Raw genomic sequence first — 54,925 nt, forward strand, 5'->3', positions numbered from 1 at the left:
CTCGTCGTGCCGACCGACGTGGAGATCGTCGGCCAGGCCGGCTGACCCGTCCTCCCACGACCGCGGCACCCATGAGGTGCTCGACCGCCAGCTGGTCCAGGCGCACCTGGCCGCCGTGGCGGCGGCCCGACGCCTCGGCGTCGAAGTCCTCGAAGGCGCTCGTGTCGGCGACGAGGTCGGCGAGCGACTCGCCCTCGGCGAGCGTGGGCGTGGCGAGGTCGGTGACCTGGGCCTGCGCCAGCGCCTCCTGGACGCGCGGGTCGGCCCGGAAGGCGAGCGCCCGCTCCTTGAGCAGGAGGTAGGTGCTCATGTTCGCCTCGGCCGAGGTCCACACGCCGTCCTCGTTCTCGGTGCGCAGCGGCTTGTAGTCGAAATGCCGCGGGCCGTCGTAGGTGGGCCCGCCGCCGGGGAAGCCGTTCTCCAGCAGGTCGACCGTCGTGAAGGCGTTGATGAGGTCGCCGTGGCCGAAGATGAGGTCCTGGTCGAACTTGGGCCCGTGCTGGCCGTTGAGGTCGACGTGGAAGAGCTTGCCGGCCGACAGCGCCTGGGCGATGCCCTGCGTGAAGTTGAGGTTGGACATCTGCTCGTGGCCGACCTCGGGGTTCACCCCGACCAGGTGCGGGTGCTCGAGGGTGTGCGTGAAGGCGATGGCGTGCCCGACCGTCGGCAGCAGGATGTCGCCGCGGGGCTCGTTCGGCTTGGGCTCGATGGCGATCCGCACGTCCCAGCCCTGCTCGAGGATGTGCGTCGTCAGCAGGTCGACGGCCTCCTTGTAGCGGGACAGGGCGCCGTGGACGTCCTTGGCGACGTCCACCTCGCTGCCCTCGCGCCCGCCCCACATGACGAAGGTCCTGGCGCCCAGCTCGACGCCGAGCTCGATCTGGCGCAGCGCCTTGCGCAGCGCGAACCGCCGGACGCCGCGGTCGTTCGCGGTGAAGGCGCCCTCCTTGAACATCGGGTGGCTGAAGAGGTTGGTCGTCACCATCGGCACCTGCAGGCCGGTGTCGGACAGGGCCGTGCGCAGCCGGTCGAGGATCCGGGCCCGCTCGGCCTCGTCGCGGGTCGACTCGAAGGGGACGACGTCGTCGTCGTGGAACGTGATGCCGTAGGCGCCCATGTCGGACAGGCGGTGGACGGCGTCGACCGGGTCGAGCGGCGCGCGGGTCGGCGCGCCGAACGGGTCGTTCGCCGGCCAGCCGACGGTCCAGAGGCCGAAGGAGAACTTGTCGTCGCGGGTGGGCGTGGGGGCCATGGCGAGCTCCTCGTCGTCGAGCGCTGTCGGCCGGGCGGCGCGCCCGGCACTTCGTCCAGTCACTGAACATAATCGGCGGCGGCCGGTGCCGTCAACGGTCGTCGCCCCCTGGTGCTGTGGCACGGTGCGCGCGTGGACGTCACGCGCCAGGAGGACCTGCGGGCGCGCAACAGCGCCGCGCTCCTGGCGCGCGTGGCCGGGGCCGTCGACCCGCCCTCGCGGGCCGCGCTCGCCGTGGCCACGGGGCTGACGCGGACGACCGTGTCCGCGCTCGTGGACCAGATGGTCGCGGCCGGCCTGCTCGAGGAGGTCTCCCCGCCGGGGCCGACCCGCGGGCGGCCGGCGCAGCGGCTGCGGCTGTCGGGACGGCGCGTGGCCGGCCTGGGGGTCGAGGTCGGCGTCCGGCACCTCGCCGCGGGGGTCGCCGACCTGACCGGTGCGACCCGGGCGCTGCGGGTCGTCCCCGGCGACCAGCGGGGCCTGCCGCCCGACGTCGTCCTCGGCCGCGCCGCCGACCTCGCCGACGCGGTGGCGCGGGACGCGGCGGGGCAGGGGCTGGAGGTCGTCGGCGCGGCGTGGGGGCTGCCGGGGCTCGTGGACGCCGGTGCCGGCGTCGTCCGCCTCGCGCCGAACCTCGGCTGGCGCGACGTCCACGTCGCCGCCGACCTCGACCGCCGGGGCGGCCCCGCGTCCGCCGCGGGCCGACCCGTCCTGGAGAACGAGGCGGCGCTCGCCGCCGTGGCCGAGGCCTGGCGCCCCGGTCCGGCCGGGGCCGACGGCGCCGCGCCGCAGAGCTTCCTGCTCGTCTCCGGCGAGGTCGGCATCGGCGCCGGCGTGGTCGTCGGCGGGCGGCTGCTGCGGGGGGCGCACGGGTGGGGCGGTGAGCTCGGGCACGTCGGCGTCGACCCGTCCGGACCCGTGTGCGGGTGCGGCGCGACGGGCTGCCTCGAGGTCTACGCCGGGCAGGACGCCGTCCTGGCCGCGGCCGGGCTCGACCCGGACGTCAGCAGCGCCGCGGAGGGCGGGGGGGCGGGCGCCGCGCTCGCCGCGGCGGCCCGCTCCGGCGACGCCCGCGCGCTCGAGGCCCTCGCCGGCGCCGGGCGTGCGCTCGGCGTCGCCGCGTCCTCGGCCGTCAACGTCCTCGACGTCGACGCGGTCGTGCTCGGGGGCGTCTACGCGCCGCTGGTGCCGTGGCTCGGGCCGCCGCTCGCCGCCGGGCTCGTCCGGCGCGTGCTGCGCGCGCGCGTGCACCCCGTCGAGGTGCGCGCCGCCCGGCGCGGGACGGACGCCGTCGTCCTCGGCGGGGCGGCCCGGGTGCTGCAGGGGGCGCTCGAGCGTCCGGGCCACCTCCTCGCCGGTCCATGAGCGACCCGACCGGCGTCGGCGCGCCCGTCGGGGCCACCCCGTCCGCGGTGCCCGGGCCGGGGTGCCACCGTGTGCGCGTGCACGCCCCCGACCGGCCCCCCGCCACCAGCAGGTCCCGGTGAGCGGTCCCGCCGCGGCCCGCGCCCGGCGCCGCGCCGTGCGCCGGGGGACGGGCAACCCCGCGCTCGTCGTCGTCGCCGGCTTCACCGGGGCCGCCGCGGTCGGCACGGCGCTGCTCTCCCTGCCGGCGGCGACGGCCTCCGGGCAGCGCGCGCCGCTCGTCGACGCGCTGTTCACCGCCGTCTCGGCCGTGTGCGTCACGGGCCTCGTCACCGTGGACACCGGGACGTACTGGTCCGGCCCGGGGCAGGCCGTGATCCTGCTGCTCATCCAGGCGGGCGGCCTGGGGATCATGACGCTGGCCACGCTGCTCGCGCTCCTGCTGCGGCACCGGCTCGGGCTGCGGGCCCGCCTCGTCGCCCAGGCGGAGACCAAGACGCTGACCGGGGCGGACGTCCGCCGGGTCGTGCGCCGGGTCGTGCTCTTCAGCCTCGGCTGCGAGGCCGTCGTCGCGGTCGTCCTCACCGCCCGGTTCCTCACCACCTACGACGCCTCCCTCGGCGGCGGCCTGTACGAGGGCGTGTTCCACGCCGTCTCGGCGTTCAACAACGCCGGCTTCTCCACGCACGCCGACAGCCTCGTCGGCTACGCGGGCGACCCCGTCGTGCTGGGGACGCTCTGCGCCGCCGTCGTCGTCGGCGGGCTCGGCTTCCCGGTGGTCTTCGAGCTGGTGCGCTCCTGGCGCCGGCCGTCGACCTGGTCGGTGCTCACGCGCGTCACGGTGCTCGTGACGGCGGTCCTGCTCGTCGTCGGGACCGTCGGCGTCCTCGTCCCCGAGGCCGGGAACCCGGCGACCCTCGGCGGCCTCGACGTCGAGGACCGTCTCCTCGGCGCCGTCACCGCCTCCGTCATGGCGCGCACGGCGGGCTTCAACGCCGTCGACATCGGGGCCCTGCACCCCGAGACGCTCTTCCTGCACGACGTGCTGATGTTCATCGGCGGCGGCAGCGCCGGCACCGCCGGCGGCATCAAGGTGACGACCTTCGGCATCCTCGCCTTCGTCGTGTGGGCCGAGGTGCGGGGCGAGCCCGACGCCGTCGTCGGCCGTCGGCGGGTCCCCCGGGAGACGCAGCGGCAGGCGCTCACGGTGGCGCTGCTCGGGGTCGGGCTGTGCACGCTGGGCACGTCCCTGCTGCTCGACATGACGGCCGAGCCCCTGGACGCCGTCCTGTTCGAGGCGGTCTCCGCCTTTGGGACCGTGGGCCTGTCGACCGGCATCACCGCCGACCTGCCCACCGACGCCCGGCTCGTGCTCGTGGGCCTCATGCTCGCGGGCAGGGTGGGCCCCCTCACCGCCGCGACGGCGCTCGCCCTGCGCGAGCGCACCCGCCGCACCCAGCTCCCCGAGGAGAGGACCATCGTTGGCTGACCGCCTCCACCCCGTCGTCGTCATCGGCCTCGGCCGCTTCGGCACCGCCCTGGCGACGGGCCTGATCGAGCAGGGCGGCGAGGTCCTCGCCGTCGACTCCAGCCCCGCCGTCGTGCAGCGCCTGTCCGGCCAGCTCGGGCAGGTGGTCACCGCCGACGCCACCGACGTCGACGCCCTGCGCGAGCTCGGGGTGCAGGACTTCGACCGCGCCGTCGTCGCCATCGGGACGCACCAGCACGCGTCCATCCTCGTGACGTCGCTGCTCGACGAGCTCGGCGTCGAGAGCATCTGGGCCAAGGCGCTGGACCGCCAGCACGCCCGGATCCTGCGCCGCGTCGGCGCCCACCACGTCGTCCTGCCCGAGGAGGAGATGGGCTCGCGCGTCGCGCACCTCGTCTCCGGCGAGGTCAGCGACTACCTGCGCGTCAGCGACGACTGGGTCCTCGCGACCGCCCGCCCGCCGCAGGACCTCGTGGGCGTCCCGCTGGGCGAGTCCGGCCTGCGCCGCCGCCACCGCGTGACGGTCGTCTCCGTCAAGCCCGCGGGCTCGGCGGAGTTCACCTACACCGACGCGACGACGGTCCTCGGGTACGGCGACGAGATCCTGCTCGCCGGGCGCACCGCCGACGTCGACCGGTACGTGCGCTCGCTGTAGGCCGCGCGCCGGTCGACCCGTCGTCCTCCACGGGGACCCGGCCCGTGCCGCACCCGGCCCGTGCGGCGCCCCGTCCGACGCCGGCCGGGGCGGGTCAGCCGGCGTCCAGGGGGGACGGCAGCCGGCGGTCCGCCTGCACAGGGACGGGCGGCGCGTCGTGCCGACGGGGGGCGGGGCGGCTGCGGCCACGCGCGTCGAGCCAGGCCTCGAGCCGGTCGGCGGGCAGCGGGCGGCTGTGGTGGTAGCCCTGGGAGACGTCGCAGCCGTAGCCGCGCAGCAGGTCCAGGGTGGCGGCGTCCTCGACGCCCTCCGCGACCAGGCGGAGCCCGAGGCTGTGGGCGAGGTCGACGGTGGACCGGACGATCGCCGCGGACCGGGGGTCGGCGACGAGCCGGCCGACGAAGGCGCGGTCGAGCTTGAGCTCGTCGACGGGGAGGTCCTGCAGGTAGGACAACGAGGAGTACCCGGTGCCGTAGTCGTCGATCGACAGGCCCACGCCGAGGGAGCGCAGCGTGTCGACGACGGAGCCGGCGCGGCGGGAGTCGGCCATCAGGACGCTCTCGGTGATCTCCAGGACCAGCGCCGAGGGGGGCACGTCGTGGGCCTGCAGCAGCCGGGCGACGTCGTCGGGCAGGTCGGTGTCGAGCAGGTTCGTCACGGACAGGTTGACGGCCACCGACAGCGTCCTGCCCTGGTCGCGCCACGTCCGGAGCTGGCGCAGGCTCTGGTCGAGCACGGCGAGCGTGAGCGGACGCATCAGCCCGGTCTGCTCGGCGAGCGGGAGGAAGGTGTCCGGGGTGAGCAGGCCGCGATCGGGGTGCTGCCAGCGCACCAGCGCCTCGACGGAGCGGACCGCCCCGTCGGAGAGCGTGACCTTCGGCTGGTAGTGGCAGACGAGCTCGCCGCGGGTCAGCGCCGCGCGCAGCGCCTCGAGCGTCTGCAGCCGGTCGCGGCCGTGCGGGTCGTCCTCGACCCGGTAGCGGGCGACCCGGCCGCGGGTGCTCTTGGCGCGGTACATGGCGACGTCGGCCCGCTGCAGCAGCGCCCTCGGGTCCTGGCCGTGCTGCGGCCACAGGGCCACGCCGACGCTGGCCTCCACGTGCAGGGTGACGTCGTCGAGCGCGAAGGTCTCCGCCATGCCGCGGACCATGCCGGCGGCGACCTCGTCGGCACCCTCGGGCGTGGTCCCGGCGGCGAGCAGGACGGCGAACTCGTCACCCCCGAGGCGGGCGAGCAGGTCGCCCGGGCGGGTCCGTCCGGCCAGCCGGTCCGCGAGCTGACGGAGCAGCTCGTCGCCGACGTGGTGGCCGAGGGAGTCGTTGATCTCCTTGAAGCGGTCCAGGTCCAGCAGCAGCAGCCCGCCGGGAGCGGGTCCGGTGGTCTCCCGTGCCGCACGACGACCGGTCGCCGCCCCGTCGAGCGCCGCCAGCAGCGCGCGGCGGTTGGGCAGCCCGGTGAGGTCGTCGGTGAGCGCCTGCCGTCGGCTGTCCGCCAGCGCGGTGACCTCGCGGAAGGTCAGGGCGAGGCGGGCGGCGACGGCGGCCAGGGCCAGCGCGGCGAGGACCACCGCGGGCCGGGGCAGGGGCACGTCGTAGGCGGCGACCAGGACGCCGACCGCGGCGACCGTGCACACCAGGGGCGGGGCGAGGACGGCCCGGCTATCCGGTCGGCGGTCGCTGATCTGCCGGGTGGGCTGCCAGGCCGCCCGGGCGTAGAGGACCCCGGCGGCGATCCAGAGCGCGTCCAGGGGGGTGCCCTCGGCGTAGTTGCCCCGCGCCACCCGGACCAGGAGCAGGGTGTCGGCGACGGCGAACAGGGCGATGCCGCCGGCGAAGAGCAGCCACCGACGGTCGGCCCGCCGGCCCAGCACCACCACCGCCGCGGTGACCACCGCCAGCAGCAGCAGGTCCCCCAGGGGGTAGGCCAGGCCCACGGCGACGACCACGGCCGAGCCGCCCAGGGTCGTGCTGCTGAAGGTCTCGAAGGCCACGGCGCTGAAGAGGGCGGCCAGCGCGAGGCCTGCCGCGACGCCGTCCACCCACACCGCGGCGGGCAGCCCTCGCACCCGGGCCCTCAGCAGCAGGACCAGGGCGACGTACGCGCAGGGGAAGACCGCGAGGTACAGCGGGTCGGCGATGCTGGGGAAGGTCTCCGCCGGACCGGCGACGAGCGTGGAGTACACGACCTCGCCGGCGGCGTTGGCCCCGACCCCACCGGCCAGGGCCAGCCAGGCCCCGCGCTCGGCCCGTACCGCCCAGGCCCGGGCCACGACGAGGGCCGCGACCAGCAGCGCGCAGCCGCCGTAGAGCCACCCGTCGAAGAGCACCGACCACCCCGGCTCGGGGCGCAGCACGGTCGACGCGGTGAAGACCGCGAGGCCGACCAGCAGCACCCGCTGGGCCAGCACCACGGGCGCCGGGGTCCGCGCCGGCACCATCGCGTAGCGCCCACGACGGAGCGGGCCCGGGACCTCCACCCCGCCAGCATCGGCCGCGCCGGGGCACGTGCTGAGCGCTGTCACCCCCGCGCACGCCCCACCTCACGCCCGGGACGCCGACGGCCCCGCACCCTCGGGGGGTGCGGGGCCGTCGTGGCGCGGGCTCAGCCGGCCAGGCGGCGGCTGACCGTGATGGCGCGGGTGACCATGTGGTCGAGCGCGGTGGTGGTGACGTCCTCGACCGGGGCGTCGTTGTTCGCGCCCGTCACGTGGCCGACGCCGTAGGGGTTGCCGTCGACGAACTTGCTGCCGTCGGTGTAGCCGGGGCTCACGACGATGCCGCCGAAGTGGTGGATGGTCGTGTAGAGGCTGAGCAGCGTCGCCTCCTGGCCGCCGTGCAGGGTCTGCGAGGCGGTGAAGCCGGCGTAGACCTTGTCGGCCAGCAGCCCCTGGAACCACTGGGCGCCGAGGCTGTCGATGAAGACCTTGAGGCGGCCCGCGACGTTGCCGTAGCGGGTCGGGGTGCCGAACAGGACCACGTCGGCCCAGACGACGTCGTCCGCCGTGGGCTCCTGCGGCCGGTCGTCGGAGCCCGGCTGGCCCTCGGCGTCGCCGCGCCCGACGGCGCGCAGCCGCACCTCGGCGCCGGCGGCCTCGGCCGTCGCGGCGAGGCGGCGGGCCATCGTGTCGATGGTGCCGGTGACGGAGTAGTAGATGATCGCGACCTTGGTGTCGGCCATGGGTGCCTCCCGGTGCTGGTCGGCGCCGCGGGCGCCGAGATACGTGAACGCTGGACTACCTGGTCAGCGTAGACGAGCCCGTCGCCGCCCGCGCCGCCCCCGGGCCGTCGTCGCCGAGACGTCCTCCGGACGCGCGGCGGTCGGCTCCCCGCGGCGGCGGCTCAGGGCGACGCCGGCGCTGGCCGTGCTGACGAGCACGAGCGCCACGAGCTCCAGCGGCGAGAGCCCCTGGCCGAGCACGAGGAGCCCCGCCAGGGCCGCCGCGGCCGGCTGCAGGCTCATGAGGACGCCGAAGACGCGGGTGGGGAGCCGACGCAGGGCCGCCAGGTCGGCCCCGTAGGGCACGACCGAGGACAGCAGCGCGACGGCGAGCGCCGCGAGCAGCAGGCCCGGCCGGTCGAGGACGACGAGCGCCCCGCCGAGGCCGAGGGGTGCGACGAGGACGGCGCCGACGAGCAGGGACACGGCGAGCCCTCCCGTGCCGGGGACGAGCCGACCGACGCGGGCGCTGGCGAGGATGTAGCCGGCCCAGCACGCCCCGGCCGAGGCGGCGAGCACCAGCCCCAGCGGGTCGAGGCCGCCCTGCGCGCCGACGTCGGTCAGGGCCCGGGTGCCCAGCAGCACGACGCCGCCGAGCGCGAGCGCGGACCAGAGCAGGTCCTGCACCCGCCGCGCCTGGACGACCGAGAGCACGAGGGGGCCCAGCAGCTCCACCGAGACGGCCACGCCGAGGGGCAGGCGCTCGATGGAGAGGTAGAAGAGCCCGTTCATCCCCGCCATCGCGAGGCCGAGCAGCGCGCAGCCGCCGAGCGCCCCCCAGGACCAGCGGTGCACCCGCGGACGCAGGAGGGCGGCGAGGAGGGCGCCCGCCAGCAGCAGGCGCAGCAGCACGGTGCCCGGCGCGCCGAGCGCGGGGAACAGCGTGCTCGCGATCGCGCTGCCGAACTGGACGCTGCCGATGGAGACGGCCATGAGCAGCGGGGCCGGCACGCGGTCCACGGGGCCGAGGGACGTCGCGGAGGACGGCGTCGCGGCGGGGGATCGGCTCACGCGGGCTTCCTACCCCGCCGCGCCGTCGGCCGCGGCCGACGCCACATCGCGGTCAGCCGCGACCGCGCCGTCGACCGCCCGTGGTGCGGCCGACGCCCTCCGGTCAGCGGGTGGTACCCCCCGGACCGTCGCCGCCGTCGCCGCCGTCGTCGTCGCCCGGGGCCTCGCCGCCGGACGTGCCGTCCGCGCCGTCGGCGGGCGCCGCGGGGGAGCCGTCCTGCGTCCCGGCCGCGGTGCCGTCGACGACCTCGCCCGGCCACGGCCGGTCTCGCTCGTCGCCGGAGGCGTCGAGACCGCGCAGGTAGTTCTCGAGGTCGGCGGCGAGCTCCTCGCCGTCGGGCATCTCGTCGTCCGGCAGCGAGGGCGTGGAGAGGCCGGGACCCTCGAGGGCACGGCCGGCGAGGGCCGCGTCGTAGGCACGCTCCATCGCGGACACGGCCGTGCGCGTGTCCTCGTCGCCCGCGACCTGGCGGTCCACCTCGACGAGGACGGCGCTGCCGGCCTCGGCGAGGCGACCGCTGGGCAGGTCGAGCTCGGCCGTCTCCGCCAGCGCCTCGAGCAGGGCCGTGGCGGCCGGGGGGAAGTCGGCCTGGGAGAGGTAGTGCGGCACGTGCGCGGTGAACCCGACGGCCGGCACCCCCGCCTGGCCCAGGCGCTGCTCCAGCAGGGCGCCCACGTGGCCCGGGACCTCCACCTCGCCGATCCAGCGCGGGCGGCCCGCGATGAGGGACCGGTCGCTCGCGTGCGGCGTCAGCCCGACCGGACGCGTGTGCGGCGCGGCCCACGGCACGCCGTGCAGCCCGACGGCCATGCGGACGTCGAAGCGCTCGGCGAGCAGCCGGACGGCGGCGGCGAACCGCTCCCACTGCAGGTCGGGCTCGGGGCCCGACAGCACGAGGAAGGCGCGGCCGGCCTGGTCGCGGACCGCGTGCACGAGGATCTCCGGCATCGCGACGGCGTCGAAGCGGTCGGTGCGGAACGTCATCCTCGGGCGGCGGTCCCGGTAGTCGACGAGCTGGTCGGCGTCGAAGCGCGCGACGGGCTCGGACTCGAGCTCGGCGAGCAGGGTGCTGACGGCGAGGGAGCCGGCGGACCCGGCGTCGACGAAGCCCCGCAGCGCGTGCACGAGCACGGGCCGCTCGCCGGGGGTGAGGTCGGAGGTCTCGTAGACCTCCACGAGGTCCTGGGGATCGAGCATGTCCGGTGCAACGCCCCGCCCGCCCCCCTGCATCCCCGGTCGTCGCGGCCCGGGCCGCGCGGCTGCTGCTCCCGGGGCCCGCGGCGGAGCACACTGCGGCGCATGGGCACGAGCCGACGTCCCGACCCGCCGGGGGGCCCTCGTCCGGGGCCGCGGCCCGACGCCGTGGAGGCCGGCTCGCCGGACGCGGCGCAGCCCGCGGTCGGGCTGCGGCTCGAGGCCCGGCAGATCAGCCCGCCGCTGGCCCACCACGGCGAGGGGCCGGTGTGGGACACGGCCGCCGCGACGCTGCGCTGGGTCGACATGCTCCGCGGCGACCTCCTGTCCTGGGCGCCGCCGGACGGGTGGGACGGCGAGCCGGCCGACCCCGACGCCGTCCGTCGCGACCACCTCGGCGAGGTCCTCGCCGTCGTGCGCCCGCGCGCCGCCGGCGGCTACGTCATGGCGCTCGAGCGCTGCTTCGCCCTCCTGGAGGACGGGGAGCTGGGCGCCGCGCCCCCGCGCCGGCTGCCCGAGGTCTGGGACGACCCGGGGGTGCGCTTCAACGAGGGCGCCTGCGACCCGCGCGGCCGCTTCTACGCGGGCTCCATGGCCTACGACCAGCGCGAGGGGGCCGCCTCGCTGTACCGGCTCGACGAGGACCTCTCGGTGCACGTCGTCCTGCGCGGGCTCACCATCTCGAACGGGCTCGGGTGGGCGCCGGACGGCTCCTTCGCCTACCACCACGACACGCCCACGCAGGCCCTGTGGCGCCTCGTCGTCGACGACGACGGCGAGGTGACCGGCCGCGAGGAGGTGCGCAGGACGCCGGAGGACCGCGGGGGCCCGGACGGGCTGGCCGTGGACGAGGAGGGGTGCGTGTGGACCGCGCTCTTCGGCGGCTCCGCCGTGCAGCGCGTCTCGCCCGGGGGGGAGCTGCTCGCCGTCGTCGACGTCGGCGCGACGCAGGTGACGGCGTGCGCCTTCGGGGGCCCGGACCTCGCGGACCTGTTCATCACGACGTCGGCGGACGGCCTGGAGGACGTCGACGACGACCCGCTCGCCGGGGCCCTGTTCCACGTGCGCCCGGGGGTCCGCGGGCTCCCGGTGCCGCCGTTCGCGGGCTGACGGGCCGGCCGGCCCCCTGCGTAGACTGGGCGGCGTCGGCCGACGGGTCGGGGAGGTGCCCGGGCGGCGCCGCGAGCCCCGAGGTCCCGGCCGGCGGGCGGCACCGCCGCCCGCAGCACCGCACGGTCGGCGCGGGTCCGCGAGGGCCCGCCGCCGGCCACCGACCCCGAGAGGCCGGGTGCCCGCATGACCGCCCTGATCGGCGCCCACGCCCTCGCGGCCCTGCTCGCCCCCACGCTCGTCCGGCTGCTCGGTCGCCGGGCGTTCGCCGTCCTGGCCCTCGTGCCCGCGGCCTCGCTGGTCTGGCTCGCCCTGCAGGTGGGTGCGGTCACCGCCGGCGCAGGCGCCGAGAGGCTCGAGGTCGTCCCCTGGGTCCCCGTGCTCGACCTCGAGCTCGCGTTCCGCCTCGACGCCCTCGCGCTGGTGCTGGGGCTGCTCGTGACGGGGGTGGGTGCGCTCGTCCTCCTCTACTGCACCTCCTACTTCGACGACGACGAGGAGGGCCTCGGGCGCTTCGCCGGCGTGCTCGTCGCCTTCGCCGGCGCCATGCTCGGCCTCGTCCTGGCCGACGACGTGCTCGTGCTCTACGTGCTGTGGGAGCTGACGACCGTCTTCTCCTACCTGCTCATCGGCCACCTCGTGGAGCAGCGCAGCAGCCGGCTCGCGGCCATGCGGGCGCTCGTCGTGACGACCTTCGGCGGCCTCGCCATGCTCGTGGGGCTCGTGGTGCTGGCCGAGGGCGCCGGCACCTACCGCCTCTCCGCGCTCGTCGCCGCGCCACCGGCGCCGGGGGCCGCCACGACCACCGGCCTCGTCCTCGTCCTCGTCGGGGCGCTGTCGAAGTCGGCGATCTGGCCGTTCTCGCTGTGGCTGCCGAGCGCCATGGCCGCGCCGACGCCCGTCAGCGCCTACCTGCACGCCGCGGCGATGGTGAAGGCCGGCGTCTACCTGCTGGCACGCCTGGCCCCCGGCTACGCGGACGTACCGGTCTGGGCTCCGCTCGTCCTCGGCCTCGGGGGCGTGACGATGCTCGTCGGCGGCTGGCGGGCGCTGCGCCAGCACGACCTCAAGCTGCTGCTCGCGCACGGCACCGTCAGCCAGCTCGGGTTCATGACGGTGGTCGTCGGCCTCGGCGGGCCGGACGGTGCGCTCGCGGGCCTCGCCCTCGTCTGCGCGCACGGCCTGTTCAAGTCGACGCTCTTCCTGTCGGTCGGAGCGATCGACCACGCCACGGGGACGCGGGACCTGCGCCAGCTCTCCGGCGTCCCCCGCTCGATGCCGGTCGTCACCGCCGCGGCCCTGCTCGCCGCGCTGTCGATGGCGGGCGTGACGCCGCTGGCGGGCTTCGCCGCCAAGGAGTCGGCCTTCGACGCGATGCTCGAGGGCGGCGACGTGCTCCCCCTCGTCGCGGTCGTCCTCGGCTCGTGCCTCACGGCGGCGTACACGATCCGCTTCTGCTGGGGGGCCTTCGCCGCCAAGGGGCGCCCGGCGACCGAGGTCCATGCGCCCGGTGCGCTGCTCGTGGCCGTCCCCGCGGTGCTCGGGGCCGCCGGCCTCGTGCTCGGGCTCGCGCTCACCGGGCCGTGGGAGGCGCTGCTCACCCCCTACGCCGAGTCGCTCGGCGGGGAGCCCGAGGTGCACCTCGAGCCCTGGTACGGGCTCTCGCCCGCCTTCGGGCTCAGCCTGCTCACCCTCGTCGTCGGCGCGGTCCTGTTCGCCGGGCGCCGCGCCGTCGTGCGCCTGCAGGCGGCGGCGCCGGTGCTCGTCAGCACCGAGCGCGGCTACGGCCGGGTCGTGCGCGGCGTCGAGCGGCTCGCGGTCGAGACCACCGGTGCGACGCAGCGCGGCTCGCTGCCGGCCTACCTCGCCACGATCTTCGCCGTCGTCGTCCTCGGGCCCGGCGTGGTCTCCGCCGTGGCGGGGCCGTGGGACGTCGACGTCCGGTGGTGGGACACCCCCGCCCAGGCCGCGGTGGGCGTCGTCATCGCCGCCGCCGCGGTCGCGACCGCGCGCAGCCGTCGGCGGCTCAAGGCCGCCGTCCTCCTCGGCGTCACCGGCTACGGGGTGGCGCTGCTGTTCGCCCTGCACGGCGCCCCCGACCTCGCCCTCACGCAGGTGCTCGTGGAGACCGTGAGCCTCGTGGTCTTCGTGCTGGTGCTGCGGCGGCTGCCCCCGTACTTCTCCGACCGCCCGCTGCGGCGCAGCCGCTTCCTGCGCGCCGGGCTCGGGGTGCTCGTGGGCGGGACGCTCAGCGCCGCGGCGCTCGTGGCGGCGGCGTCCCGCACGGCGACGCCGGTCTCCGAGCCCTTCCCGCGGCAGGCCGACGAGTTCGGCGGCGGCGCGAACGTCGTCAACGTCATCCTCGTCGACATCCGCGCGTGGGACACGGTCGGCGAGCTCTCCGTCCTGCTGGTGGCGGCCACCGGCGTCGCGAGCCTGGTCTTCCTGGGCCGGCGCTTCGGGCACGTCGACCAGCACGAGCACGTCGACCAGCACGAGCACGTCGACCAGCACCAGCACGTCGACCAGCACGGCGACGAGGACGGGTGGGGGGAGCCGGCGCGCCCCGGGCCCGTGCCGGACGACGGCAGGACGCCCCACGCGGTCGGGGCGCCCCAGGAGGTCCTGTCCGCGGCCCTGGCGGACGCGCGGGCGGAGCGGCGTGACGTCGGGTCGACGACGGAGCACGCCGGGGCGGCGCACGCCGACCTCCCGGCGGAGCGCCGCTCGGTGATCTTCGAGACGGTGACGCGGCTGACGTTCCACACCGTCGTGCTGTTCTCCCTGTACCTCGTCTTCGCCGGGCACAACCAGCCGGGCGGCGGCTTCGCCGGCGGGCTGGTGGCCGGCCTGGCGCTCATGGTCCGGTACCTGTCCGGGGGCCGGCGCGAGCTCGACCGGGCCGCGCCCGTCCCGGCGGGCCTGCTGCTCGGCTCGGGGCTCTTCCTGTCGGCCGGCGTCGGCCTCGCGGCGGCGCTGCTCGGCTACACGCCCCTGCAGAGCGCGGTGCTCGACGTCCCCGTCCCCGTGCTCGGGACGGTGCACCTCGTGACCGCCCTGTTCTTCGACGTCGGCGTGTACCTGCTCGTCATCGGCCTGGTGCTCGACGTGCTGCGCAGCCTCGGCGGCGGGGTCGACGCGCAGATCGAGCGCGAGGCCGCGGCGGACGGCTCCACCGGCGCCGCGCTGTCGCTGTCGGGGGGGATCGGCGACGTGCGGCCGCCGCCGGACGGCACCGACGGCCCCGACGGCCCCGACGGCCGGGGACGGGCCCTCCACGGCGACCGCGCCACGAGCGGCGGAGGTGCCCGGTGAGCCCCGCGCTGGTCCTCGTCGCCGTCGTCTTCGTGCTCGTCGCGACGGGCGTGTACCTCCTGCTCGAGCGCAGCCTCACGCGCGTGCTCGTCGGCGTGGTGCTCGTCGGCAACGGCATCAACGTGCTGTTCCTCGTGGCCAGCGGCCGCGCCGGCGGCCCCGCGCTCGTCGGCGTCACGCCCGAGGACGAGATGAGCGACCCGCTGCCGCAGGCGTTCGTGCTGACGGCCGTCGTCATCACGCTCGGCCTCACCGCGTTCCTGCTGGCCATGGCCTACCGCAGCTGGCAGCTGCACGGCCACGACGAGGTCCAGGACGACGTCGAGGACCGCCTCATCGTGGCCCGCGCCGTCCGCGACGAGATGTCCGGCAGCTACGACCCCGAGGACGACGACGGCGACCCGGAGAACCCCGTGGAGGAGCGCTCGGAGGACGACCGCCGGGCCCACGCGAGCCCGGCGCCGAGCGACGACGGGCGCGACGCCCGGCCGCGGCGGGCACCGCGCGGGACGAGCAGCCGCCACGACCGGGACGACCACCGGGACGACCACCGGGACCACCACCGGGACCCCCACCACCGAGGAGGCCGGCCGTGAGCGCCGTGACGGCGGCAGCGACGTCCCTGGCGGCCACGCTGCCGGCTCTCGGCGGCGACGGCGGCCCCGGGCTGCGCGCCACGCAGGGGACCGTCCTGGAGTGGCCCACGCTCGTGCCGCTGCCCGTGCTCGTGCCGCTCGTGGCCGCGGGCCTCGCGCTCGCCCTGGCGCGGCACCGCCGGGCCCAGGCGCTCACGAGCCTGGTGGCGCTCACGGTCGTCCTCGTGACGTCGGTCGCGATGCTCGTCGCCGTCCAGGACGTCGGCACCCTCGTCGTCACCGTCGGGGGCTGGCCGTCCGACGTCGGCATCTCCCTCGTCGCGGACCAGCTCTCCACGCTCATGCTGAGCATCTCCAGCGCGGTGACGCTGGCCGTCCTCGGCTACTCGGTCGCCCAGGGCGCGGCGGACGGCGACGACGGCGCCCCGGTCGCGATCTTCCACCCCACCTACCTCGTGCTGGCCGCCGGCGTCTCCAACGCCTTCCTGTCCGGCGACCTGTTCAACCTCTACGTCGGCTTCGAGATGCTGCTCGCGGCGAGCTTCGTGCTCATCACCCTCGGCGGCACGAGCGCGCGCATCCGCGCCGGCTCGACCTACGTCGTCGTGAGCATCGCCAGCTCGCTCGTGTTCCTGGCGGCCATCGCGCTCGTCTACGCGGCGACGGGGACGTCCAACCTCGCGCAGCTGCCGGAGCGTCTCGACGCGCTGCCCGACGGGGTGCGCCTGGCCCTGCAGCTGGCGCTGCTCGTGGCGTTCGGCATCAAGGCCGCCGTCTTCCCGCTGTCCGCGTGGCTGCCGGACTCCTACCCGACGGCTCCCGCCCCGGTCACGGCCGTCTTCGCCGGCCTGCTGACGAAGGTGGGCGTCTACGCGATCATCCGGACCCAGACGCTGCTCTTCCCCGGCGGGCGCCTCGACGACGTCCTGCTCGTCGTGGCGCTCGCCACCATGCTCGTGGGGATCCTCGGCGCCGTCGCGCAGAGCGACCTCAAGCGGCTCCTGTCCTTCACGCTGGTCAGCCACATCGGCTACATGCTGCTCGGCATCGCGCTGTCGTCCCGGCTCGGGCTGGCGGCCGCGATCTTCTACGTCATCCACCACATCACCGTGCAGACGACGCTCTTCCTCGTCACCGGGCTCGTGGAGCGGCGCGGGGGGACCACGTCGATGGACCGGCTCGGCGGCGTGGCGAAGCTCTCGCCGCTGCTGGGGGTCCTGTTCTTCGTGCCCGCGATGAACCTCGCCGGCATCCCGCCGCTCTCGGGGTTCCTCGGCAAGGTCGGGCTCCTCCAGGCCGGGGTGCAGGACGGCGGCGTCCTGCCGCTCGTCCTCGTGGGCGCGAGCGTCGTCACGAGCCTGCTGACGCTCTACGCGGTCGCGAAGGCCTGGAACCGCTCCTTCTGGAGCCGGCCCGCGACGGTCGGCCGGGACCACGAGACGGAGGCGCACGAGGACGAGGTCCCCGGCGCCGGCACGGTCCTGTCCGCCGTCGGGGCCGTCGGGGTGCGGTCCGGGGCCGCCGAGCGCGCCCGCGGGGCGGGCGCCGGGGCGGAGCAGCACGGCGCGCGGGAGCAGGCCGAGCCCGAGGGCGTGGTCGCGGGGGCCCTCACCGGTGAGCCGGTCGACCCCGACGGGGTCCACGTCGACGTCCGGCGCCTGCCCGCCGGGATGGTCGTCCCCACCGCGGGCCTCGTCGTCCTCGGGCTGGCGCTGACCTTCCTCGCCGGTCCGCTGCTGGCCGTCGCGGACGAGGCGGCCGCCGAGCTCCTCGACCGGCGGCCCTACGTGGTCAGCGTCCTCGGGGGTGCGGCGGGCGAGCGCGTCAGCCCCGGCCCCGTCGGCCCCGGCCCCGACGGCGCCGGGGGGCAGCCGTGACGCGCGCGCGCCGGGCGGTCGTCCAGTGGCCCGTCCTCGTCTGGACGGCGCTGGTCTGGGTCCTGCTCTGGGGGGACCTGTCGGTCGCGAACGTGCTGGCCGGGGCCGTGCTCGGGCTGCTGGTCGTCCTCGTGTTCCCGCAGCCCCCGCTGCGCTTCCCGGGAGCGGCGCGGCCGGGCGCGACCCTCCGGCTGGTCGGGGCCTTCCTCGTCGACCTCGTCCGCGCGTCGGTCCAGGTGGCGGCGCTCGTCCTCTCCCGCCGCACCCCGGTCAGCTCGGTCCTGGAGGTGCACCTGCGCACGGCCAGCCTGGCGCACCTGACGGCGACGGCCGAGCTCGTCTCCCTCGTCCCCGGCAGCGTCGTCATCGAGGTCCGTCCCGGCGCCCACAGCCTCTTCCTCCACGTCATCGACACGCCCGACCTCGCCGCGGTCGAGCGCGAGCGCCGGCACGTGCTCGGGGTGGAGGAGCGCATCGTCCGCGCCTTCGGGACGGCCGAGGAGGTCGCGGACCTCGAGGCCGGCGACCCGACCGGCCACGGGCGCCACCCGCGGCCACCGGTGCGGCGGCGGGTCGTGGCCGGGGGCCCCCGGGCCGGCCGGACCGCCCGCCCGGGCGAGCCCCAGCACGCCGTCGGCCGGCGGCCCCGCGAGGACGAGGGCCCCGCGGACCGCGACGACCGCTCCGACCCGCCCGCCACCCCACCGCCCGCCACCCAACCGCCCGCCGACCCCCCGCCCGCCGACCCCCCGCCCGCCGGCCCCCCGCCCGCCGACCCCCCGCCCGCTGACCCCCCGCCCGCCGACCCCCGCCCGCCGACCCCCCGCCCGCTGACCCCCCGCCCGCCGACCCCCCGCCCGCCGACCCGCAGGAGGCCCGCCCGTGACCGTCGGAGGAGTCGCCGTCCTCGTGGCGGGCGCCGCCCTGCTCGTGGCCGCGCTGTGCGTGCTCGTGCGCGCCGTCGTCGGTCCCACGGTGCTGGACCGCGTGGTCGCGCTCGACGCGCTCGTCGTCGTGCTCGTCGCCGCCTTCGGCCTGGAGGCCGTGGCCCGCCGCGACGCGACGCTGCTGCCGATCCTCGTCGTCCTCGCCCTCGTGGGGTTCGTCGGCTCGGTGTCGGTCGCCCGGTTCGCGGCGAAGGACAGCCGGTGAGTGTCGGGGAGGTGGCGGGGGTGGTCGCGGACGTCCTCGCCGCCGTCTGCGTCGGGCTCGGCATCCTGCTCGCGCTGGTCGCCGCCCTCGGCGTGCTGCGGCTGCCCGACGTGCTCACCCGCCTGCACGCGGCCGCGAAGCCGCAGGCGCTGGGCATCGTGCTCGTGGCGGTCGGCGTCGGCCTCGCCCTGCGCACGCCCGTCGTGCTCGGCGTCGTCGTCCTCGTGGTCGTGCTGCAGCTCGTCACGGCCCCCGTCGCCGCCCACATGGTCGGCCGCGCCGCCTACCGCACCGGGAAGGTGGACCGCGACCTGCTGCTCGTCGACGAGCTGAGCCGTCTCCGGGGCCCCGAGGAGCCCGAGGGCGGGCTGCCGGACGGGTGCGTGGTCGTGGACGAGCCGGACGGGGACGCCGGCCGGCCGGGGCGCGGGGCCGACCGCGGCTGACCCGGTGCGCGGGCGGCCCGTCAGGGCCGCTCGAGGACGGGGCCCACCGACGACGTCGACAGCCGGAGCTCCGTCGCCCCCGCGGTGCCCGTCGTCGCCGGCCCGGCGAGCACCCGCACGCGCAGCGCCGCGACGTCGGCGGTGGCGGTCCGGCCCGTCGGCCCGACGGTCTGCCGCTGGTCGTTGACGACGAGGGAGACGGCCTGGCGCAGCCCACCCGTCGCCGTGGACGTCGCGGCGACGACGGGGGGGACGAGGGCGCGGACGGCCGTGCCCGTCGACGGCCCGACGCCCCCGGGGCCGAGCAGGCCCGCCCGCAGCCCGTCCGTCAGGACGGCCAGCACCGTCCCGGCGTCGACGCCGACGCCGAGGAGCCCGATCCGGGTACGACCCTCCAGCAGCTCGCTCACGGTGGTGTCCACCTGCAGCAGCGTGACGAGGCCCAGCGAGGTCGCGGTGACCGTGACCCGCGCCGCGCGCAGCGCCGCCTCCAGCGTCGTCTGGACGTCGGTGGCCCAGGCCTGCAGCAGCGCGTCGACCCTGGCCGCGACGTGGGCGGTCAGCGCGGCGTCCAGGACGAGCTCGGTGCCCGGCGCCCTGCCGTCCAGCCCCCCGCTCCCGGCGAGCAGCCGCGCGAGGTCCACCCGGACGGTCCCGCGGGCGAGGTCGACCTCGACCTCCGTCCCGGTGCCGAGGCGCGTCCCGAGCAGCGGTCGGACGGCCGCGGCGGCGTCCACGGCGACGGACACGCGGACGGTGGAGCCGGCGAGACCGCCGACGCCCTTCAGCGACTGCTCCAGCTGCCGCTCGAGGGCGGTCACCCGCGCCTGCGCGGCGGCCGCGGCGGAGGCCGTGCCGGAGGTGAGGGCGCCGACGGACGGTGACGCCAGGAGCAGGTCGAGGTCGCCCACGTGGTAGGCCCGCACCGGGCCCGCGCCGTGCTCGTCGCGCTCGCAGCCGTCGAGGGCGGCGGTCGAGGCCAGCGCACCCACCTCGAGCCGCAGCCCGGCCAGCGTGGCCGCCCCGGGGGCCAGGGCGGCGAGGTCGAGGACCGCGCTGCGCGGCGGCTCCGTGCCGTCGGTGGGCACGGGGGTCGTGCGGATGCCGCCGTCGTCGGCGACGGCCCCCGTCGCCGACGAGGCCTCGCCGTCGCTCGTGGCGCGGCTGCGCTGCTGCAGCAGCGCCACCTGCTGCGACGCCGAGGGCAGGACGACGACGGCCGGCGCCGCGATACCGACCCCGGCGACCCCGCTGAGGGCGGTCACGTCGAGCGGCGCGGCGTAGGTGTCCGCGCCGGCGGACGGCGCGGTCGCCGGCCGGGCGGTGGACGTGGTGCCGGGAGCGCCGGTGTGCGTCGCCGTCACCCCGGAGAGCTGCACGACCGGGTCGAGGGAGGTGCCGAGCAGGGTGCCCGAGAGCACACGGGACGACGCGGTCGACGCGTACCGGAAGGGCCGTGCGCAGTCGCGGGCCAGCCCGACGAAGGGGGCCCGCACGTGCTCGGTGTCGACCCAGGAGGCGTCCGTGCGCCCGACGAGCGGCACCGGGAGGTCGGCCGCCGAGGGGACGACGGCGACGGCGGTCAGGAGCGCGCCGGCCACGACCGCCACCACCGCGGCGGGACGACGTCGGCCGGCTGCCCCGCGAGCGTCCCTCATCGCGGGCACCGCCGGCGCCGGGCCGCCGCGAGCGCTCCCGGAGCGGTGCGCAGCGTCAGCCCGGCGAGCACGGCGCCGCCGGCGAGCCCGAGGAGCGGCAGCACCTCGAGGCCGGTGCGCGCGAGCCGGCCGGGCAGGCCTGCGCCGGCCGGGGCCGGTGCCCCGGGGCCCGTCGGCGCGAGGGGTGAGGCGGCGGGGACGACGACGGGTCCGGTCCCGCTCGGGAGCGGGTCGCCGACGGCTGCCGTCCCCCCGGGGGTGGCCGGCGTCGCCCCGCCGGGGGGCGCTGCCGTCCCGGGGCCCCCGGGGCCTCCCGGGCTCCCGGGGCCCCCGGGGCCCCCGGGGGTCGAGGGGTCGGGTGCGGTGCCGTCCAGGTCCGGGTCCGGCACGGGGGTGGTGGCGCCCGGGTCGGGCACGGGACCGGGGGTCGGGTCGGGGGTCGGCCCGGGGGTCGGCGCGGGGGTCGGCGTGGGACCGGGCACGGGGTCGAGCTCGTCGCCGGTCGCGGTGATGCCGAGGCCGAAGTGCGCCCGGGTGCCCTGCAGCTCGTCGGGGGCGTCCTCGGGCAGCCGCAGGCACAGCAGCAGGTGCGCGCCGGTCGTGGGGGAGATGCTGCGGTAGGGCAGCAGGAGGGTGGGGTCCACGTCGGCCAGGGGCTCGGAGAGCACGCGCGTCCGGCCGGCCCCGCAGGCCGCGGTCGAGGCCGCGACGGGGTGGACGCGAGGGTCCACCCCCGTCCACGCCTCGTCGCAGGACAGCAGCACGAGGCGCAGCCCCTGCGGGTGGGCGACCATCCGGCCGGAGGCCGCGACCTGCAGCACGACGGCACCCAGGGGGGCGCCCTCCAGGTCGACGTCGACGCGCCAGTGCACCTGCGTGCCCGGGCTGAGCCGCCCGAGCTGGGTGGTGTCCACCGTCGAGCGCACCCGCAGGACGTCGACGACCTCGCGCTCCGGCCCGGCCGCGGACTCCGCCGCCGCGGACGCCGCCGCCACGGGGGCCGCCGCCGCGGGGACCGCGCCGAGCGCGCCCACCAGGGCCAGCCCGAGAGCGGCGACGGGCGGGGGCAGCCGGCGCCTCACGTCGTCACCCGCGTGCCCGCGCGGCCGCGCTGCTCGTCGGCGTCCGCGCGCGGCCAGGCGGCGCTCGTCACCAGCACGGCGACGAGCAGCGTCGCGCCCCCCAGGACGGGGGGCGTGCGCAGGTGCTCCGCGACGGCGCCGAGGCCCTCCGCGGACCAGACGACCCGCCCGACGCGGTCGACCGCGTAGGGCGCCGGGTCCGGCACCGCGTTCGCGTCCCCCTGCAGCTCCAGCAGGGTGCCACCGGCCGTCGTGGGGTCGGCGGTCGTGCGCACGACGCGGTGGGTGATCGGCAGCTGCCCCGCCCCGCGCTCGACCGTCACGACGTCGCCGACGACGACGTCGCGTGCGTCCACCTGCCGGACGACGGCGAGCGAGCCGGTCGGCATCGTGGGCGCCATCGAGCCCGTGCGGAAGACGACGAGGGAGGCGTCGAGGACGGCGCCCAGCACGACGAGCACCAGGCACGCCGTCCCGAGGACGGCCGCGGTCGTCAGGACCGCCTCGCGCGCCCCGTGCAGGACCTTCGAGCTCATCGGAGCACCCCGGTCGGCCGGCGGCCGGGGCTCAGACCGACTGGCTGTCGAAGGCCCACGCCGGGGAGACGCCGCGACCCTGCAGGGAGTCGGACGAGCCACCGGGCAGGGTGATGGCGAAGCAGAGGTCCACGGCCTCGCCGGGGGCGTCGTCGGTGCCGGCGGACAGCTGCAGCGCCCCGGGCACCGAGCCGGCGGCGAGGCCGGACCCGCTCGCCACCAGCGACGTCCCGGCCGGCGACCCCGGCGCGAAGGCCGCCGCGCCGCAGGCACCGCGCTCGACGCCCGAGCGCACGGCGTAGCGCAGGGCGGAGAAGAACAGGTCGTCGCCGGAGCCCTTGACGGCGCCCCGGAGCGTCACGGACGCGGCGGCGCTCCCGGCCGTCGTCCGCAGCTGCATGGGCGCGTACACGACGTCGCCGGGCGACAGCGAGGTCGCCGCGAGCGGGGTGAAGGCGAGGGTCCCCGCGAGCTCCTGCCGCTCGCGGTCGACGAACTGCCCGGCGCCGGAGGCCGCAGCCGCGGTGGCGGTGGTGGAGGCGGCGGCGAAGCGGGCGCCGCCCCCGGCGCCGTCCCACACGTTCTGCTGGACCTCGAAGACGCCCGCGGCGACGTCCTCGCCGCCGGCGCCGCCGGCGCCGAAGACCCACTCGGTGTCCGTCCACGAGGCGAGGGTCACGGCCGAGCCGACGCCCACCACGAGGCCGCCGGCCAGGAGCGCCCGCAGGCGCCCGGTCCGGCGACGCCGCTGGTCGCCGCCGGTCGTCCAGCGGTAGCCCGCCGCCTCGGCCCGGCCGGCCTCCACCTGCGTCGTGCTCGTCACCTGCGTCGTGGTGCTCATCGGTCCCCCCCGGAGTGCGGCGCCGGGGCTGCTCCCCGGCTCTCTCGTCACCACCAGGTCTCGGCGCCCGGGAAGACCGACTTCTGTCGTTGAATCATGGACCTCACCCGCCCGGCGCACCGCCGGGTGGCGCGGACGACGCGGGCGTGCCCGGACCCGGCGCCGGGCGGACGCGCTCCACGTCGGCCCTCCCGCCCCGTCAGGTGATGGCCTCCAGGAGGGCCCGGAGCACCGGGACCAGCGTGGGGATCAGCGCGCCGACGAGCCCCAGCACGAGGAGGGCGGCGAGGACCTTGGCGCCCGGGGCGGGTCCGCCGTCCGTGCCGCGCAGCGTGCGCAGGACCACGGGTCAGTGCGCCTCGTCGAGGGTCCCCGGCAGGCGCCCGGTGCTCCGGCGGAAGTACGAGGCGGCGTTGCGCCGCCAGGCGAGCCGCGCGACCCCGACCACGGCCCCGGACAGCAGCGCCCAGGCCACGGCCTCCCCCCAGGACGTCTCGTCCGACTCGGGGTTGAGCGGTGGCTCGCCGCCGAGGCTCTTGCGCCAGACCGTGGTGAGCACCTTGTTGGCGGCGATGCCGGCGGCGATCGCGCCCCCCGTGCCCAGCAGCTTGAACAGCTTGTCTCCCATGGCGGGACACCCTTCCGCCGGGGAGGACGCCGGGCAAGCTCGCGTCGCCCGCGACTGCCCCCGGAGGGTCGCCGGTGCCGCGCCGACAGGCCGTGTTCCTCACTCAGCGTCTGCAGTCCGGACAGGGAGTGGTCAAATGGGGTCCGTAGGGCGAGCCTTGACCACTGCCGCGTCCGCAGCGGACCTCCGGAGGGGACGGAGGTCCGTGGCCGAGGCAGGGCAGGCGAGGGGCTCAAGGAGGTCCAGGCGTGAAGGCGTTCCGCTGCGGCGACGTGGTCCCGGGCTGCTCCGAGACGTTCCGGGGCGAGACGGCGGAGGAGGTCCTCCAGGACGTCGTCGAGCACGCGAGCCGTGACCACGGCGTCACGGTGGACGACGCGCTCGAGGACGAGGTCCTCGCCCGGGTGCGCGAATCGTGACGGTCTCCTCGGCGACGGCCACGGGCCCGGTCGCTGCGCCCGCGCCCCGCAGGACGACGGTGGCGCCCGCCGTGGCCGTGGCCGCCGTGCTGGCCGACCCGTCGCTGCTGCGGTGCGCCGTCCAGCCGCTCGTGGACCTCGAGCGCGCCGTCGTCGCCGGCTGGGAGGTGCTCGCCCGGGTCGACGAGCGGCTGGGGACCGGCCCGGCCGAGCTCTTCGCCGCGGCGCAGGACCCGGACGCCCTCGGCGCCCTGCACGTGCTGGCGCTCCGGGAGGCACGCCGGCTGCGGCCGGACGTGCCGCCCGACACCTTCCTGTCCGTCAACGTGGACCCCCGCGCGCTCGCCGACGCGGAGGTGCTCGAGGAGCTGGAGGAGTGGGGCGACCTCGGCGGCGTCGTGGTCGAGGTGCTCGAGGGCCTGTGGCCGGACGACCCGCGGCCCGTCCTCGAGGGCCTCGACGCCGTGCGCTCCGCCGGCGGCACCGTGGCCCTCGACGACGTCGGCGCCGGGTGGTCCGGCCTGTCGCGGCTGCTCGAGGTCCGCCCGTCGGTCGTCAAGCTCGACCGCGGCGTGGTCGCACGCCTGGGGACGGACCCGGCCGCCGAAGCGACGGTCCGCGCGGTGGGGGAGCTCGCGGCCGCGCTCGACGCCTGGGTCTGCCTCGAGGGCGTCGAGCAGCCCGAGCAGCTCCTCACGGCGCGGCGCCTGCACGTGCCTCTCGTGCAGGGCTTCCTCCTGGGCCGCCCCGCGCCCGCCTGGCCCGTGGCCGACCTCGCCCGGGTGCGGGACCTCGGCGCGCCGGCGCGGCGTCCCTCCGGCCTGGGGGCGCTGCTCCTCGACCCCGCGCCGGGCCAGCTGGACCTGGACCCGGGCGGTCGGCCCCGCGCCGTCGTCGCGGCCCAGCCCGACGGCACCCCCTGGTGCCACCCCGTGACGACGCTGTCGCCGGACACCGACCCCCGGGCCGCCCTGGCGCGTGCGATGGCCCGTCCGGCCCCCGACCGCTTCGCCCCGCTCGTCGTGACCGCGGGCGACGGGCGGGTCGTCGGCGTCGTGAACGTCGAGGTGCTCGCCACCGCCGTCGCCACGGCGGGCTGCTGACCGCCGGGGCCTCCGGCACGGCCGGCACCCGTCGACCGCCGCCCGCGGGCGGCGCCCCACGGCGCGGGGCTACGCTCCCCCCGAACGACAGGGGAGCGCCGACCGGCGCTGAGAGTGCGGCGGGAGCCGCAGACCCTCGAACCTGAACCGGTTAGCACCGGCGGAGGGAGTCGGGACTCGTCGCCGTCGCGCGTCGACCCGTAGGCGTGGGAGAACCGCGCCCGCCGGGCCGGCGGGCGCGCGGCGTCCCCCTCGTGCACCGCACGGGAGGAGAACCACCATGAGCACGACCAGCAGGAGCACCACCAGGGCCCGCGGGGCGAGCGGCCGCTGGCGCGTCGTCGACATCGTCGTCTGCGCCGTCGTCGCGGTCGCCGCCGGCGTCGTCCTGTGGGCGTGGGGGGCGGCGTCGAACACCGTCGGCGCACCGCTGGCCTTCCTCCCGCCGCTGGCGGCCGTGCTGAACGGCGGCTACCTGCTCCCCGCCCTCCTCGGCGGCCTCGTGGTCCGCCGGCCCGGGGCCGCGCTCTTCGCCGAGGTGGTCGCGGGCCTGGTCTCGATGCTGATCGGCACCCAGTGGGGCGTGACGGTGCTCGTCTGGGCCGTGGTCCAGGGGCTGGCCGCGGAGCTCGGCTTCGCGCTGCTCGGCTACCGCCGCTGGGGCCTGGTCGCCGCCCTGCTGGCCGGGGCGCTCGCGGGCGTGGCCGTGGGCCTGATGGACACCACCTTCTCCTACCCCGCGTGGGAGCTCGGCTACAAGGTCGTCTACCTCGTCCTGTCCGTCGTCTCGGGCCTCGTCCTCGCGGGCGCCCTCGCCCACGTCGTCGTCCGTGCCCTCGCGCGGACGGGGGCGCTGTCCGGCGTCGCGTCCGGCCGGTCCGGGACGCGGGTCTGAGCCGCGCCGGCGTTCCCACCACCGGGTCCACCACCGGGTCCACCACCGGGCCCACCACCGGGCCCGCCGCCGTGCGGGCCCGTGGGTTCGGGTGGCGGCACGGCGGCCGTCGGGCGCACGCGCTGCGCGGCGTCGACCTCGACGTCGCGCCGGGGGAGCGGGTCCTGCTGCTCGGTCCGTCGGGCTCGGGCAAGTCGACGCTCCTCGCCGCGCTCGCCGGCGTGCTCGCGGGCGGTCCCCCCGGGGCCGGGGGGGCCGACGACGGGGAGCGGGAGGGGGAGCTGCTCGTCGGCGGCGCCCCGGCGGGAGCGCGCCGCGGCCGGGCGGGGCTCGTGCTCCAGGACCCGGAGAGCCAGGTCGTGCTCTCCCGCCTGGGCGACGACGTCGCCTTCGGCGCGGAGAACCTCGCCGTCCCGCGGGAGGAGATCTGGCCGCGCGTGCGCGCGGCGCTCGACGCCGTCGGGCTCGACCTCCCGCTCGACCACCCGACGGCGGCGCTGTCCGGCGGGCAGAAGCAACGTCTGGCGCTCGCCGGCGCCCTCGCGATGCGACCGGGGCTGCTGCTGCTCGACGAGCCGACCGCCAACCTCGACCCCGCGGGCGTCGTCGAGGTGCGGGACGCCGTCGTCGCGGCGCTGCGGCGGACGGGGGCGACGCTCGTCGTCGTCGAGCACCGGGTGGCCGTCTGGGCCGACGTCGTCGACCGCGTGGTGGTGCTCGGGCGTCCCGCGGACGGCGAGGCCGTCGTCGCCGACGGCCCGCCCGAGCAGGTGCTCCGCGCCCACGGCGACGCCCTGGCCGCCCGGGGCGTCTGGGTGCCCCAGCGCTTCCGCGCCGGTCCGCCCGCCCCCGCGTGGACGCCGCCGGCCGTCGGGGACGTGCTGCTGCACGCCCGCTCCCTCGCGTGCGCCCGCCCCGGCGGCCCTGTGGCGGTGCGCTCGGCCGACCTGGACCTGCCGGCCGCCTCCGTCACCGCGCTGACGGGTGCCAACGGGGCCGGCAAGACCACGCTCGCCCTGACCCTCGCCGGCCTCCTCGAGCCCGTCGGCGGCGGCGTCGAGGCCTCGCCGGGGCTGGCCGGGGACCTCGGGGTCTCGCCGTGGGGCTGGCGCTCGCGCGAGCTGCTGCGCCGGGTCGGGACGGTCTTCCAGGACCCGGAGCACCAGCTGCTCACCGCGACCGTCGCCGACGAGCTCGCGCACGGGCCGCGGCGGCTCGGCGTGCCCGAGGCGCAGGTGCGGGCGCGCACCGACGAGCTGCTCGAGCGCCTCGGCCTCGCCGCCCTCGCCCGTGCGCACCCCTTCACGCTCTCCGGCGGCGAGAAGCGCCGCCTGTCCGTCGCGACCGCCCTGGCGACCGGCCCGCGCGTCGTCGTCCTCGACGAGCCGACCTTCGGCCAGGACGCGCGCACCTGGGCCGAGCTCGTCGCCCTCCTGCGCGAGCTCGTCGAGGGCGGGGCCGCGCTGCTCGCCGTGACCCACGACGCCGAGCTCGTCGCCGCCACCGGCGCCCGGGTGCACCACCTCGAGCCGCCGGACCCCGCCGTGCCGCTGGCGCAGCGGCCGGACGGGCCCGCGCCGAGCCGCGGCCGGCGGCTCCGGCGGGGGCGGGGGCGGGCGTGAGCACGGCTCCCCGAGCCACCGGCCCGTGCTCCTGCGGCCCGTGCTCCTCCGGCCCGTGCTCCTGCGACGCGACCGCCTCCGGCCCGGCCTCCTCCGGCGCGTCGCTCGGCGGTCCCGTGGGGTCCGTCCGCGCGACGCCGCTCACGCGCGCCAACCCGCTCGCCCTGCTGGCCGGGGGCGCCGTCGTCGCGGTCTGCCTGCTGCTCACCGTCGACGTCGTCAGCGCCGGCGTGGCGCTCCTGCTGGAGCTCCCGCTGCTGCCCCTCGCCGGTCTGGGTGCCCGGGCGCTGGTCGTCCGGCTGCTGCCCGTCCTCGTCGCCGCCGTCCCCGCCGGTCTGGTGACCACGGTGATCGGCCGGGACGCCGGTGAGGTCCTGCTCGGCGGCGGCCCGCTCACGGTGACCGAGGGCTCGCTCGAGCTCGGCGTCGCCACGCTGCTGCGCGTCCTCGCCGTCGGGGTGCCCGGCGTCCTCCTGCTCGTCGCGGCGGACCCGACGGACCTCGGCGACGCCCTGGCGCAGCGTCTGCGCCTGCCGTCGCGGTTCGTCCTCGGCGGGCTGGCGGGGCTGCGGCTCGCGGGCCTGCTCGTCGTCGAGTGGCGGACGCTGACGCTCGCGCGCCGCGCCCGTGGGCTCGGCGACGCGCGGGGCCCGCTCGCCGGTGCCCGGGTGGCCGGCGGCCAGGCCTTCGCCCTGCTCGTCCTCGCCCTGCGGCGGGCCACCCGGCTGGCCACGGCGATGGAGGCGCGGGGCTTCGGGGTGCCGGGGGCCCCGCGGACGTGGGCTCGCCGCAGCACCTTCGCCGCCCGCGACGCCGGCGTGGTCCTCGGGTGCGTGCTGCTCGCGGCGGCGGCGACCGGCGCCGCGGTCTGGGCGGGGACGTGGTCGCCCGTCGTCGGGTGACCCCGTGCCCACGACCCCGTGCCCACGACCCCGTGCCCACGACCCCGGGCCGACGACCCCGGGCCGACGACCCCGGACCGACGACCCCGGGCCGACGACCCCGGGCCGACCGGGCTCGTGCGCCGGTCGGGCCCTCCCGGGGGCCCGGCGCGTCACACGGCGGAAACACGGCGTGACCCCCGGGGAACACGGCTCGTGCACCGTGAGGCGCGTCACACCGGCTGAGCCGCAGGAGGACCCCGTGAGCGCCATGACCGCAGTGCCCGCCCCCCGCCCCGCTGCGACCACGAGCGCCGCCCGTGCCGCGGCGATGGCGAGCCACCCCGCCGGTGGCGTCCGGCGGCGCCGGACCCGCCCCAGCCGGGCGCTGCCCCGGCGCAGCGCACCCGCGCCGCTGCCCGTCCGCGAGGGGCTTGCGCTCGCCCGCCGGCCCTGGCAGCTGCGGCCGGAGGGTCCGGGGCTCTCGCCCACCGCCCTCGGCGAGGACGCGCCGGTCGACGTCCTGCAGGGCCTGTCGAGCCGGTCGGCCGTGGGCGCCGGCGCCGGCGAGGGGACGGAGCAGGTCCTGGTGGTGCGCGGTGCCGTGCCCGCCGACCTCGCCGCCCTGGCGGCGATGCACGGCCGCTGCACCGGGACCACCCTGCTGCAGCGCTACCGCGCCGGCGGCCGAGCCCCGTCGCTCACGGCGCTCACGGCGCTGCTCGCCGAGCCGCTCGTGGTCGTCGCGCTCGCCGGCCCCCGCCACGTCGTCGCCGTGGCCACCGCCCACGTGGGCGTGCGCCCCGGCACCGACTTCACGACGGAGATGGGGGTGCTCGTCGAGGACGGCTGGCAGGCCCGCGGGGTCGGCAGCGCGCTGGCGCGTCACACCGCCGCCGCGCTGCGGCACCTCGGCTACGGCCAGGTCACGACGACCGCGGCGACGGCGTCGCTGCCGCTGTCCCGCGTCATGGAACGGATCGGGACCACGCGTCACGGCCACGCCGCCGACGGGGGCGCGCAGATCTCCGCCCGGCTCGAGGCGAGCGCCCTCGACGGGCTGGCCGGTGGGGCCCTGGTCACCACCGCCCCGGGTGCGACGACGACCGCGGCCCTCTAGCGCTCCGGCCCCGGGACCATCCCTCGGTCCCCTCGGTCCCCTCGGTCCCCTCGGTCCTCTCGCCGCCGTCAGCCGGTCGGACGCGGGCGCAGCAGCGCCGTGAGGGCTCGGTGGTCGCTCGCGCCGACCCGGTCGACGGCCGCGTCGACGGCCGACCAGGAGCCGGCGTCCGCCAGGACGTGGTCGATCGGGGCGGTCAGCGGCACCGGCAGGCTGCTCGGCCACGTCCCGCCGGGGGCGTCGGCCCCGCCGCCCCCGTCGTCGCCGCCCCCGTCGTCGTCGGCCCCGTCGTCGTCGGGCCCGTCGCCGCCGTGGAGGCCCTCCCCGGCCGCGGCGTCGACGCAGGTCGTCGTGCGCAGGACGGCGTGGTCCGGCGTCACGTTGAGGTCCCCCGCGACGACCCCACCGGGCAGGCGGTCGCACAGGCCCACGGCCGCGGCCGTCTCCGACCGCCACCGGCCCATGTCGAAGAGGAGCGGCAGGGCGGGCAGCGTGTGCACGGCGGCCAGCGGCGGTCCGTCGCCGTCCGCGGGCACCGCGACGACGGCACCGCCCAGCAGCCGTGGGGGCGCGGGGACCCCCGGACCGGCCTCCTCCTTGATGGTGCCGTCCGAGCTGGTGCCGTCCGAGCTGGTGCCGTCCGAGGTGGTCCCCTCCGACGTGGTCCCGTCCGGGCCCACGGCCGTGTAGCGACCCAGGTCCTCGCTGACGAGCAGCCGCGTGTTCGCCTCCACGAAGGGCAGCAGCAGCCCCGTGCCGCCCAGGCGCAGGGCTGGCCCGTCGACCGGGGCCGCGGAGAGCAGCTGGACCGGTCGCCCTGCGGCGGCGAGGCCGTCCGCGACCTGCTGCGCCAGCTCCTCGGGGGCCTCGGTGAGGGCGACCACGTCGGCGTCCCGGCGCAGCGCCAGGTCCACCACCTCGTCGGCCGGGGTGCCGCGGGGACCGACGTTGAAGGTCGTCACCACGAGGTCACCGGGCTGCCGTCCGGGCAGGGGACGGCCGTCACCGGCGGCGCCGAGGGCCGGCGGCGGGGTCCGGGCCAGCAGGACGGCGCCCTGGCCGACCCCCGTGACCGCGAGGCAGGCGACGAGGACGAGCAGCGGCACCGGCCACCGCCGCAGGCGCCGCCGCCGGCGGACCCGCACGGCCGCGGCGACCAGTGCCAGCAGCACCGCCAGCGCCAGCGCCAGCGCGCCCGCGGCGGCGCGGAGGGTCACGAGCTGGGCCCACGGCGTGAGCATCGACAGGCCGACGCGCGCCGGGTCCAGCGACGCCAGGGCCCCGGCGCCCACCACGACCACCGCGACCCACGCCAGGGCCAGACCGACCCGGTCGGCACGGGGGCGGCGCGGCGGACGGGGCCGGGGCGGGGGCACGCCGCGAGCCTGCCCGAGGCCCGCCCGACCGGGAGCACCGGCCGGGCGGGCGGTCACCCGCTCAGGCGGCGGGCACCATGCCGTGCGGGTCGAGCACGAACTTCTGCGCCACGCCGCTGTCGAACTCCGCGTACCCGCGGGGGGCGTCCTCGAGCGGGATGACCGTGGCGTTGACGGCCTTCGCGATCTGCACCTTGTCGTGGAGGATCGCCTGCATCAGCCGGCGGTTGTAGCGCATGACGGGGCACTGGCCCGTCGTGAAGGACAGCGACTTCGCCCACCCGGTGCCGAGGCTCAGGGACAGCGAGCCCTTCTTGGCCGCCTCGTCGACGCCGCCAGGGTCCCCCGTGACGTAGAGCCCCGGGATGCCGAGGGCGCCGCCCGCCGCGGTGACCTCCATGAGGGAGTTGAGCACCGTCGCGGGCGCCTCGTGGCTCGACCCCTCGCCGTGCCCGCGCGCCTCGAAGCCGACGGCGTCGACGCCGCAGTCGACCTCGGGCACCCCGAGGACCTGCTCGATCTGGTCCTTCGGGTCGCCCTTGCTGACGTCGACGGTCTCGCAGCCGAAGCTGCGGGCCTGGGCGAGGCGGCGCTCGTCGAGGTCGCCCACGAGGACGACGGCCGCCCCGAGCAGCTGCGCGCCGACCGCCGCCGCGAGCCCCACGGGCCCGGCCCCGGCGATGTAGACGGTCGAGCCGGGCCCCACCCCGGCCGTCACCGCGCCGTGGAAGCCCGTGGGGAAGATGTCGGAGAGCATCGTGAGGTCGCGGATCTTCTCCAGCGCCTGGTCCCGGTCGGGGAAGGGCAGGAGGTTCCAGTCCGCGTAGGGGACGACGACGTAGTCGGCCTGGCCGCCGACCCACCCGCCCATGTCGACGTAGCCGTAGGCCGAGCCAGGGCGGTCGGGGTTGACGTTGAGGCAGATGCCCGTCTTGCCCTCCTTGCACATGCGGCAGCGGCCGCAGGCGATGTTGAAGGGCACCGAGCAGATGTCGCCCGTGCGGATGAACTCCACGCCCGGGCCGGTCTCGACGACCTCGCCGGTGATCTCGTGCCCGAGGACGAGGCCCGCGGGCGCCGTCGTCCGGCCGCGGACCATGTGCTGGTCGCTGCCGCAGATGTTGCTCGTGACGACCTTGAGGATCGCCGCGTGCGGGAGCTGCCGCCCGACGTTCGCCGGGTTGACGCCCGGCCCGTCCTTCAGCTCGAAGGTGGGGTAGTCGATGTCGACGACCTCGACCTCCCCGGGTCCTCGGTACGTGACCGCGCGGTTACCTGCCATGCCGACCTCCAAGGAGAGCCGGTCGCGTCGTCGCGGCCGGGCCCGGATCGTCGCAGTGCTGCCCGCGCCCCGCCAGGGCGCCCCTGCCGCGGGTCAGAGCGCGTGCGCCTGCGACCACCGGTGCCACGCCGCGGCGTCACCGGACACCTCGACGGGGGCCGGACGCCGCCACAGCGCCAGGAGCAGGGCGACGACGGGCCCGCGCACGACGGCGTCCGGCGCGGCGCCCTCGGTCGGCCCGGTGGCGCGGCCGGCGGCGACGAGGCTGCTGCCGGTGCCGTCCCAGCGCACACGCCACCGCTCGGGCCCGTCGGCGGCCACGAGGTCCAGCAGCACCGGCGCGGCCGGGGCCGACCCGGCCGCTCGCCGGACGACCCCCGGGTTGCGCGGCACGACCTCGAGGTGCTCGGCCACGCCGTCGACCGCGACCGGTCGCGGCACCTCGGGCTCGCGGGCACCGGCGAGGGCGACGTCGGCGGCGTGGACGGCGCTCTCGTGGAGCAGCCGTCGCCGCCAGAACGCCGCGACCGGGCGCGGGCCGAAGGTCCAGACCGGGGCGTCGGGCGCCGTCGTCGTGAGCGCGTCGAGCAGCGAGTCGGCGCTCGTGCGCACCCACGTCCTCGGGTCGGGGCCGGGCGGCGGCACGACGTCGCGGGGGCGCAGGTGCTCCGCGCGGCCGGACCGGAGCATGGCCTCCGCCCACCGGTAGGTGCCGCCGAGGTGATCCAGCAGTGCGGCGAGGTCCCAGCCGGGGCAGCCGGGCACGGGCGCGGCCAGGTCGACGTCCACCGCGGCGGCCAGGAGCCCGTCGACGACGCCCGGCAGCAGCGCGAGGTGGTCCAGCGGCTCTGCGTCGGGTGCGGGGGTCACGCGGGGACGCTCACCGGCCGGGGCCCGGGCGTCAAGCCGGTCGGCCACCGGCGTCCTGCGTGCGCCGCTCCGGCGGCGGGGACGTCGTCAGCGCGTGCGGTGGCGGCGCCACCACGGGCGCCGGGCCGCCGGACGCGTCGGTGCGGGCGGTGCAGGGGACTCCGGCGGCGAGGGGTGGGCCTCGCGCCACCGCCCGAGCTGCACGTCGAGGTCCAGCGGGCCGACGGCCATGGGCGGTCCGGAGGCGGGCCGCAGGTAGGCGTCCCGCAGGCGGCCGTTGAAGTCGGCGACGAGCTCGCGCACCTCCGCCTCGGAGCGGACCGAGGGCAGGAGCGCCCGGAGCTCGGCGCGCTCGCGCCGCATCGCGAGGCTGAGCGGCACGGCGAGGGAGAGGTCGGCGCCCTCGCGCTCCGCCCAGTCGAGGACCCACTGGTGGCTCGTGCGCCGACGGTGCAGGTCCGGGATGGGGCGGCCCTCGCCGCGCAGCCCCGAGAAGGCGCCCCGCGCCTGCGCGTCGCGGATCTGCTGCTCCACCCAGTCCGCCACCGGGACGTCCTGCGGCCTCCTGCGCTCCGCCACCGGCGTCCTCCTCCGCGCTCTCCCGGGCTGTCCTCCCGGGCCCTTCTCGGGGCTGTCCTCCCGGGCTGTCCTCCTGGGCTGTCCTCCGGGGCTGTCCTGCGGGTCCCCGTCCCCGGGCGTGCCGTGCGGTGCGCCCCCGGCGTCGCCCCCGCGTCTCCATCGTCACCCCGTCGTCGCGGTCGTGACGCCCGGGGGTCGGTCCCGTGGTGCTCGGTCCTGAGGCGCTCCCGGTGCTGCTGCCGGACCCGAGGTGCGGGGCGGGCCGCGTAGCGTCGGCGGGACTCGCCGCGGTCGTCGGGGACCCGCGGGCCCGCAGGACGAGGGGACGGCTCGTGGGGCAGCGGGAGGACGAGCCCGAGGAGCCCGGTCGTGGTGGCCCCGCGGCCCCCGGCGGGCTCGGGGGGCTCGTGGGCCGGGCGGACGACGAGGTCCGCAACGACGTCGCGACCACGGCGGTCGTCCTCGGCGTGCTGTCGGTCGTGCTGTCCGTGCTGACGGGCGTGCCCGCGCTCGTCGCCGGGCTCGTCGGGCTCGTGCGCGCGCGCCGGCTCCGGACGGGGGCGGTGCGGTCGGGCGTCGCCGTGGCGCTCGGCGTCGCCTCGGTCGTCGTGGCCGTCGTGGTGGTGCGTGCGGTCGCACCGGCGTGGCAGACGCTGCAGGCGGTCGCAGACGGTCCCGCCGACGACCTGCTGGTCTCCGGCAGCCCGGTGGTCCGCGCCGGTGCCGAAGAAGCCGTCGAGGTCCTCGAGGCGGTGGGGCTCGACCCCGCGTCGCTCCAGTGCACCCCGCCCGCGGTGGGGCTGGACGTCACCGTGACCTGCACCGGCGACGCACCGGTCCCGGACGGCAGGTCGCCGGGGACCGACGGGCCGGACGGGCCCGTCGGGCGCGTCGACGTCGCCGGCTCCTGCCCGGCCACGGTGCTCCGGGGTGAGGCGGTCTGCGACCTCCGCGTCGGCGACGAGCGTCACCGCGTCCGCGTCGTGCTGCGCGACGGCGTCCCCGAGGCCGAGCTGCTGGACGGCTGACGGTCGCGTCGAGGCGTCTCGCGGGACGGGGGCGCGGGACGGGGGGCCGATCTCGTGGCGGACCCGGGGAAGACGTGGCGGCCCGGAGGTGCTAGACATAGCAGGTCGTCCAGTTTCGTGTGTCGTGTCATCCACGCTCGCGGTAACACGGCGGCGGAGCGACCAGGCCCTCGACAGGAGGGGGCCGGTGCCCGCCGTCTGGGTCGGCCGGTCCCGCACGGTGCGGGACCGACACCCCGTGAAGGAGTGGTCACATGGCACAGGGAACCGTGAAGTGGTTCAACCCGGAGAAGGGCTTCGGCTTCATCTCCCCGAGCGACGGCGGCGCTGACGTCTTCGTCCACCACAGCGAGATCGACATGCAGGGCTACCGCACCCTCGACGAGGGTCAGGCCGTCGAGTTCGAGGTGGGCCAGGGTCAGAAGGGCCCCCAGGCGCAGGGCGTCCGCCCCGCCTGAGGCAGCCGCCTCACCAGCACCACCGGAGCCCGTCTCCCCCTCGGGGGGAGGCGGGCTCCGTCGCGTCTGCGGCCGGGTCTCCGGTCGTGGACCGTGAGGACGTGGCCGGTCTCAGGTGCCGGTCACGACGACGCGGTTCCCGTCCGGGTCCTCCAGCGGCAGGATCCGGGCGCCGCCTCCGGGCTGCGGCCCGTCGTGGCGGACGCCGGCGGCCCGCAGGCGCTCGGCGAGCGCGTCGAGGGCGTCGTCGGCGAGGGTGACGCCGGAGCGGCCGGCGCGCGCGGGCTCGGCGTGCACCTGCAGCCCCGCGCCGGTCCCGAGGTGCCACTCCAGCAGGCCCTCCATGGGTCTCGCGTCAGGCCCCCGCTCCCAGAGCGTGGTGTACCAGCGCTCGGCGACGGCGAGGTCGCTCACGGTGACGCCTGCGAGCACTCGGTTCAGGGTCATGGCTGCTCCTGGAGGTGGGGCGGCGTCGCCGCTCAGTCCGCCGCTCGGTCCAGGGAGAGACCGCCGGAGGTCCCTCGGCTCATCGGTCCGTGCCGCTCGACGGCCGACGTGCCCGGTGGTCGAGTTCTCGCGGCGTACCCGGGTAGGTCTCCTCGCCCCGGCGGACGTGCCGCGTGCGTGCCGAGCCCGGCCGTCGGCAGTGACGGGTGTCGGGAGCACCCGTCGGTTCACGCCGCGCAGCCGGGGTCGGCGGGTCGGGGTGGTGCCGCACGAGCGCGGGCGCGCCAGCGGCCGACGAGCGTGCCGAGGCGTGGTGCCCAGGGTGGCGGTGGGACGTGGGGGTCGGTCTGGTCGGGTGGGTGCCAGACGACCTGGGTGCCGCGCAGCTCGCCCCGCCACCCCTGGGCGTGGACGAGGCGGTGGTGGTGGCCGCACAGGACGGTGCCGTTGCGTTCGGAGGTGGTGCCGCCCTGCGACCAGGGCCGTAGGTGGTGCAGGTGGCCCCTGGCGGCCGGGCGGGTGCAGCGGCCGCTGGTGCCGCCACCGCGGCTGGTGGTGAAGGTGCAGGTCTGGTCGCGGTGGCGGATGGCGGTGCGGATGCGGTCGGGGAAGGAGTACGTGGTCCGGCCGACGTCCAGCGGGGTGCCGTCGTCGGAAACGAGGACGGGCACGACCTCGGCGTCGCAGGACAGGAGCTGGGTCTGCTGCCCGGAGACGGGGGCGCCGCCGGGCAGGTGGCCGGGGGCGGCGCCGGGGGTGGCGGGGTCGAGGACGGTGGTCAGGGGCACGGTGACCAGCAGCCGCGGTCGGGAGCTGCTGGTGCCGGTGTGGCCGGCGAGGTGGGCGTCGGCGAGGGTGACGAGGGCGTCGGCCAGGCGCCGGGGGTGGGTGCGGGTGTCGGGGGTGCCGTCGGTGGCGGGTGCCGGGGCGGCGAGGGGTGCCAGGGCGGCGGTGAGGGTGGCGCCGCCGGTCGGGTCCAGGACGCCGGAGAGCAACCAGGTGCCGTCGTCGGTCTGGGTGCAGCGCACGGCGCGCTGCCGGGTCTGTCTGGCCTCGGTGCGGGCGAGGTCGTCGTGGGTGCCGGGGTCCAGGCGGGCGCTCAGGTGCCGGCCGACGTGGGCGAGGCGGCGGGGGTCGAGGTGGGTGGCCTGCTCGAGCAGGAAGGCCTGCGCGTCGGTGCGGGTGGCGGCGTCGACGTCGGGGTGGACGCGGGTCATGGTCGTGTGGATGACGCCGGCCTGGTCGCCGGTCACGTCACCGGCGGCCAGGGCGGTACCGGTGGCGGTCAGCGGTCCCTGCAGCGCGAGGGCTAGGTCGACCCGTCTGCGGGCGTGCTCGGCGCGGGTGGTGGTGGCGCCGACGAGCCAGTCCGCGGTGGACGGTGCCCCGGTGGCCCGGCCGACCGACCGGTCGTCGGCGGCGGCCAGCAGCCGCAGGCGGACGGCGTCCAGGCGGGCGGCCTGCCGTTCCAGCGCGACGACGGCGTCGCGGACCCCGGCGTCGGTGCACCGCCAGACCTCCGCGGTCAGCAGGGCGTCGAGGGTGGCGCTCAGGGCGGTGACGCCGTCCGCGACGGGCACCGGCGAGCCGCAGGCACCGTCACGCGGGGCGGGGGGACCGGGCGCGCCGACGGGCTCCTCGCCCGTCGCGCCGTCCCCCGCCGCCGTGGTCATGCCGCTGACGCTAGGGGCGACCACCGACGACGGGACCGGCGTCGAGTACCGCCCGCAGGCCTGTGACCTGCGACGATGCCGACGGCCACGGACGGGTGACCCCGCTGGACACAAACATCACCCGATCGTGTCCTCAGTCCGTCTCGGTCTGTCGAGGGGCTGTCCCCGTCGTCTCCCGGTCCTGCGCCCTACTCCTGCGGCCGCAGCGGCAGACGCCCCACGAGCACCGCGGACGCGACGCCCTGCCGTGCCCCGACCGCGGCCGCGCCCTCGCGCAGCATCTGCTCCGGGGTGCCGCCGAGGACCTCCCAGTACGTCTCGTGCGCGCGCAGCGACGCCATCCCGCGGTCGAGGGTGGCGCTCGTGTCGACGGCGTGCGTCGGCTCGGCGGCGAAGACCTGCACCACCTCGCGCACGCCGTCGAAGGGCTCGAGGCCCTCGTCCACGAGCTCCCGGTGCACCCACCGGTTGCCGGCGTCGCGCACGCCGTCGAGCAGGACGGCGGCCAGCGCCCGGTGGTCGGCCTGGTCGGGGACGCCACCCCAGTCGCGCGTGGCGGGCGCGACGACGACCTCCGGCCGGACCCGCCGGACCGCTCGGGCGACCTCGCGGCGCAGGACCACGTCCGGCTGCAGGACGCCGTCCGGCAGCCCGGCGAAGACGACGTCGTCGACGCCCACCGCCGCGCACGCGCGCCGCTGCTCCCGCTCGCGCAGGGGGCCGGACTCCTCGGGCGGCACCGTGTCGATCCCGGCCTCGCCGCGGGTGAGGAGCAGGTAGGAGACGGTCTTGCCCTGGTCGGTCCAGCGCGCCACGGCGGCGGCCGCGCCGTACTCCAGGTCGTCGGGGTGGGCGGCGACGGCGAGCATCGTCGAGAAGTCCTCGGGCAGCGGGGGCAGCGGGTCGTCGGTCACCCGGCCAGCCTGGCCCGGCGGCGGCCGGACGGCGAGAGCACGCGACGGTCCCGCCGCCGCACGACGCCCAGGGGTGTTGACGTCCGACGGTCGCCGGAGCACCGTCGTGACCCCTCCGGTCGCGCCGGTCCGGAGAGGGCCGAGGAGGGCGCATGCAGCGGTTCACCGGTCGACGGGCGCTCGTGACGGGGGCCTCGCGCGGCATCGGCCGTGGGTGCGCCGTCGCCCTCGCGCGCGAGGGCGCCGACGTCGCGGTCCACGGCCGCGACGCCGCGGCGGTGTCCGCCACGGCGGAGCTCGTGCGGACGCAGGGGCGGCAGGCGCTGCAGCTGCTCGCCGACCTGACCGACGAGGACGCCGTCGACCGGCTGCGCGCGGACCTCGAGGCGGCGTGGGGCGCGCCGGACGTCGTCGTGGCGTGCGCGGGCGGCAGCAGCGTCCGCCCCGGCCCCGTGCAGGACATCACCCCGGAGCAGTGGCGCCGGGAGGTGGACGACAACCTCACGAGCGTCTTCCTGACCCTGCGCGCGGTGCTGCCGGGGATGGAGCGACGCGGGTCGGGCGTCGTCGTCACCGTGTCCTCGACCGCGGCGCGGCTGCCGGACCCGCGCAGCCCCGCCGCCTACGCCGCGGCCAAGGCGGGCGTCGAGCACCTCACCGCGCTCGCGGCCGCGCAGGCGGGCCCCTCGGGCGTCCGGGTGTGCTGCGTCAGCCCGGAGACCGTGATGTCCGAGCGCAACCAGCAGCAGATCCCGCCCGACGTGCAGGAGCAGCTCGCCGCCGAGCACCCGCTGCGCCGGCTCGGCACCGTGGAGGACGTCGCCGCCGCCGTCGCCTACCTCGCCTCCGACGACGCCGGCTGGGTCAGCGGGACGACGCTCACGGTCGCCGGCGGCGCCGTCCGGGTCTGAGCCGCGCACCCTCCCGCGCCATCCGCGGGATGTCGGGCGCGGGACCGACCGTCGTGGCGGACCCCGTCGACCCGCTACCGGCGCACGTCGGCCGGCCCGTCGTCGACGGGCAGACCCGCGGCGAGCCACGCCTGCACGCCGCCGGCGAGGTCCGTCGCGCGGTGCAGCCCCACCGCCCGCAGGGAGGCGGCGGCGAGGCTGGAGCTGTAGCCGTGCCGGCAGACCACGACGACCTGCAGGTCAGGTCCGGAGGCCTCGGGGATGCGCCACGGGCTCGTCGGGTCCAGGCGCCACTCGAGGACCGTCCGGTCGATGACGAGCGCTCCCGGGAGCTCGCCCTGCTCGCGGCGGTGGGCCTCGGTGCGGGTGTCGACGACCAGGGCCCCGTCGGCGGCCGCGGCGACGACCTCGTGCGGGTCCAGCCGCCGCACGCCCTCGCGCGCCGCCGACAGCACCTCCTCGACGCCCACGCCGTGAGGATGCCGCACGGCCGGCCGGGCACCCCCGGCGCCCGGCGCCGACCGCGACGGGGACCGCGGTGGCATCGTGGCGGCATGCCGAACCCCCCGATGCCCGAGGACGTCGCCGAGCTCTTCCGCCGGCCGAACCCCGCGGTGATGGCCACCGTCGCCGCCGACGGCCGTCCCGTCAGCGTCGCCACCTGGTACCTCGTCGAGGACGACGGTCGCGTGCTGCTCGGCCTCGACGCGGGCCGCGCCCGCCTGGAGCACCTGCGTCGCGACGGGCGCGTCGCCCTGACCGCGCTCGCCGAGGGCGACTGGTACACGCACGTCAGCGTCCAGGGCCGCGTCGTCTCGGTCGAGGACGACGAGGGCCTCGCCGGCATCGACCGGCTGTCCCGCCACTACACCGGGCGCGAGTACCCGAACCGGGAGAGCCCGCGCGTCCTCGTCCACGTCGAGGTCACCCGCTGGCACGGCTGGGGGGCCGCGTCCCAGGGGTGAGCCGGCGGTGGGACGGCGACCGTGGTGGACCTCGTGGGTCGGCGGACGGCGTGCCGCCCCACGAGGTCCGCCGTCGTCGCCGCCCAGGAGCGGCGGCCGTCAGGCCGGGGCGTCGACCGTGACGTCCAGCGCGCCGTCGTCGAAGCAGACGTACCCGGCGGCCGCGACGACGTCGTGCAGCGGCGTCTCGTAGCTCCAGGCGGCGTCCTCCACGGCCCCGGAGGGCGTGCGCACCGTCCAGTACGTCGACCAGCCCTTGTACGGGCAGGCGGTCTTCGTGCCGGTCGGCGCCAGGTCGGCGACGACGTCCTCCCGCGGGAGGTAGAAGCGCGGCGGCAGCTGCGCCTCGAAGACCGCCATCGCGCGGGTGCTCAGCGCCACCAGCTCGCCGTCCCGCTCGACGCGGACCCGTCGCGTGCTGGGGAGGGTGTCGATGCGGTGGAACGGGTCCCGCGCGTGGCCGACGTTCTCCTCCTCCTCGTGCCACCACGGGCCGAGGGCGTCGAAGTCGAGCAGCACCATGCCGTCGAGGTCGCCGTCCTCCGGGCGGAAGGCGGCCCCGGGCCGCACGACGCCGCCGACGGACAGGTCCAGCGCCGTGCCGGCCGCGGTGTGCGCGGCGAAGGGGACGTCCGGGCCGAGCATCCCGTCCTCGGGGACCGCTGCGCCGACGTCGGCCGCCGGGGTCAGGTCCGCGCGAAGGTCGGCCTCGGGGACCGCGTACTGGCACAGCAGGCGCCGCGGCTCCCAGACCACGACGGCGTCGGTCGTGTCGAGCACGACCCCGCCCGCGAGCGCCGCGCGCACGCGCTTGCCGATCGGCTCGTACCGCAGCGCGTCGCCCGCGCTGGCCATGACCTGCTGCTGCCTCGTCGCCATGCCGCCCATCGTGCGGGGACCGGTGGCGCGGCACGACCCGGCGTCCTCACCGGGCGTCCTCACCGGGCGTCCTCGGCCGGGCGTCCTCAGCCGGGCGGGCGCGCCGCCCGGGCGCGTCGCCGTCCCGCGTGCATCGCCGCGGCGCGGGGCGGCGGGATGGTGCGGCCCTCGTCGACGAGGGCTGCCGGCACGTCCTGCGGCGCGGGCAGCGAGGCCCGCCACGGGTCCGCGTCGCCGAGCACCGTCGCCGCCGTCCGCACCGTCGGCTGCCCGGGCACGACGTCGTCGAGGGCGTCCCACGCGACCGGGAACGACACCGGCGTCCCGGGCCGCACCCGGGGCGCGTAGACGGCGGCGAGCGTGCCGCCACCCGCGCGCGTCGGGTCGAGGTACACGCGTCCGCCGCGGTCGGCGAGCAGGTAGGCCGTCGTCACGGCGTCGGGGTCGAGCCGCTCCGCCCGCGCGGCCAGCGCTCGCGTCACCGCGGCGGCGTCCTCGACGGCGACTCCGCGCACCGGGACGACGACGTGCAGGCCCTTCGCGCCGCTCGTCGTGACCGCGGCGCCCAGGCCCGCGTCGTCGAGCACCCGACGCACGAGCCGTGCCGCGTGCACGACGTGCTCGAACGGGGCGCCCTCCGGCGGGTCGAGGTCGACGACCAGGCGCGTCGCCCGCCCCTCGCCGTCGAGCACGGTCGGGTGCAGCTCGACGGCGCGCTGACCGGCGAGCCAGACCAGGGTCGCCACGTCCTCGACGAGCGGGTACCGCACCGTGCGGTGCGACGCCTCGGACCAGACCTCGCGCACCGGTATCCACGCCGGCGCCGAGGCGGGGAGGTTCTTCTGCACGAAGGGCCGTTGACCGGGCCGCACGCGGACCACGGTCAGCGGGCGGCCGGCCAGCTCGGGCAGCAGCCGGTCCGCCAGCGCCTCGACGTGGTCGACGAGGTCGCGCTTGGTCGCGCCGGCCCCGTCGAAGAGCTCGCTGCCGAGGGAGGTGAGGGGCACGCCGTGGCGCACCTCGTCCGGCTCGTCCCGGCGGGCTGCGGCCATGTCCCCGAGTGTGCCGCCGCTCGGCGCGACCCGTCGACGGGCGACCTCAGGCGGGCGGGGCGAGCGCGTCCAGCTCGGCGACGGCGTCGTCCGGCAGGACGACGTCGCGGACGGCGACGTTCTCCTCGAGGTGGGCCAGCGAGCTCGTGCCCGGGATGAGCAGGACGTGGTCGGCGTGGTGCAGCAGCCAGGCGAGGGCGACCTGCGAGGGCGTCACGCCGAGGTCGGCGGCGACGCGCTGCACCGTCGGGTGCTCGGCCGGCCGGGGTGCCGCGCCGAAGGCCGACCCGAGCGGGAAGTAGGGCACGTAGGCGATGCCGCGCTCCCCGGCCGCCTCGAGCACGCGCTCGCCGCTGCGGTCGAGCAGCCCGTACTGGTTCTGGACGCACACGACGTCGACCTCGTCGCAGGCCAGCGCCAGCTGGCGCTCGTCGACCGTGGACACGCCGACACCACCGACGAGCCCCTCGTCGACGAGCCCGGCCAGCGTCCGCAGACCCGTCCGCAGGACCTCGTCCGAGGTGTCGTCGTGCAGGCGCAGGTTCACGGCGGTCAGTCGGCCGGCTCCGGTGTCCCGCAGGTCGTCCTCGACCGAGCGCCGGATGTCGTCCGGGGCCAGGGCGGCGAGCCAGGCGCCCTGCTCGTCCCGCCGGGCCCCGACCTTCGAGACGAGGGCGACGTGCTGCGGCCAGGGCGAGAGCGCCTCTCCCAGCAAGCGGTTCGCGACGTCCGGCCCGTAGAAGCTCGCCGTGTCCACGTGGTCGACGCCGAGCTCTACGGCCCGCCGCACCACGGCCACGGCCTCGTCGTGGTCACGCGGCGGCCCCATGACGCCCGGACCGGGCAGCTGCATCGCGCCGAAGCCGACGCGGGAGACGGTCGTCGAGCCGAGGGTGCCGGTGCGGGCAGGCATGCCCGGACGGTAGACCCGGGTGCCCGAGGCCACGACCTCGGACGAGGGTCCCGCCGTGGACGGGGGTCAGGCCGCGCGCAGCACCGCGTCGGCGCTGCGGCGGTGCGCGTGGACGGGCGGCCCGAGCACCGCCGCGGCCCCCGCCCGGCGGGGCACCGCGGTCAGCGGCACGGCGTCGCCGTCCTCGCCTGCGGCGACGGTGAGGTCCACGACCACCCCGCGGAGCAGCGCCGCCAGCGGCAGCCCGAGAGCCCGGCAGACCGCGGCGAGCACCTCGGAGGAGACCTCGCACAGGCCCCGCTCGACCTGGGAGAGGTGGCCGATCGAGACGTCCGCCCGCGCGGCCACGTCGCGCAGGGTCAGGCCGCGGTGGGTCCTCGCCCGCCGCAGCCGCTGCCCGACGAGCACCCGCAGCAGGGGTGGCGCGGTGGCAGCGGGGACGTCTCGTCCCGGCAAGCGGGGCGGTGCGCCCGCACCGGCGGCCGGCACGGGACGGAGCCGGCGGCCGGTCACCGCGCGTCCAGGAGGCGTCGGTCGAGGGAGAGGGGCCCGCCGAGGACGAGGAGGCGCATGAGGCAAGCCGACCGCAGCGGGTCGCCCGCGTCCAGCGGTCGTCCGCCACGTTCACCGAGGGCGCACCCGTCACGGCACGGCACGGCGTCGACGTCGACGGCGGGCGACGGGTCTCGTCAGCGCGGTTCGAGCAGCACCACGGGGATCTGGCGCGGGGCGGCCTTCTCCTCGTAGTCGGCGAAGCCGGGGGCCCGGCGCTTCTGCTCCTCCCAGACGCGGTCGCGCTCCTCGCCGGTGAGGTCGCGGACGCCCACCCGGACCTGCGCCCCGCGGTGCTCGGCGCCGACCTCGACGGTCGTCTCCGGGGCGGCGACGAGGTTGAGGTACCACGCCGGTTGCTCCGGGGCCCCGGCGGCGGAGGCGAAGACGGCGAACGCGTCCCCGACCGGCTGGAAGACGAGCGGCGTGACGCGCTCCTCGCCGGACCGGCGACCACGGTGGTGCACGAGGATCATCGGCGCCCCCTCGAACGGCGGGCCGACCCGGCCCTCGTTCTCGCGGAACTCTCGGATCACCCGGGTGTTGAAGTCCTCGGCCATGGGCAGAGCCTGCCCCCGGTCGAGGCTCCGGTCGACCCCTGCGGCGTCGTCCGCGGACGAGCCGGAAGGCGGGGTCAGCCGCCGGGCGCCACGCGCTGCCGCAGGAGGGGGAGGCCGGGGCCCTCCAGCTCCGCCAGGCCCACCGCGCGACCCGTCGCGGCGAGGGCGAGCGCCTCGCTCGTCCCGGCCACCTCCGCGCCGGTGCCCGCGCTCCACCCCTGGTCGGTGGCGCGCAGCCGCAGCCCGTCGAGCCGCCCGCGCGGGAGGAAGCCGGCCGCCCGGGCCTGCGGCGTCCGCAGCAGGTCGAGCACCCGCGCCCAGTCCTCGAGCGGGGGGCCGTCGTCCAGGTCGAGCGGCAGGGCGATGTCCCGCAGGTGGATGCAGGAGTCCACGAAGGGTCCCGTCGGTCCCACGCCCGGCGGCGACAGGCGGTCCCCGGCGTGCTCGCGCAGGGCGTGGACCAGGTCGGGGACGGGTCGCGCGCCGACCTGCTGCGCCACGCGCGTGGACGTCCTGGCCACGCGGCCGCGGTCGCGCAGCACCTCGAGGAGGAACCGGGGGACGGAGAGGTCGACCGCCATGACGAGGTGCCCGACGACGTCCCGGCAGGACCATCCGGCGCACAGGCTCGGCGACGCCAGCTGCGCCTCGTCGAGCCGCTCGACGAGGTCGGCCACGCGCCGGCGGTTGGCGACGGTGCGGCGGGCCAGGTCGTCGGTCACGGTCGTCCGTCCTCGCCGTCGCCCCCGTCACCGCTGCCGCCCGCACCGCGGCGCGCCTCGTCGGCCCCGCGCCGCACCCACTCCTCCAGCGCGGCGTCGTCCCCCAGCCGCTCCGCCCGCACGTGCACCCACCCGCGCGTCGGGCGGCCGGGCATGACGACGGGCTCCACCCCGGGCCGGTCGAGCAGCTCCTCCGCCGCGTCGGGGCCGACGCCTGCGGGGCCGACCCGGACCATGAGCCCGCCCCGGCCGGTCACGGCCACCGCCATCCGCCCGCCGAGCAGGAGGGCGAGGCCGCCGAACATGCGGCGCTCGTCGACGTCCGGCTCGTCGTCCAGCACGGCACGGACCCGGTCGGCGAGCTGCTCGTCGTACGCCACGCGGCGAGTGTGGACCTCCCGGGCCGGTCGCGAGGGCGGTCGGTCACGGGTCCGCGGTGGCGACGTCCGGCCGTCGCAGGAGCGCCTCGACGTCGGCGCGCAGGACGGCGAGCGCGGTCGCGAGGTCGGGCACCGCCCCGCCGGGTAGCAGCCCCAGCGCCAGCCCGTCCGCCCGCGTGAGCAGCGCCGGGACCGCCGTCGGCACGCGCCCGGCGGGCAGGGCGCCCTCCGCGACGAGGACGTCGAGCCACGCGCGGACCCGCGCGGCGACGCTCTGCTGGCCGCCGGCGTAGAGAGCGCGCCCGAGCGGCGTCGCGTGCGGGCCCACGGCGGTGCTCAGCAGCGCCGCCCAGTCCTCGAGCACCGGCCGGTCCGCCTCCGCGGCGGGGAGCAGCTGCGCCAGGCACTCGGCGAGGCGCTCGACCGGGGGGACCGCCGCGTCCGCGATGCGGCGGTCGTCCAGGAAGGGGTCGACGCGGCGCCGCGCCAGCGCCGTGACGAGGTCGTCCTGCGACGGGAACCAGTAGCGCAGCGTGCTCGCGCCGATGCCGGCGCGGGCCGCGACGGTCCGCACCGAGACCGCCGAGAACCCCTCCTCGGCGACCACCTGGTCCGCCGCCACGAGGATCTGCTCGCGACGGTCCGGACGTGCTCCGCGGCCCGCACCGGTGGCGCCGGCGCTGTCGGGGGCGGTGCCGGGGCCGCCGACGACGGGCGCCACGTCAGCCCTCGACGGCGTAGAGCCCCGCGGTGGCGAGCCCGCCGAAGGCGAGGCCCCACACCACGATGGACACCACCTGCCAGGCGATCACCTGGCGGCGGTCCGCGCCGAAGGCGACGAGCGCGCCCGAGGTGATCTGGCTCGGCAGCACCGTCTGCCCGAGCAGGCTCACGCCCGGGACGCCGAAGCGGTCGAACCTCCGGCGCAGCTTCTCCGTGCGCGCCGACGGCGGGCGCGGCTCGCGCCGGGACCGGGCACGTCGACGCAGGGCGTCGCCCACCGTCACGACGGCGACCATGCTGATGACGTTGCCGACCACGGCCGCGGCGACCGCCAGCCCGAAGGGGACACCGACGAGCACCCCGATCGCCGACGCCCCGTAGCTCTCCACGAACGGGATCGCGCCCCCGAGCAGCAGCACCAGCCACTGCCACACCGCGTCCGTCGCCGCGACCCGGTCCTGCAGCCCTTCGAGTCCCACGACCCGTCCTCCGCTCTCTCGTCGGGTGTCTTTCGTACACCGTACCAATCGTGTGGCACGGTGTACCAGACCTGCAGTCGGAACCGTGCCGATCCGCCGGCGACGACCGATGAGCCGCGGCGGCGTCCGGGGTCGGTCTCTCGAGGGGCCCGTCCGGTCCCGGCCCGAGACCCCCCCGACCCGCCGGAGGCGCTGTGCGCACGCTCGCCATCACCCAGAACGTCACGCTCGACGGTCGCGTCGAGATGCTCGGCGACTGGTTCGACGACCAGGAGCAGGGCCGACCGGCCAACGAGGACCTCATGGCGGAGAACCGCCGGCAGGACGCCGCCGCGGACGCGCTGCTCGTGGGGCGCCGCACCTTCGAGGACTTCCGCGGCTACTGGCGCGACCTCGCCGGTGACACCACCGGCATCTCCGACTACCTGAACGGGGTCGCCAAGCACGTCGTGTCGTCGACGCTCACCGAGCCGGGCTGGGCGGGGACCACCGTCATGGCCGCCGCGGGACCCGACGACCTCGTCGCCCAGGTCCGCGCCCTCAAGGAGCGGCCCGGCAAGGACGTCGTCTGCACCGGGTCGATCCGGCTGTGCCACGCCCTCGTGACGGCCGGTCTCGTCGACGAGTACCGCCTGTTCACCTACCCCGTCGTCCAGGGCGCCGGCCGACGGCTCTTCCCGGACGGGTACGAGCAGTCGGGGCTGCGCCTCGCCGAGTCGACGACGTACGCCGCCGGCATCGGCTACCAGCGATGGGTGCGTCGCTGACGGGGCCAGCGGCGGACGCAGAGGCTCCCGGCCCGCCGCCGCGGAGCAGTGGTCGGCATCCGTGACCGTGCACGGTCACGGATGCCGACACCCTCGCCGGCCACCCGGACCCCGAGCACGGGCTGATCCCGTCCGGGCGCGCGGTCGCCCAGATGACGGCGGTCCGCCTCGGTCAGCGGGCGCTCCCACGCGACGGCGCGTCCGCCGACGCGCCACGAGAGCCGGCCGCCGTAGGACGGACGGGGCGTCAGCCGTCGGCGCCCCGCGCGCGGGTCGGGTTGAGGACCCGGTCCAGGAAGTCGCGGGTGCGGGCCTCCCGCGGCGCGTCGACCACCTGGGACGGCGGGCCCTCCTCGACGACGACCCCGCCGTCCATGAAGACCACGCGGTCGGCGACCTGGCGGGCGAAGGCCATCTCGTGGGTGACGACGAGCATCGTCATGCCCTCGTCGGCGAGGCCGCGCATCACCTCGAGGACGTCGCCGACGAGCTCGGGGTCGAGCGCCGACGTCGGCTCGTCGAAGAGCATGAGGTCGGGCTCCATGCTCAGCGCCCGGGCGATGGCGACGCGCTGCTGCTGCCCGCCGGACAGCTGCGCGGGGTACGCGTCCCCGCGGTCGCCGAGCCCCACCCTGCCCAGGTGGTGCTGCGCCCGCTGCTGCGCCTGCTCCTTCCCGACCTTCGCCACCTTCCGCTGCGCCACCGTGCAGTTCTCCAGCACCGTGAGGTGCGGGAACAGGTTGAAGGCCTGGAAGACCATCCCGACGTGCCGGCGGACGGCGTCGATGTCGCAGTCGGGGTCGGTGACGTCCGTGCCGCGCACGACCACGCGCCCCCCGCTGGGCTGCTCGAGGAGGTTCACGCAGCGCAGGAGCGTCGACTTCCCCGAGCCGGACGGGCCGATGACGCAGACGACCTCTCCGCGGGCCACCTGCAGGTCGATGCCGCGGAGCACCTCGACGTCGCCGAAGCGCTTGACGAGGCCGTCGAGCTGGACGACGGGCTCGGAGCCGGTCGTGCGGGCGCTCATCGGGACCTCGCCGTCCTCGACTCGAGCCGTCGCACCACGAAGCCGAGCGGCACCGTGATGACGAGGTAGCACAGGCCGGCCACGAGCACCGGCGTCAGGCTCTGGTACTGGTTCAGCGCGTTGCGGCCGAACTGCGTCAGCTCCTGCTGGGCGAAGGTCGACCCGAGGACGTAGGTCAGCGACGAGTCCTTCGTCAGGATGATGAGCTCGTTGGTCAGCGGCGGCAGGATGATCCGGAAGGCCTGCGGGATGACGATCGTCACCGTCGCCCGCGTCTGCGACATGCCGAGCGAGCGCGCGGCCTCGACCTGGCCCCTCGGCACCGCCTGGATGCCGGCGCGGATGGTCTCGCCGATGTACGCCGCGCCGACGAGGCCGAGTGCCAGCGTGACCGCGAGGTAGCGGTCGAGGAAGACGCCCGGGAAGGCGAGCGGGATGCCGGTGCCGATGGCGATGAACACGAGCAGCGCGGGCAGCCCGCGGAACGCCTCGATGTAGACCGTCGCGATCCAGCGGTAGGGCGCCACGGTCGACAGGCGCATGAGCGCGAGCACCAGGCCGAGGGCGAAGGCGAGCACGAAGCCCAGCAGCGTGTAGATGACCGTGTTGACGAGCGCCACCGTGATGACGGCCGGCAGCTGCGCCGCCGCGACCTCGGTGTTGAAGAAGGCCCGCCGGATCTCGCCGAGGTCGGCGAGCGAGACGAGCAGGACGAGCGCGACGACGAGGACGGCGTACTGGACGCCGCGGCTCAGGCGCGCCCGACGCCGCGGGGAGCGCAGGGTCTCGCGGAGCCCGCGCCGCCCGCGCGGGGCGGCCTGCGTCGTCATGGCCGCCTCCCCGGCCGCCCCGTCCGTCCCACCCCTCTCAGCTGCTCGCCGACGGCTCGGCGCTCGCGGACGGAGCGCCCGTCGACGCCTCGCCGAACCACTTGGCGTAGATCTCGTCGTAGGTGCCGTCGTCCTGGATCCGCTCGAGCGTCGCGTTCACCTGGTCCAGCAGGGCGGTGTTCCCCGTCCGGACGCCGATGCCGTACTGCTCGCCCGTGTCGAACTCGGTCGTGACGGCGAGCTCCGGGTTCTTGGCGACGAAGTCGAGCAGGACGCCGTTGTCGTTGATGCCCGCGTCCACCTGGCCGGTCTGCACCGCGGTCAGCAGCAGGCCGAGGTCCTCGTACGTGACGAGCTCGGCGCCGGGGATGTTCTCGGCGGCGTAGTCGGCTCCCGTGGTGCCGGACTGGACGGCGAGGCGCAGGCCGTCGAGGCCCTCGGCGGAGTCGATGCCCGAGTCGGCCGGGACGAGCAGCGCCTGCGTGGCGTCGAAGTACGGGTCGGAGAAGTCGAGGTTCTGCTCGCGCACGTCGGTGATCGTCATGCCGGCGGCGGCGAGGTCGCACTGCCCGGCGTTGAGCGCCTCCCCGGACTGGATGGTCTCGAAGGGCGTGTTGACGATCTTCTGCTCGACCCCGAGGTCGTCCGCGACCTCGTCGACGACGTCGACGTCGAAGCCCACGACCTCGTCGCCCTCCTGGAACTGGAAGGGCTCGTACGGCAGGTGCGTGCAGGTCGTGATCGCCCCGGCGTCGACGAGCTCGACCCCGGACTCGGTCGTCCCCGCCTCCTGCCCGCCGCAGCCGGCGACGGCCACCATCGCGAGGACGCCCAGGGCGGCGGCGGTCGTGGTGGTCCTGCTCGAGCGGGTCCTGCTCACGGGGTCCTCCGGTGCGGGGCGACGGGGTGCGGCGTCGAACTCTGCCACCGCCCGCCGTCGCGCTGGTGCCGCCGTCGCCGACACGTCGCGACCGTGACGACGCCGTGACGTGGCGGTCGTCCGCTGCTGCGCCTCAGCCCGTCGCCCCGGCGGGGCTCGGTGACCGCCGCGGGCCGCCGCCCGCCGTCCGCGCCGCGGCGGGGAGACGGTGCACCGCGAGCGCGATGAGCGGCGACCCGACGAGCGTGGGCAGCAGCCAGGCCAGCGGGCTCGACCACTGGACGACGAGGAAGGCGGTGACGAAGGACAGGTAGGACGCGCTCATGAGCCGCACGTGCACCGGCAGCCAGCCGCGGGGGCGCCGCCGCGCGAGCGCGGCGCCTGCCAGCGCCGTGACGAGGGTCGCCACCGCGATGATCGCGAACCCCCAGAGCCGCCTCGGTGCCAGCGCGACGAGGCCGAGCGCGCTCGTCGTCATCACCACGGTGACGGCCACGTAGAGGCGGCCGACCACCCCGTGCCGGTCGAGGCGCTTCGGGAGGAGCATCGCGACCGGGCCGAGGCCGAGGCCGAGGGCGCCCGCGGCGACGTGCGGGACGAGCAGTGCCGTGTGCAGGTCCATGGGGGCTTCCCCTCCGTGACGGTCCACAGTGGACTGTGATGTGGGGAGCATGCACCGTCTACTGTGGATGGTCAAGAGGTGGGTGGGGAGTGAAAGGAGGGAGGTCGGGTGGCGCGCAGGGTGAACGCGACGGCGGCGTCGCTGCTGGGCTTCCTGCACGACGGCCCGCAGTCGGGCTACGACCTCGTGCAGACGGCCGAGGCGTCCATCGGCGACTTCTGGAGCCTGACGCGCAGCCAGGTCTACCGGGAGCTCGCCGCCATGGCCGACGCCGGCCTCGTCGAGGCGCAGGAGGCGGGAGCACGGGACCGCCGCGCCTACGCCCTCACGGACGCCGGCCGGGGGGCGTTCCGGGCGTGGTTGTCCGAGCCCCCGGCGCAGGAGCAGATCCGGTACCCGCTGCTGCTCGTGCTCGCCTTCGCCCGGCACCTACCGCCGGGGCAGCTCGCCGGCTTCGTCGCCGCGCACCGGGCCGAGCACGTAGGACGCCTCGCCGGCTACCGGCGGCAGCGGGACGAGGCCCTCGCGGCCGGTGCCCGGCCGGTCGACCTCGTGACCCTCAACTTCGGGCTGCGGTACGAAGAGGCCGTCGTCGACTGGTTCGACCACCTGCCGCCCGAGGTGACGGACGGCTGACGGTCGGCGCCGGTCGGCGACGGCGGGACTCACCCGTGGCGGGCCAGTGCCTCCATCCGGTCGGCGGCGCGGGCGGCGAGAGCCATGATCGTGAGGCCGGGGTTGGCGGCGCCCTGCGTGGGCAGCGTGGAGCCGTCGGTGACGAAGAGGTTCTGCATCCCGAAGACCTTGTGGTCGGTGTCGACGACGCCGTCCTGCGCCCTCGCGGCCATCCGCGCGCCGCCGACGAGGTGGGCGAAGCGCTGGACCGTCATCGTCTCGTGCGCCCCGGCGGCGTGCAGGACCTCCTCCATGCTGCTGGTCGCCGCGTCGATCAGGGCCGTGTCGTTGTCACCGAGGCTGTAGTCGAACCGGGCGACCGGCAGGCCGTGCCGGTCCTTCTCGTCCGCGAGCGTGACGCGGTTGTCCGGGTGCGGCATGAGCTCGGCGAGCGCCCCGACGACGGCCCAGTGGTTGTAGTCCCGCATGTACTCGCGCAGCGGTGCACCCCAGTGACCCTGGGCGACCAGGTGCTCGGACCAGGTGACGGGCAGCGGGCCCACGGTCTGCAGCGACCAGCCGCGGGCGTAGGACGCCGTCGGGTCGGTCTCGTAGAAGTGCTCGCTGCTCGCCTCGGGGACCTGCGCCTTGTTCATCCGCACCTCCTCGGCGAACCGGCCCGCCGTCTGCGGGGCGCCCTGGACCATGAGGTTGCGGCCGAGCTGGTCGTGGTCGTTGCCGAGGCCCTGCGGGTGGTGCTTCGAGGCGGAGAGCAGCAGGAGCCGCGGCGTCTCGATGCTGTAGCCGGCGACCGCGACGGCCCTGGCGCGCTGGCGGTGCTCGACGCCGTCCTTGAGGTAGGTGACGCCGGTCACGCGCTCGCCGCTGTCGTCGACGAGGACGCCGCTGACGTGGCAGTGCGCGCGGATCTCCGCACCGTGGGCCAGCGCGTCGGGGACGTGGGTGATGAGCGGGCTCGCCTTCGCGTTGACCTTGCAGCCCTGCTGGCAGAACCCGCGGTAGATGCAGTGCGGCCGGTTGCCGAAGCGGCCGTTGGTGATGGCCACGGGGCCCACCCGGGCCGGGACGCCTGCGGCGTGGCAGCCCCTCAGGAAGACGTCGCCGTTGCCGCCGACGGGGTGCGCGTGGTGGCTGTAGCGGTGTGGGTACCCCCACGGCCAGTCCTGGCCGGCCACGGGCAGCTCGCCCTCGATCGCCTCGTAGTAGGGCCGCAGGTCGTCGTACCCGATGGGCCAGTCGACGCCGACGCCGTCGGTGCTGCGGATCGAGAAGTCGCTGGGGTGCAGGCGCGGCACGAAGCCGGAGTAGTGCACGAGAGAGCCGCCGACGCCGCGCCCGGAGTTGTTCGAGCCCAGCGGCACCGGGTCGCTGCCGCCGATGACGCGCGGCTCCGTCCAGTACAGGCCGTGCGAGCCGCGCTCGTCGCTCACCCAGTCGGCGTCGGGGTCCCAGAAGGGTCCCGCGTCCAGGGTGACGACGCTCCAGCCGCGCCGCGCCAGCCGCTGGGTGAGCACGCCGCCACCCGCCCCGGCGCCGACGACCACCAGGTCGACCTCGTCGTCGTCGGCGAAGCGGCGCATGTCCGCGCGCAGCTCGTGGTTCGTGCGGGCGCCGTCCAGCGGCAGCAGCCACGCCGACTCGTTGCGCTCGCGGACGTCGCGGTAGGACAGGCGTCCCGGCGCGCCGAGCGGCACCTTCATCGCAGCTCTCCCTGCCGGGGCGCCCTCGTGCCCGACGGCCGGGTCGACGGCGCGCCCGTCAGACGCTCGTGCTCGGCGCGCGCCTCGCGGACGCGGCGGGCCAGCACGGCCGGGTCGGACGGGTCGGCGTCGGCCACCTCCCAGCGCTCGCGCGCGTCCAGGCCCACGTTCTTGTACCCCCGCGGGTAGGCCGGCCCGCCGAAGCCGATCTCGTTCCACGCCCACGGGTGGGAGTAGAAGGCGGCGCAGACGTACCGGGTCCACAGGCTCCACACGTGCGCGCCCGACCAGCCGTGCCAGGTGTCGCCGTGCTGGCCGGCGTCGAAGACCGCCTGCACGAGGCCCGCCTGCTGCTGTGCGTCCAGGGTGGAGAAGGGCGCGCCGTGGGCGTCGTGGGCGTCCTCGTCGAGGGCGGCGAGCGTCGCCCGCCAGGCCTGGTCGTCCGGCGGCATGTCCTCGTAGCGCCAGCCGTCGGTCTCCCCGGACGCCAGGCGGGCGTCGACCAGGGCCACCACGGGGACCCGGGGCTCGCCGTCCTGGGCCAGCAGGAGGTCGAAGAGCGGCGAGGCCACCGCGTCCTCCTCGGTCGTGAAGAAGGACAGGTCGGTCGTCGTGGCCAGCCGGGCGAGGACGACGCCGGCCGTGACGTCGTCCCAGCGGCCGACCTCGTCGAGGACGTCGAAGCCCGGGTAGCGGCCGCGGCCCTGCGGGGTGAGCCCTCGCCGGCCCGGTGCGCGGTAGACCATCAGGCGCCGACCCGTCGCGCGGCGCGGCGGGCGGTGCGGCGGGCGGTGCTGCGGGTCCGGGCGACGTCGTGCTGCGCGCGCGAGGCCAGGCGCGAGGACCGGGTGCTCGCGACCGCCGGACCGTCGTCGTCGCTGCCCTCGCGGCGCAGCACGGAGGCGAGCAGCCCCATGCCGCCGACGAGCGAGGCGAGCGCCGGAGCGAACAGCGGCGGGCCCATCTCGAGGTTGTACGCGGCCATCCGCCAGCCGCCGGGCTTCTGCGCGATGCCACGGGCGTGCAGGTAGGTGCCCTGGAGGCCGTTGGCGACGACGAGCGCGCTGGCGAACGGCAGCACGGTGCGCGCGGCCCGCCGGCTGACGACCGCGGCGACACCGGCCGGCACGAGCGTGGGGACCACCGCGATGGGCCACCACATCATCTTGTTGCCGAAGCTCGCCGAGTCGTGCGAGGTGTAGATCTCCAGGGTCGTGACCACGGCGCCCGCCGCCGTGAGCCCGGCGAGCGTGCGCTCGAAGCGCCCGGTGGCGACGTCGTGCAGGGCCCGTCGGGCGAACCCCTCCACCTCGCGCTCCGCCCTGCGTGTTGATGTCCTGGCACCCATGTCGCTCCCCGTCCTGCCGCCGGTGGTGGACGGCGACAGTAGAGACGCATCCGACGCCCGTCGCCACCCGCACGCGGCTCTCGTCCGGTGGTGGCGCTGTCGGGCACGCCGGGCGCCGTGAGGACGACGGCGGCCGTGGCGTCGGCTGGGCCGGGCGTCGCTCGCGCAGGACCCCGGGGCGTCCGGGTCGACGCTCGCGCGGTGGAGCGGGGACGGCGACCGCGAGGAGCACTGGCGTGGCCGCCTGCGCGACGTCGCGCTTCACCTCGTCGTGGAGCTGGGCGGCGGCGACTCGGTCGGAGTCGTCGCCGCGTCCTCGCCGGGGGCGAGCGGTGCGGCCGAGCTGGTCTCGCTGTGGGTGGACCCGGCGGCCCGTGGGAGGGGCTGCGGCGACGCCCTGGTCGCGGGCGTGCTCGCCTGGGCGGCGGCCGAGCACCCCGGCACGCCCGTCGTCCTGTCCGTCTCCTCCGGCGACGACGGGGCCACGCGGCTCTACGAGCGCCACGGGTTCGTGGACGCCGGCCCGTCGCCCGACGAGAGACGCGGACGGCAGCTGCGGCGGAGCTGAGGGGCCGCCACCTCGGTGGGTGGCTCAGCCGTGGGCGGCGTCGTAGGCGTCGAGGACCGTCTGCGCGACGCGGCCCCGGCCGGAGACGGTGTGCCCGTTCTCGCGGGCCCACGCGCGGACGACGTCCAGGTCGGAGCGCTTGGCGGTGCTCGAGCGGCGCGTGCCGCCGTCCGGACGTGCACCACCGGCGGACGCCCTGCGCGCCACCGCGATCCACTCCGCGAAGGACTCCTCGATGGCGGCGGCGTGGTCGTCGTTGAGGTCGACCTCGTAGGCGGTGCCCTCGAAGGAGAACGAGACGGTCCGCGTCGCGGGGG

At 77.2% G+C, this 54,925-nt stretch carries 56 protein-coding genes, 3 pseudogenes and 1 riboswitch (1 of these 60 cut by a window edge); of the genes and pseudogenes, 23 read left to right on the forward strand and 36 right to left on the reverse strand.

The annotated features are described in order from the left end of the window. Nucleotides 1-1,252 (reverse strand): xylose isomerase (xylA, locus tag WDZ17_RS12295; protein ID WP_339575454.1); only part of this gene is annotated, 1,252 nt, incomplete at its 3' end. Nucleotides 1,253-1,384: 132 nt separating this feature from the next. Here xylA and WDZ17_RS12300 point away from each other — a divergent pair. The 3 genes from WDZ17_RS12300 (at nt 1,385) to WDZ17_RS12310 (ending at nt 4,761) form a co-directional block, all read left to right on the forward strand. After that, complete coding sequence (locus WDZ17_RS12300; RefSeq protein ID WP_339575455.1) at nt 1,385-2,617, forward strand: ROK family protein; 1,233 nt, start codon at nt 1,385-1,387, stop codon at nt 2,615-2,617. A 118-nt stretch (nt 2,618-2,735) separates the two neighbouring features. Next, a complete protein-coding gene (locus WDZ17_RS12305; RefSeq protein ID WP_339575456.1) occupies nt 2,736-4,106 on the forward strand; it encodes a TrkH family potassium uptake protein in 1,371 nt (456 codons plus the stop codon). After that, nucleotides 4,099-4,761, forward strand: a complete 663-nt coding sequence (locus WDZ17_RS12310; RefSeq protein ID WP_339575457.1) for a potassium channel family protein — start codon at nt 4,099-4,101, stop codon at nt 4,759-4,761. Before WDZ17_RS12305 ends, WDZ17_RS12310 begins: the two co-directional genes overlap by 8 nt. A 94-nt stretch (nt 4,762-4,855) precedes the next feature. On the opposite strand, the gene WDZ17_RS12315 is transcribed toward WDZ17_RS12310, so the two are convergent. The 4 genes and pseudogenes from WDZ17_RS12315 to WDZ17_RS12330 all read right to left on the reverse strand — a co-directional run. Beyond that, on the reverse strand, nt 4,856-7,237 hold the full coding sequence (locus tag WDZ17_RS12315) for a putative bifunctional diguanylate cyclase/phosphodiesterase (RefSeq protein ID WP_339575458.1): 2,382 nt from the start codon (nt 7,235-7,237) through the stop codon (nt 4,856-4,858). Between the two features lie 125 nt (nt 7,238-7,362). Next, on the reverse strand, nt 7,363-7,938 hold the full coding sequence (locus WDZ17_RS12320; protein ID WP_339575459.1) for a flavodoxin family protein: 576 nt from the start codon (nt 7,936-7,938) through the stop codon (nt 7,363-7,365). Between the two features lie 63 nt (nt 7,939-8,001). Next, nucleotides 8,002-8,988, reverse strand: coding sequence for an EamA family transporter (locus WDZ17_RS12325; RefSeq protein ID WP_339575460.1), 987 nt, complete (start codon nt 8,986-8,988; stop codon nt 8,002-8,004). Between the two features lie 298 nt (nt 8,989-9,286). Further along, nucleotides 9,287-10,186: pseudogene (locus tag WDZ17_RS12330) on the reverse strand (PAC2 family protein); the annotation flags it as partial. A gap of 102 nt (nt 10,187-10,288) precedes the next feature. Between WDZ17_RS12330 and WDZ17_RS12335 the strand changes: the two are divergent. From WDZ17_RS12335 to mnhG, 7 genes and pseudogenes are all read left to right on the forward strand, one after another. Continuing rightward, a complete protein-coding gene (locus tag WDZ17_RS12335; protein ID WP_339575462.1) occupies nt 10,289-11,293 on the forward strand; it encodes an SMP-30/gluconolactonase/LRE family protein in 1,005 nt (334 codons plus the stop codon). 186 nt (nt 11,294-11,479) lie between these two features. Then, nucleotides 11,480-14,608 (forward strand): Na+/H+ antiporter subunit A, encoded by a 3,129-nt coding sequence (locus tag WDZ17_RS12340; RefSeq protein ID WP_339575463.1) that lies wholly within the window; start codon nt 11,480-11,482, stop codon nt 14,606-14,608. After that, a complete protein-coding gene (locus tag WDZ17_RS12345; RefSeq protein WP_339575464.1) occupies nt 14,605-15,204 on the forward strand; it encodes a Na(+)/H(+) antiporter subunit C in 600 nt (199 codons plus the stop codon). Before WDZ17_RS12340 ends, WDZ17_RS12345 begins: the two co-directional genes overlap by 4 nt. Nucleotides 15,205-15,299: 95 nt before the next feature. Next, nucleotides 15,300-17,081, forward strand: a complete 1,782-nt coding sequence (locus tag WDZ17_RS12350) for a Na+/H+ antiporter subunit D (protein ID WP_422631980.1) — start codon at nt 15,300-15,302, stop codon at nt 17,079-17,081. Then, nucleotides 17,078-17,581: pseudogene (locus WDZ17_RS17515) on the forward strand (Na+/H+ antiporter subunit E); the annotation flags it as partial. The gene WDZ17_RS12350 and the pseudogene WDZ17_RS17515, both read left to right, overlap by 4 nt. A 382-nt stretch (nt 17,582-17,963) precedes the next feature. After that, complete coding sequence (locus WDZ17_RS12355) at nt 17,964-18,233, forward strand: monovalent cation/H+ antiporter complex subunit F (protein WP_339575466.1); 270 nt, start codon at nt 17,964-17,966, stop codon at nt 18,231-18,233. Next, nucleotides 18,230-18,679, forward strand: coding sequence for a monovalent cation/H(+) antiporter subunit G (mnhG, locus tag WDZ17_RS12360; RefSeq protein WP_339575467.1), 450 nt, complete (start codon nt 18,230-18,232; stop codon nt 18,677-18,679). Before WDZ17_RS12355 ends, mnhG begins: the two co-directional genes overlap by 4 nt. A 20-nt stretch (nt 18,680-18,699) precedes the next feature. On the opposite strand, the gene WDZ17_RS12365 is transcribed toward mnhG, so the two are convergent. The 6 genes from WDZ17_RS12365 to WDZ17_RS12390 form a co-directional block, all read right to left on the reverse strand. Then, complete coding sequence (locus tag WDZ17_RS12365; RefSeq protein WP_339575468.1) at nt 18,700-20,280, reverse strand: choice-of-anchor G family protein; 1,581 nt, start codon at nt 20,278-20,280, stop codon at nt 18,700-18,702. 53 nt (nt 20,281-20,333) lie between these two features. Next, the gene (locus WDZ17_RS12370) at nt 20,334-21,419 is read right to left on the reverse strand and encodes a hypothetical protein (RefSeq protein ID WP_339575469.1); all 1,086 of its coding nucleotides are present in this window, start codon (nt 21,417-21,419) and stop codon (nt 20,334-20,336) included. Next, nucleotides 21,416-21,955, reverse strand: a complete 540-nt coding sequence (locus WDZ17_RS12375; RefSeq protein ID WP_339575470.1) for a signal peptidase I — start codon at nt 21,953-21,955, stop codon at nt 21,416-21,418. Before WDZ17_RS12375 ends, WDZ17_RS12370 begins: the two co-directional genes overlap by 4 nt. 31 nt (nt 21,956-21,986) lie before the next feature. Next, nucleotides 21,987-22,796, reverse strand: coding sequence for a SipW-dependent-type signal peptide-containing protein (locus WDZ17_RS12380; RefSeq protein ID WP_339575471.1), 810 nt, complete (start codon nt 22,794-22,796; stop codon nt 21,987-21,989). A 199-nt stretch (nt 22,797-22,995) separates the two neighbouring features. Beyond that, entirely contained in the window at nt 22,996-23,142 is a 147-nt protein-coding gene (locus WDZ17_RS12385; RefSeq protein ID WP_339575472.1) for a hypothetical protein, read from the reverse strand. Between the two features lie 3 nt (nt 23,143-23,145). Beyond that, nucleotides 23,146-23,424 carry a DUF4235 domain-containing protein gene (locus WDZ17_RS12390; protein WP_339575473.1) on the reverse strand — a complete coding sequence of 93 codons (279 nt, stop codon included), beginning with the start codon at nt 23,422-23,424 and terminating at the stop codon, nt 23,146-23,148. A gap of 248 nt (nt 23,425-23,672) precedes the next feature. Between WDZ17_RS12390 and WDZ17_RS12395 the strand changes: the two genes are divergently transcribed. The 6 genes from WDZ17_RS12395 to WDZ17_RS12420 all read left to right on the forward strand — a co-directional run bounded on the left by WDZ17_RS12395 (nt 23,673) and on the right by WDZ17_RS12420 (nt 29,464). Next, on the forward strand, nt 23,673-23,843 hold the full coding sequence (locus WDZ17_RS12395; protein ID WP_339575474.1) for a DUF1059 domain-containing protein: 171 nt from the start codon (nt 23,673-23,675) through the stop codon (nt 23,841-23,843). Nucleotides 23,844-23,902: 59 nt separating this feature from the next. Next, nucleotides 23,903-24,946: an EAL domain-containing protein gene (locus tag WDZ17_RS12400; protein WP_339575475.1), complete on the forward strand. Its 1,044-nt coding sequence runs from the start codon at nt 23,903-23,905 to the stop codon at nt 24,944-24,946. Between the two features lie 79 nt (nt 24,947-25,025). Then, nucleotides 25,026-25,132: riboswitch (TPP riboswitch) on the forward strand. Nucleotides 25,133-25,226: 94 nt separating this feature from the next. Then, nucleotides 25,227-25,841, forward strand: coding sequence for an ECF transporter S component (locus WDZ17_RS12405; protein ID WP_339575476.1), 615 nt, complete (start codon nt 25,227-25,229; stop codon nt 25,839-25,841). Between the two features lie 71 nt (nt 25,842-25,912). Beyond that, nucleotides 25,913-27,463 (forward strand): ABC transporter ATP-binding protein, encoded by a 1,551-nt coding sequence (locus WDZ17_RS12410; RefSeq protein WP_339575477.1) that lies wholly within the window; start codon nt 25,913-25,915, stop codon nt 27,461-27,463. A 116-nt stretch (nt 27,464-27,579) separates the two neighbouring features. Next, nucleotides 27,580-28,365, forward strand: coding sequence for an energy-coupling factor transporter transmembrane component T family protein (locus WDZ17_RS12415; RefSeq protein ID WP_339575478.1), 786 nt, complete (start codon nt 27,580-27,582; stop codon nt 28,363-28,365). Between the two features lie 241 nt (nt 28,366-28,606). After that, on the forward strand, nt 28,607-29,464 hold the full coding sequence (locus tag WDZ17_RS12420) for a GNAT family N-acetyltransferase (protein ID WP_339575479.1): 858 nt from the start codon (nt 28,607-28,609) through the stop codon (nt 29,462-29,464). A 68-nt stretch (nt 29,465-29,532) separates the two neighbouring features. Here the strand turns inward: WDZ17_RS12420 and WDZ17_RS12425 are convergent, their stop codons facing one another. The 4 genes from WDZ17_RS12425 to WDZ17_RS12440 form a co-directional block, all read right to left on the reverse strand. Then, nucleotides 29,533-30,840, reverse strand: coding sequence for an endonuclease/exonuclease/phosphatase family protein (locus WDZ17_RS12425; protein ID WP_339575480.1), 1,308 nt, complete (start codon nt 30,838-30,840; stop codon nt 29,533-29,535). Between the two features lie 61 nt (nt 30,841-30,901). After that, nucleotides 30,902-32,122 carry a formaldehyde dehydrogenase, glutathione-independent gene (fdhA, locus tag WDZ17_RS12430; protein ID WP_339575481.1) on the reverse strand — a complete coding sequence of 407 codons (1,221 nt, stop codon included), beginning with the start codon at nt 32,120-32,122 and terminating at the stop codon, nt 30,902-30,904. Between the two features lie 93 nt (nt 32,123-32,215). Continuing rightward, complete coding sequence (locus WDZ17_RS12435) at nt 32,216-32,992, reverse strand: maleylpyruvate isomerase N-terminal domain-containing protein (protein WP_339575482.1); 777 nt, start codon at nt 32,990-32,992, stop codon at nt 32,216-32,218. A gap of 87 nt (nt 32,993-33,079) precedes the next feature. Beyond that, entirely contained in the window at nt 33,080-33,571 is a 492-nt protein-coding gene (locus WDZ17_RS12440; RefSeq protein WP_339575483.1) for a DnaJ family domain-containing protein, read from the reverse strand. A gap of 332 nt (nt 33,572-33,903) precedes the next feature. Here WDZ17_RS12440 and WDZ17_RS12445 point away from each other — a divergent pair, with 332 nt between their 5' ends. Together WDZ17_RS12445 and WDZ17_RS12450 are read left to right on the forward strand one after the other, a co-directional pair. Beyond that, complete coding sequence (locus WDZ17_RS12445; protein ID WP_339575484.1) at nt 33,904-34,599, forward strand: hypothetical protein; 696 nt, start codon at nt 33,904-33,906, stop codon at nt 34,597-34,599. Nucleotides 34,600-34,853: 254 nt separating this feature from the next. Beyond that, nucleotides 34,854-35,057, forward strand: a complete 204-nt coding sequence (locus tag WDZ17_RS12450; protein WP_339575485.1) for a cold-shock protein — start codon at nt 34,854-34,856, stop codon at nt 35,055-35,057. A 111-nt stretch (nt 35,058-35,168) separates the two neighbouring features. On the opposite strand, the gene WDZ17_RS12455 is transcribed toward WDZ17_RS12450, so the two are convergent. The 3 genes from WDZ17_RS12455 to WDZ17_RS12465 all read right to left on the reverse strand — a co-directional run bounded on the left by WDZ17_RS12455 (nt 35,169) and on the right by WDZ17_RS12465 (nt 38,091). Next, nucleotides 35,169-35,504, reverse strand: a complete 336-nt coding sequence (locus WDZ17_RS12455) for a VOC family protein (RefSeq protein ID WP_339575486.1) — start codon at nt 35,502-35,504, stop codon at nt 35,169-35,171. A gap of 227 nt (nt 35,505-35,731) precedes the next feature. Continuing rightward, the gene (locus WDZ17_RS12460) at nt 35,732-37,177 is read right to left on the reverse strand and encodes an HNH endonuclease signature motif containing protein (protein WP_339575487.1); all 1,446 of its coding nucleotides are present in this window, start codon (nt 37,175-37,177) and stop codon (nt 35,732-35,734) included. Nucleotides 37,178-37,365: 188 nt separating this feature from the next. Beyond that, nucleotides 37,366-38,091: a PIG-L deacetylase family protein gene (locus WDZ17_RS12465; protein WP_339575488.1), complete on the reverse strand. Its 726-nt coding sequence runs from the start codon at nt 38,089-38,091 to the stop codon at nt 37,366-37,368. Nucleotides 38,092-38,243: 152 nt separating this feature from the next. Between WDZ17_RS12465 and WDZ17_RS12470 the strand changes: the two genes are divergently transcribed. Further along, the gene (locus WDZ17_RS12470; RefSeq protein ID WP_339575489.1) at nt 38,244-39,002 is read left to right on the forward strand and encodes an SDR family NAD(P)-dependent oxidoreductase; all 759 of its coding nucleotides are present in this window, start codon (nt 38,244-38,246) and stop codon (nt 39,000-39,002) included. Between the two features lie 74 nt (nt 39,003-39,076). Here WDZ17_RS12470 and WDZ17_RS12475 read toward each other — a convergent pair whose 3' ends face one another. Then, nucleotides 39,077-39,472 carry a rhodanese-like domain-containing protein gene (locus WDZ17_RS12475; RefSeq protein ID WP_339575490.1) on the reverse strand — a complete coding sequence of 132 codons (396 nt, stop codon included), beginning with the start codon at nt 39,470-39,472 and terminating at the stop codon, nt 39,077-39,079. Nucleotides 39,473-39,556: 84 nt separating this feature from the next. Here WDZ17_RS12475 and WDZ17_RS12480 point away from each other — a divergent pair, with 84 nt between their 5' ends. Then, nucleotides 39,557-39,967 carry a TIGR03618 family F420-dependent PPOX class oxidoreductase gene (locus WDZ17_RS12480; protein WP_339575491.1) on the forward strand — a complete coding sequence of 137 codons (411 nt, stop codon included), beginning with the start codon at nt 39,557-39,559 and terminating at the stop codon, nt 39,965-39,967. 99 nt (nt 39,968-40,066) lie between these two features. Here WDZ17_RS12480 and WDZ17_RS12485 read toward each other — a convergent pair whose 3' ends face one another. The 9 genes from WDZ17_RS12485 to WDZ17_RS12525 form a co-directional block, all read right to left on the reverse strand. Next, nucleotides 40,067-40,846, reverse strand: coding sequence for a DUF427 domain-containing protein (locus WDZ17_RS12485; RefSeq protein ID WP_339575492.1), 780 nt, complete (start codon nt 40,844-40,846; stop codon nt 40,067-40,069). A gap of 86 nt (nt 40,847-40,932) precedes the next feature. Continuing rightward, entirely contained in the window at nt 40,933-41,898 is a 966-nt protein-coding gene (ligD, locus tag WDZ17_RS12490) for a non-homologous end-joining DNA ligase LigD (RefSeq protein WP_339575493.1), read from the reverse strand. Nucleotides 41,899-41,944: 46 nt separating this feature from the next. Next, nucleotides 41,945-42,811, reverse strand: a complete 867-nt coding sequence (locus WDZ17_RS12495; RefSeq protein ID WP_339575494.1) for an oxidoreductase — start codon at nt 42,809-42,811, stop codon at nt 41,945-41,947. Between the two features lie 66 nt (nt 42,812-42,877). Beyond that, nucleotides 42,878-43,267, reverse strand: a complete 390-nt coding sequence (locus WDZ17_RS12500) for a helix-turn-helix domain-containing protein (RefSeq protein WP_339575495.1) — start codon at nt 43,265-43,267, stop codon at nt 42,878-42,880. A gap of 233 nt (nt 43,268-43,500) precedes the next feature. After that, nucleotides 43,501-43,923 (reverse strand): nitroreductase/quinone reductase family protein, encoded by a 423-nt coding sequence (locus WDZ17_RS12505; RefSeq protein WP_339575496.1) that lies wholly within the window; start codon nt 43,921-43,923, stop codon nt 43,501-43,503. A gap of 74 nt (nt 43,924-43,997) precedes the next feature. Beyond that, complete coding sequence (locus WDZ17_RS12510; protein WP_339575497.1) at nt 43,998-44,645, reverse strand: maleylpyruvate isomerase family mycothiol-dependent enzyme; 648 nt, start codon at nt 44,643-44,645, stop codon at nt 43,998-44,000. Continuing rightward, complete coding sequence (locus WDZ17_RS12515; protein ID WP_339575498.1) at nt 44,642-45,025, reverse strand: TfoX/Sxy family protein; 384 nt, start codon at nt 45,023-45,025, stop codon at nt 44,642-44,644. The genes WDZ17_RS12510 and WDZ17_RS12515 overlap by 4 nt, the downstream gene beginning before the upstream one ends. Nucleotides 45,026-45,068: 43 nt before the next feature. After that, nucleotides 45,069-45,746, reverse strand: coding sequence for a TetR/AcrR family transcriptional regulator (locus WDZ17_RS12520; protein ID WP_339575499.1), 678 nt, complete (start codon nt 45,744-45,746; stop codon nt 45,069-45,071). 1 nt (nt 45,747) lies between these two features. Then, a complete protein-coding gene (locus WDZ17_RS12525) occupies nt 45,748-46,227 on the reverse strand; it encodes a hypothetical protein (RefSeq protein WP_339575500.1) in 480 nt (159 codons plus the stop codon). A gap of 194 nt (nt 46,228-46,421) precedes the next feature. Here WDZ17_RS12525 and WDZ17_RS12530 point away from each other — a divergent pair, with 194 nt between their 5' ends. Then, nucleotides 46,422-46,994, forward strand: coding sequence for a dihydrofolate reductase family protein (locus tag WDZ17_RS12530; protein WP_339575501.1), 573 nt, complete (start codon nt 46,422-46,424; stop codon nt 46,992-46,994). A gap of 247 nt (nt 46,995-47,241) precedes the next feature. Here WDZ17_RS12530 and WDZ17_RS12535 read toward each other — a convergent pair whose 3' ends face one another. The 4 genes from WDZ17_RS12535 to WDZ17_RS12550 form a co-directional block, all read right to left on the reverse strand. Beyond that, complete coding sequence (locus tag WDZ17_RS12535) at nt 47,242-48,024, reverse strand: amino acid ABC transporter ATP-binding protein (protein ID WP_339575502.1); 783 nt, start codon at nt 48,022-48,024, stop codon at nt 47,242-47,244. Further along, a complete protein-coding gene (locus WDZ17_RS12540; RefSeq protein ID WP_339575503.1) occupies nt 48,021-48,854 on the reverse strand; it encodes an amino acid ABC transporter permease in 834 nt (277 codons plus the stop codon). Before WDZ17_RS12540 ends, WDZ17_RS12535 begins: the two co-directional genes overlap by 4 nt. A gap of 37 nt (nt 48,855-48,891) precedes the next feature. After that, complete coding sequence (locus tag WDZ17_RS12545) at nt 48,892-49,674, reverse strand: transporter substrate-binding domain-containing protein (RefSeq protein ID WP_422631981.1); 783 nt, start codon at nt 49,672-49,674, stop codon at nt 48,892-48,894. A 193-nt stretch (nt 49,675-49,867) separates the two neighbouring features. After that, a complete protein-coding gene (locus WDZ17_RS12550; protein ID WP_339575505.1) occupies nt 49,868-50,356 on the reverse strand; it encodes a hypothetical protein in 489 nt (162 codons plus the stop codon). Nucleotides 50,357-50,464: 108 nt separating this feature from the next. Between WDZ17_RS12550 and WDZ17_RS12555 the strand changes: the two genes are divergently transcribed. Next, nucleotides 50,465-50,992, forward strand: coding sequence for a PadR family transcriptional regulator (locus WDZ17_RS12555; RefSeq protein ID WP_339575506.1), 528 nt, complete (start codon nt 50,465-50,467; stop codon nt 50,990-50,992). A gap of 29 nt (nt 50,993-51,021) precedes the next feature. On the opposite strand, the gene WDZ17_RS12560 is transcribed toward WDZ17_RS12555, so the two are convergent. The 3 genes and pseudogenes from WDZ17_RS12560 to WDZ17_RS12570 all read right to left on the reverse strand — a co-directional run. Then, nucleotides 51,022-52,692, reverse strand: a complete 1,671-nt coding sequence (locus WDZ17_RS12560) for a GMC family oxidoreductase (protein WP_339575507.1) — start codon at nt 52,690-52,692, stop codon at nt 51,022-51,024. Further along, nucleotides 52,689-53,438, reverse strand: a complete 750-nt coding sequence (locus tag WDZ17_RS12565; protein WP_339575508.1) for a gluconate 2-dehydrogenase subunit 3 family protein — start codon at nt 53,436-53,438, stop codon at nt 52,689-52,691. Before WDZ17_RS12565 ends, WDZ17_RS12560 begins: the two co-directional genes overlap by 4 nt. Before the next feature lie 137 nt (nt 53,439-53,575). Continuing rightward, nucleotides 53,576-54,040 (reverse strand): annotated as a pseudogene (locus WDZ17_RS12570) (hypothetical protein); the annotation flags it as partial. 145 nt (nt 54,041-54,185) lie between these two features. Between WDZ17_RS12570 and WDZ17_RS12575 the strand changes: the two are divergent. Continuing rightward, nucleotides 54,186-54,608: a GNAT family N-acetyltransferase gene (locus tag WDZ17_RS12575; protein WP_339575525.1), complete on the forward strand. Its 423-nt coding sequence runs from the start codon at nt 54,186-54,188 to the stop codon at nt 54,606-54,608. Between the two features lie 24 nt (nt 54,609-54,632). Here the strand turns inward: WDZ17_RS12575 and WDZ17_RS12580 are convergent, their stop codons facing one another. Further along, nucleotides 54,633-54,925: the 3' portion of a histone-like nucleoid-structuring protein Lsr2 gene (locus tag WDZ17_RS12580; RefSeq protein ID WP_339575510.1), read on the reverse strand. Its footprint extends 46 nt past the window's final position; the window shows 293 of its 339 coding nt (coding positions 47-339); the start codon falls outside the window, past its right edge; its stop codon occupies nt 54,633-54,635.

It is taken from the genome of Pseudokineococcus basanitobsidens (genome assembly GCF_037482545.1).
Taxonomy (GTDB): domain Bacteria; phylum Actinomycetota; class Actinomycetes; order Actinomycetales; family Quadrisphaeraceae; genus Pseudokineococcus; species Pseudokineococcus basanitobsidens.

Bases quoted from the DNA above. Each gene is read 5' to 3' on its own strand.
- ligD (WP_339575493.1), bottom strand. From the start codon at position 41,898: ATGGCCGCAGCCCGCCGGGACGAGCCGGACGAGGTGCGCCACGGCGTG.
- WDZ17_RS12535 (WP_339575502.1), bottom strand. From the start codon at position 48,024: ATGAGCGCCCGCACGACCGGCTCCGAGCCCGTCGTCCAGCTCGACGGC.
- WDZ17_RS12460 (WP_339575487.1), bottom strand. From the start codon at position 37,177: ATGACCACGGCGGCGGGGGACGGCGCGACGGGCGAGGAGCCCGTCGGC.
- WDZ17_RS12560 (WP_339575507.1), bottom strand. From the start codon at position 52,692: ATGAAGGTGCCGCTCGGCGCGCCGGGACGCCTGTCCTACCGCGACGTC.
- WDZ17_RS12565 (WP_339575508.1), bottom strand. From the start codon at position 53,438: ATGGTCTACCGCGCACCGGGCCGGCGAGGGCTCACCCCGCAGGGCCGC.
- WDZ17_RS12335 (WP_339575462.1), top strand. From the start codon at position 10,289: ATGGGCACGAGCCGACGTCCCGACCCGCCGGGGGGCCCTCGTCCGGGG.
- WDZ17_RS12495 (WP_339575494.1), bottom strand. From the start codon at position 42,811: ATGCCTGCCCGCACCGGCACCCTCGGCTCGACGACCGTCTCCCGCGTC.
- WDZ17_RS12390 (WP_339575473.1), bottom strand. From the start codon at position 23,424: ATGGGAGACAAGCTGTTCAAGCTGCTGGGCACGGGGGGCGCGATCGCC.
- WDZ17_RS12340 (WP_339575463.1), top strand. From the start codon at position 11,480: ATGACCGCCCTGATCGGCGCCCACGCCCTCGCGGCCCTGCTCGCCCCC.
- WDZ17_RS12405 (WP_339575476.1), top strand. From the start codon at position 25,227: ATGAGCACGACCAGCAGGAGCACCACCAGGGCCCGCGGGGCGAGCGGC.
- WDZ17_RS12505 (WP_339575496.1), bottom strand. From the start codon at position 43,923: ATGGCCGAGGACTTCAACACCCGGGTGATCCGAGAGTTCCGCGAGAAC.
- WDZ17_RS12470 (WP_339575489.1), top strand. From the start codon at position 38,244: ATGCAGCGGTTCACCGGTCGACGGGCGCTCGTGACGGGGGCCTCGCGC.
- WDZ17_RS12480 (WP_339575491.1), top strand. From the start codon at position 39,557: ATGCCGAACCCCCCGATGCCCGAGGACGTCGCCGAGCTCTTCCGCCGG.
- WDZ17_RS12380 (WP_339575471.1), bottom strand. From the start codon at position 22,796: ATGAGCACCACGACGCAGGTGACGAGCACGACGCAGGTGGAGGCCGGC.
- WDZ17_RS12545 (WP_422631981.1), bottom strand. From the start codon at position 49,674: ATGGTGGCCGTCGCCGGCTGCGGCGGGCAGGAGGCGGGGACGACCGAG.
- WDZ17_RS12455 (WP_339575486.1), bottom strand. From the start codon at position 35,504: ATGACCCTGAACCGAGTGCTCGCAGGCGTCACCGTGAGCGACCTCGCC.
- WDZ17_RS12450 (WP_339575485.1), top strand. From the start codon at position 34,854: ATGGCACAGGGAACCGTGAAGTGGTTCAACCCGGAGAAGGGCTTCGGC.
- fdhA (WP_339575481.1), bottom strand. From the start codon at position 32,122: ATGGCAGGTAACCGCGCGGTCACGTACCGAGGACCCGGGGAGGTCGAG.
- WDZ17_RS12320 (WP_339575459.1), bottom strand. From the start codon at position 7,938: ATGGCCGACACCAAGGTCGCGATCATCTACTACTCCGTCACCGGCACC.
- WDZ17_RS12375 (WP_339575470.1), bottom strand. From the start codon at position 21,955: ATGAGCTCGAAGGTCCTGCACGGGGCGCGCGAGGCGGTCCTGACGACC.
- WDZ17_RS12485 (WP_339575492.1), bottom strand. From the start codon at position 40,846: ATGGCGACGAGGCAGCAGCAGGTCATGGCCAGCGCGGGCGACGCGCTG.
- WDZ17_RS12550 (WP_339575505.1), bottom strand. From the start codon at position 50,356: ATGGACCTGCACACGGCACTGCTCGTCCCGCACGTCGCCGCGGGCGCC.
- WDZ17_RS12540 (WP_339575503.1), bottom strand. From the start codon at position 48,854: ATGACGACGCAGGCCGCCCCGCGCGGGCGGCGCGGGCTCCGCGAGACC.